Raw genomic sequence first — 57671 nt, 5'->3', positions numbered from 1 at the left:
CAATATCACCCCAGCCGATAAACACGACACCGCCAATTGCAATGCCAAGCCCTAGAATAGCAGACAGAGCTGTCTTTTCCTTATACAAAAAATAAACACCCAGCATAATAAATACAGGCTCCAGCGCCATGATCATTGTTGAACTAGCTACCGAAGTATACTTTAATGATCCCATCCATAGCAAAAAATGCAGCGCAAGCATTGCGCCTGAAAGGATGAGCATTAGCCAGTCTTTTTTACTTAGAGCAAAAGCAGCTCCACTATAGGGTCTTGCAAAAGGCAGCATCAGCAGTGAGGTAAATAATAATCTGTACATGCCTTGTATAGATGCAGGTGCATCAGACCATTTAATAAAAATGGCGGAAAAAGAGATGGCCACAATCCCTATCAACATTAATAGTGGAATCGGAAGTGGCGGTTTTTTAAGTTTCACATGTTACGCGTCCTTTCAATATCTTAAGTCACTTATGTTAATTTAACGCAGACCGTGAAAAAATGCATCTTTTTTCATAAGATTTCACTAAAAAAAGCACAAGCAATGTCATTTCTGACGAAAGCTCATGCTTCTTAAAAGGCTAGGGCTTCAGAACAACCTTGATGCAATCTTCTTTTTTCTCACTAAAAACGTCATAGCCATGCTCCGCTTTACTAATTGGCAGGCGATGCGTAATGATATCTGTAGGATCAAATTTATTTTCTTTAATCATCTTATACAGCAACGGCATATAGTGAATCACCGGCGCTTGTCCCATCTTTAATGTGATGTTTCGTTCAAATAGCTGACCCAGCGGGAACATATTGTAATTAAGTCCATAGACCCCTACAAGCTGGATGGTTCCGAATTTACGTACGATATCCGCGGCCATTCTGAATGCACTGAGCGAGCCCCCTTGCAGCTTCAGAACCGTTTCCACTTTCTCCAAGGCAGATATTTTGGCATCTAGACCCACACAGTCAATAACCACATCTGCGCCCCCATGAGTGATCTCCTTCAAATGAGCCCCAATGTCCTTGATCTCTTCGAAGTTATAAACTTCAACATTATTGGTCAGCTTCGCATGTTGCAATCGGTAGCCGATATGGTCAACAGCAATGACTCTAGAGGCTCCTTTGATCCAGGCAAACTTTTGAGTTAGCAGTCCCACGGGCCCGCAGCCGAGAACAATGACCGTATCTCCCGGCTTCACTCCCCCGCTTTCTATTCCCCACCAAGCAGTAGGCACAATATCAGATAAGAAAAGAATTTTCTCATCTTCCATTTCTGCATCCTCCGGAACTACAAAAGGCCCAAAATTACCATAAGGTACCCGCAGCAATTCAGCTTGTCCGCCAGCAAAACCGCCATAAGTATCGGAATAACCAAGATAACCGCCTGTGTCCTTGGCGTCATTAGCATTGTCGCATTGGCTCTCCATCTCATGCTGGCAGAAAAAACACTGCCCACAGGCGACATTAAAGGGGATGATGACTCGGTCACCTTTTTTGACTCTAGTTACGTCAGGTCCCACTTCCTCAACAATCCCCATCGGCTCATGACCAATAACATAATCATCATGCATACCTGGAATTTCTCCGTTATAAATGTGCAGATCCGAGCCACAAATCGCCGTAGTGGTAATCCGAACAAGAATGTCATCTTTTTTCTCAAGCTTCGGATCAGCTACTTCTTTAACTTTCACTTTTTTCTTCCCTTGGTAGGTTAGTGCTTTCATGCTGTTAATCCGCTCCTTTGGAGATGGTCTAGAGATATAACGTTCATACCTTTCTATGTTATATCCCTAAGCCCTAACCTCTTATCCATGAAGAAGCGGAGAATACATCATCAGTGCGTAATTATCAGTTACAGCTTCATCTCCAATTAGATCTCCAGATCGGGTATATACTTTTCGACTGATCTTATTACTGCGTATATATCCGCCCCAAGGCTCTAGACTAATCCTATGATCACTTTCGTATACTTCATAATCATAAAGCGCCTGCTCATTGCATCTCCATTCCCCGTGTAAATGGCTATCGTCCAGCCAGAGCTTTAGTTGATACGTTTGAGCGGTGTTATTTTTCAATTGAAGATCCAAATAGTTATAAGAACAGGTCGCCCCGCTTCCAAAAGGTTGTGTACGTTGTTCATCTGGAAATACATCATAGCTGTGACGATGCCGTTCAATAACGGTAAGTGGTGTGTGCAGTGCCATCCAATAGATCAGATTAGACAACTGGCATAAGCCTCCTCCAACCCCGGAATGAAAACCACCATAATGAAGCACCATACCCTCCAGATACCCTTTTCGTTTAGTGGGCTTACCAATACTTCTCCAGTAGGAAAAAGTCTCCCCCGGCTGCACAACAAGTCCATCCAGCTTCGCAATTGCCAGCCGTAAGTTAGTAATTTTATTGTATTGAAGCAGCATATCTACATTCCGAAGACTTCTTAATAACGGGGTAGCATGAGTCATAGCTGCATAAGATAATGTTTCATCCGTACGCTGCTTCGCTATTTTGCTTCGTCCAGTGTACCATTTCAAATATCTTTTCCAAATAAAATATCGTTTGCCAGCAAACAATCTAAGGCGAGAACGCTGAATAGGCTTCATGGCAGCCTGGGGTGTATTCATCTAGAACTGAACCTCGCTTTCAGCTCGTAACTGGGCGAATCTACCTCCAATTATCGCATTATGATGCTTAACGATCTCCCTACTACTCAGAACCCCATTATCAAAGGTGCTATGAGCATCTGAAACCAGTACACTTTTATATCCCATGCTGTATGCGCGTCTTATTGTCGTATCCAGACAGAATTCACTTTGCATCCCACAGATCACCAGATTCGTGATCCCGAGCTTTTGGAGTTCATCTTGCAATTCCGTTCGGTGAAAAGCATCCCAAGTAGGCTTCTCAACGATAACTTCGCCTTCCTGCGGTGTGATGCGGTGACTGATCTGCCAAGTGGGTGTACCTTTTGTGTACTCCTCATCTTCGGTATGTTGAATATACACAATAGGAGTACCTGCTAATCGAGCTTTTTGCTGAAGGGAGACAATCCTGTCCATCACACCCTCTTCATCGTACAGCTTTAGTTCATAGGAGAACATGGCTTCTTGAACATCGATAATTAATAATGCTGTTGATTGTTCCAAATGAATAACCTCCAAGAGCTTTTTTCAAAATCATACCAGAAACTGGGACAGACTATCTACCTACTAGAAGTTACAAATGTTAAAAATAAAAACCGAGCATCTGTAAGCAGATACCCGGACGATTTCATCAATCTTTTATTTGCCACGCTTATTATGCCAGATCAATGCATGCAGCTGTGGAAGTACACGAACCTTGTTCATATCCGAATCCACGATTACTTTATTAAACAACCACTCCAGCCTTCCCAGAAGTCGAGCAGAAATGTTGCCCTCTTCCGTGACATCATCATTACCAGGCTGCAGAAAGAGCTGCACATTCGGATATCGCTGGTGAACGTTTTTCGCATAATCAAAATCATTATCATCAAACACTACGACCTTCAAGCTATGCGTAGAACGACCCAGTTTCTCCATCTTACTCATGATGTTATCTAACATTTCCCAATTCGTTGTCATTCCTGAGCTTGGGGGTTTAGGGCTGATTGTCAGCACATCCACGTCATTGAACCAATCCTGCCATTTACTCCCCTGAGTTTCTATCGCTGCTTTTATTCCACGCTCATGAAGCAGACTGATGAAGGTACCCATTCCTTCACCAATCAAGGCAGGATTACCGCCTGAAATCGTAACACAGTCGAAATTATCGCCAGCTAACGCCAATAATTCATTTATGATTTCTTCTGCTTCCATCATGCGAACCTTATTCTTAGCCGTACCATCCCAAGTAAAAGCGGAGTCACACCAGCCGCAGCGATAATCGCAGCCATAGGTGCGGACAAACATCGTCTTCACTCCAATTACCGCACCTTCGCCTTGAATAGTTGGACCGAACATTTCAATTACAGGAATCTTACTCACAGTCACAGCCTCCATACAAACGGTAGGATGGCCCTTCATCCGGAACGTCTTCAGCCAGCACCTCTGCCCAAGAGGTTGGAGTCTCCCATAGCTTTACCGAGTATAAAGGCAACCCTGCTTGCTTAAGCTTGTAGGCAATATATGAAGACATATTCTCCACTGTGGTGCGGAAAGACAATAAGGCTACTTTGGAGCCCGTATTCGTTAACGTCTCTAACACAGGTTCATTTCCCATAGCAAGAAAAGCGTGATCTAAACGATCTACAAGGCTTTGTTGTACTGTCATTTTGATATCGCTAAAATCAATGACGAAGCCTTCATCCGAGTGGCCTTCCGCGGCCATAGGTTTGCCCTTAAGCACTACTTCGAGCTTATAAGTATGTCCGTGCAGATTGCTGCATTTCCCTTTGTGTCCCACTAACTGGTGTGCCGCATCGAACGTAAATATTTTGCAGACTGAAACCTCGTTAAGCATTAAGAACCGGCCTCCATTCTCTCCGCCTCATATTGCTCAAGACCACGCTGACGCAATAGACAGGCTGGACAAGTACCGCAGCCACTGCCAATAATACCGTTGTAACAGGTCAGTGTGTGTTCGCGAACATAATCAAAATACCCCAGTTGATCGGCCATTTTCCACGTTTCTTTTTTATCCAGCCACATTAGGGGAGTGTGGATCGCAAACTCATAGTCCATAGATAAGTTCAGCGTAACATTCAATGATTTCACAAAAACATCACGGCAGTCCGGATAACCGCTAAAGTCCGTTTGGCAAACCCCAGTGACGATATGGGAGTACCCCAGTTGTTTAGCTAATATAGCGGCAAAAGATAAAAACAACAAATTCCGTCCATCGACGAAAGTACTTGGAAGCTCATCCCCTTCCCCAGCCACGATATCTATATCCTGACGGGTAAGTGCATTGGGTGCCAGCTGATTAAGCAGCCCCAGATCAAGAATATGCTGTTTTACATTAAACTTAGCTGCTATCTCTGTTGCAACTTCGATTTCAGCCGCATGACGTTGATTATAGTTGAAGGTAACTACCTGCACTTCCTCATACTGCTGCAATGCCCAAACCAGGCAAGTGGTGCTATCTTGTCCGCCGCTGAATACGACGAGTGCTTTTTTGTTCATATGAATCTCTCCTTATCACAAGTTGGAATTTAGCGGTTGTCCACTTTTTCTGGATAGAGGTCGTGATTGATTAAGCGGTGTTCCGCCATCGCCTCATACTTCGTACCCGGTCTTCCATAGTTGCAATAAGGATCAATTGAAATGCCTCCGCGCGGAGTGAACTTGCCCCATACCTCAATGTAACGCGGATCCATCAGTGAGATCAGTTCATTCATAATAATGTTGACACAGTCCTCATGAAAGTCACCATGGTTGCGGAAGCTAAACAGATACAGCTTTAATGATTTGGATTCCACCATTTTTTGTTCAGGAATATACGAAATATACAGCGTGGCAAAATCCGGCTGACCCGTTACAGGACACAAGCTAGTGAACTCAGGGCAGTTGAATTTAACAAAATAATCACGTCCGGGATGTTTGTTATCAAACACCTCCAGAATGTCTGGATCATAACCAAACTTGTACTGTGTTCCCTGATTACCAAGCAAAGTAACTTCTTGCATTTCCTCTTTCAATCTTCCTTCTGACACGACAAAAAACCCCTCTCTTTTCCTTCGGCCTTGGCCGGTAATGGAAAGAAGAACGAGATTTCGAAAACTTGGCTCCACTAAGAAGAAACGGAAGCAACGTCCGGATAAAGGACAGCAACCGCTTGTACTGTTTAATATATTCTTAGTTTTTTATAGAGGGAGTTCGCGAACCTCTCCTGCACAACTTTAGTGCAGACTTCTTCTTAAAGCATAAAGCATATTGCGTCTTGAACTATACCATGGGTAGCCCGCTCCTGACAAGTTCTACTCTTTACTGTTACCTTATACAGATCAGCAAATCACTCCAGATTAACGTGGATAGACCTGCGTATGTAGAGATTAGGAAGCTCAAAACCAATGCCAATTTGATTGTGGATTTCTTTTTAATGACATGAATTATTCATATGGTTAATTAAGATGCGGCAAAAAAAAGGATTCAAATCCTAAGAAAAGGGTAACTTATTCATAATAATCTTCGAGCTAAGGGTGGGAGCATTTTATGGAACAAAGTATACAGCAGCTTATGGATTGGCTTAACAATCATTTGAATGAAACAATCGCTATTGAAAAGAAAGAACTTCGTGATTTGGATAAAGTTCATTTCAATTTAGAGTCCGTAGATTTCCGGAGTGCAGACGATGTTATTGATGAATATCTTGGAAGTGCACTGATATTAAGAGGTTTCGGCAGCACACTTAACGCCGATGGTGAACTGGTATCCCTGCCACAATCCACTTATGATTTAGCTGTTGAAGGTCTTCAAATCGTAGACTTAGCCGACCGCAAGGCAGAAATAACTACGGACAGAGCTAATTACACCCTTTCAGTAGATTAAACGAACATGATTATGATAAGCAAAAAGAGCCCACAGCGATTGCGGGCTCTTTTTGCTTATCATTTATTCTTCTCCAATGATCTCCACTTCAGTTTCCAGCTCTACACCGAATTTATCCTTCACAGTCGCTCTTACATGGTGGATTAGCCCGATGTAATCACTGGCTGTTGCATTATCTGCATTCACAATAAATCCCGCATGCTTCTTGGATACCTCAGCACCGCCGATTCTTGTACCCTGTAAGCCGCTCTCTTGAATTAACTGACCTGCAAAACGGCCTGGAGGCCGCTTAAATACACTCCCACAGGATGGATACTCAAGCGGTTGCTTCGATTCACGTAAATAAGTTAGTTCATCCATTTTTGCCTTGATCGTTAAAACATCACCGGAAGTCATAGCAAATTTGGCCTCAAGTACAATGTACTCACCGCTTGCGAACACGCTTTTTCTGTAACCCCATTGCAGCTCATCACCTTGCAGAGTTACCAATTGCCCGTTCTTATTTATAGCTAGTGCACTATGCAGGACATCTTTGATCTCACCGCCATAAGCACCTGCGTTCATATAGAGCGCTCCACCAACTGTTCCTGGAATGCCACAGGCGAACTCAAGACCCGTAAGCTCCTTATCAAGTGCATATCTGGAAACATCAATTATTTTGGCACCACATTGCGCATATAAGAGATTGTCGCGAATTCCCATTTCGGTCAGTCCTGCCGTTTGCAGAACGATCCCACGTACACCTCCATCACGGATAATCACATTGGAGCCATTCCCAAGTACCGTAAGGGTTATCCCATTTTGTTCTGCATATGTAACGATCTTTTGAATTTCATCATAAGTAGCTGGTGCAGCCAAAATATCAGCTTTGCCGCCCATTTTAGTGTACACGTGATCTTTTAAATTCTCATGACTTTTCACTATTCCTGCAGTCATTAACTGCTCTAGGTCATCTTGAATTTTGTCAATATTCATGTTTTTATGCTCCTTTAACCATGTATAAATGATGGTCCTTGATCTATTTTAAAGAGTTATTATGAAATTGTAGGCAACCACAACTGTAACAACGAACAGGCTCCCTTGTCAATGACGGGAGCCTGTTCGTTGTATGATTTTAGATGATAAAATTACACAGCTTTATAGGCAGCAAGCTCGTAAGGAAGACACAGTGGCACACCCGTACGTGGATCCGGAACGATATCCGCTTCAATTCCAAACACTTCCCGCAATACATCTGGTGTCATAACCTCAGTAGGTGAGCCTTCGCTAACCACAGTACCGGACTTAATCGCTACCATATGCTGCGCATAACGAGTAGCATGATTCAAATCATGCACGACCATGATGATGGTACGGCCTTCTTCCTCATTCAGCTTTTGCAATAGCTGGAGAACTTCGAGCTGATGCGCCATATCTAGGAAGGTTGTAGGCTCGTCAAGGAATAAAATATCTGTTTCTTGAGCTAACGCCATAGCGATCCATGCGCGTTGACGTTGTCCACCTGAGAGACGGTCAATAGGGCGATCATGAAAAGATTCCATGCCCGTAACAGAGATGGCGTTGGAGATGATGTTGCGATCCTCAGCGGTCATCGTGCCAAATCCCTTTTGATGAGGGAAACGACCGTAGCTGACCAGCTCAGATACCGTCAGACCGTCAGGAGCCGTTGGGTTCTGCGGTAGAATCGCTAGCTGCCTAGCAACCTCTTTAGTTGAAAAGTTATGGATCGATTTGCCGTCCAGCATTACGGTGCCACTCTTCGGCTTCATAATCCGGGCCATCGTTTTGAGGATTGTAGATTTACCGGAGCCGTTAGCACCTACTAGTGCAGTGATTTTTCCCGTAGGGATAGACAAGTTCAATCCTTTAACTATAGTAGCCTCTGCATACCCAATACTTAATTCTTCTGTATTCAAACGTTCTGACATGATCTACAACTCCCTTAAAAGTTTTATGGAGCTATGCTCCTAAGTATGAACTAATTTACGCTTTAGACTTGGCGAGTAAATATAAAAAGTAAGGTGCGCCAATAATCGCAACCACAATGCCAGTCGGAACTTCCGCAGGTTGCAACACCCATCTGCCGATGGTATCAGCGGTAATCATAAGAAGCGCCCCTGTCAAAGCACTAGCAGGTAATAACACCTGATGACGGGGTCCCACGAGCCTGCGAGCCAGGTGTGGTGCTATCAGGCCGACGAAGCCAATACCTCCGCTTACTGCGACGCAGGAGCCGGCAAGCGCTACGGCTGTTACCAGAAGGAGAATACGTTCCTTCTCCACACGCATTCCTAGACCTAATGAAGTATGGTCCCCTAGATTCAATACATTTAGAACCCGGGCTTTATAGAAGGCGAACGGTAACAGAATCACGATCCAAGGCAGCAAAGCAAGGACGAATCTCCAATCCCCACCCCATATTTTCCCGGCGATCCAAGTAGCTACAAATTGATAATTATTAGGATCAAGCCTAAGTGCCAATACAAGCTGGCAAGCATTGATTCCTGCAGCGACCGCAATCCCGATAAGGATCAGCCTTGTAGGAGACAGACCATCTGCCTTCCGGTAGGCAAGAATATAGATTAAAGCTGCGGTCAGGCCAGCCCCACCAAGCGCTAGGAGAGGCAAGACAAATACCGGAGCTGCGGTTGTAGCCGGAAAGAACGAGATGAAAATGATTACAGCAAAACCTGCACCAGCACTTATGCCCAGCGTAGCCGGTTCAGCGAGTGCATTACGTGCGAGACTTTGTAGAATACAGCCTGACACTGCAAAGCCCGCTCCAACTAACAATGAAATTACGATGCGGGGTAATCTGAAATCAAATAAAATAAGCTTTTGCTGATGTGTTCCATCACCCAGCAGTGTATGTAATACCTCCAGTGGGGATAGACGCATAAACCCTGTATTCATACTGACTATAAACACCACGACGATCAGTATAGCAAGGAGCGATAACACCGTTATGGTGCGTGTGCGGCGTTCTTTTTCATCTGGAGTAAGGGTTATTTTGGGCATTACAGCTCCCCCTTCCGCTTACTCGCTAAATAAATAAAGAAAGGTACGCCGATGATGGCAATTAAGGCTCCTAGCGGTGTCTCATACGGTGCATTTATCATTCTTGCGGCAATATCTGCAAAGATAATCAATAAGCTCCCCAGAACAGCCGAGCAAGGTATAATCCAGCGGTAGTCCACTCCAACGAAATAACGTGTAACATGTGGAATAATTAGTCCTATAAAAGCAATCGGGCCAACCGTTGAAACCGCACTTCCAGCTAAGATAACCACAACAATCATACATGCCAACTGAACTAACCTTGTCCGCTGCCCCAGACCAACCGCAACTTCTCTTCCTAAGCTGAGCAATGTAACGGATCGTGATAACATCATCGCTGCAATTAAGGCCACGGCCACCCAAGGGAATATAATCTTGATCTGAGTCCAGCTAGCTCCCCCCATCCCACCGGCTAACCAGAAGGCTATATCCTGAGATAAGTTGAAAAGAACAGCTACTCCCTGACTAATAGCAACCAATAAAGCACTAACTGCCGAACCTGCTAGTGTCAATCGCAAGGGGGTCAGGCCATTAAAAGAAAGCGAACCGATTCCGAATACGATAAAAGAGGCCACAGCGGCACCGATAAAGCAATACAACATTAGTGAAGTGAATGAGAGTGAGGGTGCAAAAGCAAATACTATTGCCAGCGCTACTCCTGCTCCTGCATTCAAGCCTAACAGCCCTGAATCCGCAAGCGGGTTTCTTGTCATCCCCTGCATGATAGCCCCTGCTACTGCGAAGCAAGCACCGACTAAGGCGCCAGCAATAGCACGTGGAAATCGCAGTTCTCTAATCACCTGATGTTTTTGTAAATCTGGATTGAAATGAAATATAGCTTCCCATACTGTAGCTAACTTGATATCTGCCGCACCCACTGAGACCGAAAGTGCCAATCCGAAGGCAATGGCAGCAAGTCCAAAAATAAGAATACCAATGGCAGCTGCCGGTCGGGTATGTAGAGCTTTTTTGGGTTCATTGTTAATACGATTTGCGAAATCTGAGGGTGAAACCATGGGTTGTCTCCTTATTCAATAGTTACAATGGTTTATATGATAACAACAATCATTCTCATTATCGCAAAAAAAATTATGTTGTACAATTGCAGGAACGATTTTTCCGTACTATGGGATTGGTTTATAAAAAAATGGTGCAGATCTTTGTATCCCGAGATACTTGATCTGCACGCCCTTCCCCACCGAAATGATCAGTCTCATTCATGGTGAATTACGACTTTTATTTCACAAGACTTTTTAGCACATCGTCAATGATTTTGCTGCCAGCGTTCGCACCACTGTAAAGCCAGCTGCTTGTTGAGCTCATTTCATGCACATTTCCAGCTTTTACAGCTGGGATGCCCTTCCAAATTGCACTATCTAAGATCTCCGAACCCTCAGTCTTATCACTATTTACAAGGAAAATATGATCTGCAGTCAGCTCAGAAAGCTTCTCTAGCGAGATCGGATTCCAAGTTGCTCTTGTTCCTACTGGGATCTCTGTTACTAAGTTAGGAAGCTTTACGCCAAGGTCTGTATATAATACAGCACCACTGCTGCGGGTTTCGTCTACAATATAGAAGTTTTTTTGCACCAACCATAGAATAGCCGCGGACTCTTGTCCAATAGCTCCTGCAAGCTGTTCTTTCGCAGCCGCTGCTTTAACATCATAATCTTTAATGGCTTTTTCTGCTTCAGGGGTTTTGTTCAAAATCTCACCAATCTTGAGCAAAGATTTGCGCCAATCTTGATTTAGTTCATCCCCAATTACATAAGTGGGTGCAATCTTATTCAACTGATCGTAAATCCCGTTCTGAACAGAAGACTCCGATGGGATGATAATAAGATCCGGAGCAAAGCTGGTTACAGCCTCTAACGGAAGATCGTAACTAATTGTAGGAACATCCTTCAATTCAGTGGCCAGATAATCCTGAACGCCATTTGTAACTGACCATTGAGCTACTGGAGTCACACCCAGAGTTACCAATGAGTCTTCCAAATATGAACCCAGGACGCGCTGTGGATTAGCCGGAATCGTTACTTCATGGCCCATTGCATCTGTTAATGTCTTAGGAGCAGCAGGTGCCTCTGTAGATTCTGCTGTAGGAGCTGTTGTAGGCGCTGTTCCTGCATTTGATGAACTTTCAGCATTATTATTTCCACAAGCGGAAAGTATTAGCGTCATCACTATTAGTCCGCTCATTGTCACTTTCATGCTTCCTGATCTTTTTCTGTTAAGCCAAAACATTAAAAACCCTCCTATATGTAACTGCTTTGATATTCAAAGGTGACCTTTACCTCTGCTTCACTTTTAAATGATATTGATTCTCATTCTCTGTGTCAACATATAAATTTCAAATTCTGTGGATTTGCAACAATTTCCTTCATATAAAATACAAAAGAGGTTATATTCCGAACGTTCCGGATATAACCTCATCTTTAATCTTCTACTTATTTATTTAAATGATAAGGGACAGTCGCTACTACAACGTCCTTTTGATTCATTAGATACGAGCGGATTAAAAAGCTGGTCTGATTATGAAGCACGGCTTGCCACCAATGTTTGGTAATAAACTGTGGAATCAGAATCGTGATGTGATCCGTCGCAGCGGTCTTCCACTCAACCGTATCGATAAACTTCACTAACGGACGAATGATACTACGATATCTGGAGCGAAGTACAATCAGGCGTACGCCTGGATTCCATTCCTCCCACCGTTGCTCCATCTTATGAATGTCTTCTTCATCAAAGCCTACATACACAGCAACAACATTATCTGTTAGAGACTTCGCATAGCTGATGGAATGTAATACAGCACGTGTAACCCCTGCAACAGGAACAACTACAGTACTTCCTTTAATTATAGGTTTATCAGTAGCCGGACATATACGCAGTTGATCCGCAGTGTTCAAATAGTGCTTATGAATACGGTGGAACACGAACATTACAGCAGGTAAGAAAATGAATGCCATCCATACGCTCGAGAATTTAGTAATGATAAATATAAGCGTAATCGTCAATGTAGTCAGCATACCGATGGTATTTACAACAAATCTTTTCACCCATCCAGCAGGTCTTGTTTTGATCCAATGCACCATCATCCCCAGTTGGGATAAGGTAAAAGGAATGAACACGCCTACCGCATAAAGTGGAATCAAACCTTCCGTATTCCCATGGAATACAGCCACAAGTATGATAGACATAACTCCTAGAAAAATAATGCCATTTGAGAAGCCCAGGCGGTCACCACGGACCATAAATGCATGTGGCAGATATTTATCTTTTGCAAACATAAAGGCAAGCAGCGGAAACGCTGAATATGCTGTATTAGCTGCCAAGAACAAAATCACTGCTGTAATCCCTTGAATGAAAAAGTACAATCCGCCACGGCCAAAGGTCGATTCAGCGATCTGAGAGACAACCGTAGCCTTTTCATCTGGCACAATACCATACCAATACGCCAGCACAGTGATTCCGGTAAACATAAAGCCAAGGATAAGTCCCATGATCATTAGCGTCTTGGCTGCATTTTTCTCAGCCGGTGCTTTAAAGTTTGGGATCGCATTAGATACGGCCTCAACCCCCGTTAGGGCTGAACAACCAGAGCTAAACGCTTTTAATAGTAGAAACAAACTTACATTAGATACGGCGCTGCCTATTTCAGGAACATTCGCATGCGCGCCACCCATTGCATATTTAACGATACCGGAGATAATCAGAACAACAATCGAAACCACAAACAAATACACTGGAATTGCGATGAACGAAGCCGATTCAGTCACTCCGCGAAGATTAATGATAGTTAATAGAACGATAACAGATACAGCGATGAGAACAGTATGATTATGAAGACTTGGAAAAGCCGATGTGATCGCATCCGTCCCTGCCGAGGCACTAACCGCTACGGTAAGAATGTAATCCACCAATAATGAACCCCCAGCGAGCAGCCCTGTCGGAATACCAAGATTACTCTTGGCTACGATATAAGCTCCGCCTCCTTGCGGATAAGCAAATATCGTCTGCCGATAGGATAAAATCAGGATGGCCAGCAGGCCCAATACGGCTAATGCAATTGGCAGGGAATACCAGATGGCAGTAAACCCGGCAGCCACCAGTACAATCAGAATTTGTTCCGTTCCGTAGGCTACAGACGAGAGCGCATCAGAAGACAGGACAGCCAGTGCTTTAACCTTGGATAACTTTTCATGATCGAGTTCATTCGACTTCATCGGACGTCCGATCAATAGTCGTTTTACCTTGCTTACCATGGTGGATACAGTTCCTTTCTTTGGGAGCTGAAACGGAATTTCCGTGCGCTGTTTTCATCGGTGGATTTCATAAATGCAGACACAAAAATAAGCATACGGAAATGATCCGCATGCTTATGCATGGTCATTTTCCCACCTTGCTTACGAGGTTAGCTGGCGGATTCGGGCTGTGGTTATAGCCCTACGGTACAGGTCTGTTCGACCCGGTTCCGATTCACCCCATTGGCATGAATGCCAAGTTTGGTTCCCCCGTTTTTCCTAAGAAAATTCAGCGCATATTCAACTTCTCACAAGGTCTAATATTAGTCTACAAAGTGCATACAGTAAAGCGTTGAAAAAAATGAAAAAAGAATGAAAAAACATCCAATAAGCTCAAATATAGCGTCTTATTGGATGCTCTCTTTCATTATCTTCAATTATCCCTCTAGCCCGTGATTTTAATACCTTTTCAGCTTTTTTGTAACTTCCAAAGCGAAAACTAAAATCCTAAGCTCTCCTCTGCATCTACTTCAATCATTTCTTCTTCCTTACGTCCATACCAAAGAAGGAGACTAATTAGAGCAAAAGCGATTAAAGCTAACAAAGGAATCGTAATAAATCCGAAGTAGTTCAAGTAATCTTTATTACAAGGAACACCAATTGTACAAGGTAGAACTTTACTTAACGCTGGAATCTTCTGTTCCGCATAATGATAGATTGAGATACTGCCACCAATCAAACTTAATGGAAGCACATAAGGAATGATGCGCTTATCTCCACGGAAAGTAGCAATTCCCAACAAAAATAACTGCGGATACATAAAAATCCGCTGAAACCAGCAAAGCTTACAAGGTTCATATTTCAAGACTTCACTTAAATACAAGCTACCAGCTACAGCAACCAAAGAGACAAACCAGGCCAGATAGAGGCAGTTACGCTTGCAAAAAGATAGGAATTTTGTCACTTTGCCTCCACTGCTTTTGCGGCGGTGTTAATTTCAGATGTAATCGCTTCAATATCGAAAGGTTCAGCCGTTTTCACTCCATTAATGTAGAGCGAAGGCGTAGTTGTCACGCCTGCGTCAGTTGCCAACTGAATGTCTTTCTTCAGCTCATCTGCATAAGTTTTCTCTTGGATGTCTTTACGCAAAAGATCGTAATCGATCGCTAATTTCTCTTTTTCAGCAAGGCTTATCAAGAAATCCTCAGTGGCCCATTCGTCGCTCTCATCCCCTTGCTGCGCATATACAGCATCATAGAACTTCCAGAATTCATCCTTATTCTGATGGTATACAGACAATGCAGCTAGTGAAGCTGTCTCAGAGTCAGGACCAACGAAAGCCATATTTACAAAGTAAAGAGCTGCTTTTCCCTCGTTGACAAAATCTTGAACAATTTTCGGTTTCATGGAGCCAGCAAACTGGGAACAAGCTGGACATTTGAAATCGCCAAATTCAACAAGCTTAACAGGTGCATCCTCATTACCAATCCTAGGTAGCTCACTGTAATTGAATTCTACCGGTTCTCCTGTAGAGACATTCTTTGCTGCATCTTTCGAAGCTAACATAAACAATCCAACAAAAATGATAACTACTACAGCTATTGAACTAATAACTAAAATTCTCGTTTTCTGCTTCTGTTGCTCCTGTTCTACCCGTCGTTTCTCTTGTTTGCTCAACTGGGGAACATTTGGACTTTTTTTAGGTTTACTCAAGGAGAATTCCTTTCTGTCCTCTAGGGACTAATGTAGTTTTTATCATATACATTTAAAATTATATAATTATTAATCTCTTTTTGGCAAACAGTATAGTCAAAAAAAACAGCGTGACTCCAAAAGGAGAAACGCTGCTCTTATTTTAAAAATATATAATTCCATCAAGCTCCAGCTTCTTCATTCAATAACTGTAACCGCAATAGCTTAATTCGAGAAATTCGCTTATTCTCAGTCTCTTCTACAATAAATAGATGATCATCAAATTCTACGGATTGCCCTTTTTGAGGTGGATTAACCTCCAATTTAGAATACAGCCAGCCGCCTATCGTATCGTAATCCTCAGTCTCCATATGAAGACCCAAAAGATCATTAATCTCTTCAATAAGCATCAAACCGTCAATGGAGTGTTCATCCTCGCCAAGCTTCTCAACACCGGGACGTTCCTCATCAAATTCATCCTGAATTTCTCCAACAATTTCCTCCATGATATCTTCCAATGTCACCATTCCTGAAGTTCCACCATATTCATCGATCAATATGGCGATTTGTGTCTTCGCACGCTGCATAACTTTCAGCAAAGCGCTAATCTGAATGGATTCCGGCACGGTTAATATTGGACGAATTAATTTCTGATAACTTTGCGGGCGATCCTTAATTAAGTCCTTTATATGGATGAAGCCTAAAATATGATCCTTATCACCATCACAGACGGGATAACGTGTCCTCATGCCATCATAGGCAATCTCAAGGTTCTCCTCAGCAGAAACATGATTATTCAGACAGATCATCTCTGTCCGCGGAATCATGATCTCCCGAGCCATGGTATCCACAAATTCAAAAATATTGTCAACCAAAGCCATTTCAGTATTATCGATAAAGCCGCTTTTGTTACTTTCCTGCATGATAATACGAATTTCTTCTTCCGTATGCGCCGTTCCCAGCTCTGAAGCCGGGGCTAATCGGAAAATTTGCAGTAAACCACGCGCCAGCCCATTAACGATCCATATCACTGGATACATGATTTTGTAAAATACATTCATCGGTCCTGCTGTTAGTAAAAGGACAGATTCAGCCTTGTTAACAGCAATGGTCTTAGGTGCAAGCTCACCTAATACGATATGCAAGATAGTAATGAACATAAGAGCAATAACCAAAGATACAACATTAACAGCAGTTTCTCCTAAACCTATGCTTCCTAATAAAGGCCCTATAAGATTAGCTATAGCTGGTTGACCCAGCCACCCTAATGCAAGAGAAGCCAATGTAATGCCGAGCTGACAGGCTGAGAGATAGCCATCCAGGTTGCTGACAATGCTTTTTGCATTAAAAGCTTTTTTACTACCTTCTTCAATCAGGGTATCAATTCTACCACTTCGCACTTTCACCATTGCATATTCGACTGAAACAAAAAATCCATTTAACAATACCAACAAAATAATAAGACCAACATGTAATATACCGGGTAAAGGGTCGCTCAATTTATACTCCTATCCACCATTTTCCGTACATGGATGGATAGGCCCACCTCCTTCGTTTTTTCAGAGTATTGGCAAAATGCTCGCCGTTTGTTCCTTTCAGTATCAATTTCCCAATGGTTTCATCTCCAGTCTAGAATCACGTTTTTGAATATATACTTTATTATATTAATATATTGGGGCAAACCGCAAGCATGCGTGTCCTTTCGAAATAAAATGGGCAGTGATTATCAAGATTATTCCATAAATTAATCACAAATAAAAAGAACTCCTAACCGTTTGGCGTTGGAGTTCTTCTCATCGAAGATGGATTACATTTAGCGACAATTTCTCATCGTTGGAGGATTGCCAATTACACCTGGGTATTGATAAGTAAGGGGCTCATCGAAGGTAGCATAATCAAAATAAATCATAAGTAAGACGGTGCGTTGGCCAGTCGCAGGGTCACTGATAATAATGTGGTCACGGCCTGCCGCTTCCAGCACACCCTTGTAAACTTTCGCATTCCAGTCTTTGTTGTTCTCATAAGTAAAATAAAACGTACCTACTTTTCCTAAATTCAGGCGGAAAATATTCTCGATGTAGGATTGTTCGAACGTTTGTGGTGGATTCTGAACTACTACTCCCCCTGGCGTCATTGGACTACCACTGCTTACTTGAGGTGGCATGCTGCCCATGCCTTGCATTCCTGATGACATCGGCATTCCGGAAGACATTGGCATACCTGAAGAAGAGACACTACCGATGGTATAAGTTACGGGGCGGTAAGGTTGAACGATCATTTAATGAAACCTCCTAAATGTTTATCGGAGCATAAACTCCTTTGGACACAAATGAAACTCACACTAACTTTCTGTGAGAATTACTCATTTTATTGAGTAATTCTCTTTGCACAGTTACTAAGCTAATTGCCGATAAATACAGTCGGGCAATCTTCTCCGGTCGGAGTAAAGAAGCAATGGGCTTTGAAGCGGCCAGTGTTTTGTTGGTTATACCAGGTTGCAGGACAATCACCTGCGGGTCTGAAGAACCACAAAGCATTGGTAGCTGGCCAGGTTCTTTCACCAGCAATTACACGTTTGGCTAGACGGATATCTGCTTCTCTGGCTCGCTGATAGAAGTATCCCTTCTGCGGCGCTTCGAAACCTCCTGGACTTTGATAGACCATGTCATTCACATTCCGAATGTTATTAAAGTCCAAGCAATTGCCAAGAATCCGGTTGACGCCAACATTGCCGACCATGAGCATACCGAGTTCTCCATCTTCCTCAGCTTCCGCTCTCATCAACCGCGCCAGCACCTTCACATCTTCCGAGTTCGTTTTGATGACGGCCACGCTGTCTCCTCCTTGGGGTCACTTCTTGTAGCAACCTCGTTCTTAACTGCATGCTGTATAGTATGTGCATTCGCCTAAGAGGTGACAGTTCCCGCCTATTTTTTAGAGTAGGGATTTTTCCTTTTAACCACTCAGCAAATCCCCTTTATCTATACTCTAAGCTGCGTTTGCCCAATTACATTCGCGTTACAGCGTAAGAGTCGGGGGCAGCTGCGGTGTTAGCGACAATGTCAGCGTCAGCATCGATGTCCTCGTTAACGACAGCGTTAGCGTCTGAGTCGGGGGGCGGTGTCGGTGTTAGCCACAATGTACACGTCAGCGTCGATGTCCTTGTTAACGACAGCGTTAGCGTCTGAGTCGATGTTGGTGGCAGCATCAGGGTCGGCGTCGGTGTTAGCGCGTCAGTACAGCATCAGAGTCGGCGTCGGTTTTAGCGTCGAATCGGTGCTGGAATCGTTGTCGGTGTTAGCCACAATGTCCACGTCAGCGTCGATGTCCTTGTTAGCAACAGCAATAGCTTCAACGTCAGCAACAGCATCCACGTCAACGTCCGCTCAGAAGGCGCTATCGGACACAGCTGACCTTATTCGCGATATTAATCCACTTTTGGGATTCTATCGGACCCCAAAGCCCCTATTGGCCCGCAAAGCACCGATTATAAGCATCTTTCTAATGAATAGCTGCATTGGAGTCCGAAACTAGGCTCAAAAGGCTGTGAAATTACAAATAACGTCATCTGGGTCCGTAAGGTAAGAGGGTAATGAATATCTGACACTTAATAGATGATCGCACCTACAGTGAGCTTTGAGAGCTATAGTATCAGTGAGCTTTGAGCGCTACGGGATCAGTGGGCTTTGAGAGCTACAGGATCAGTGGGCTTGAATGGTACATAACCAAAACGCAAAGCAGCGCTCCTCCATTAGCATGGGGATCGCTGCTTTGATTTTATATAACAAATGACTACTCCGCAGTTGAGTATTGTGGCTGTCGTTGGAATCCATGATATCTAGTTCCTTGATAAGTAAGCATTCCTCTATCGCCTTCTGCGCTCAAGCCATATTCATGGCCATCTACTTTAAATTCCATGCGACTGCCGCCTTCCAGCTCGTACGTTAAATAGTAAGTTGTACTCGTACGAGTTGAGCCATTCTCTTCCTGAAGCTGCTGCTGACGTACTTCAGTCCGTTTGCTAACGATATGTGCAGGGATTGTTAGTATGGGTGAGCCATTGTTCCTGCCCCATTGAAGCAAGCCCCTGCCTGCTGATATAGCAAGAATACCAATCATAACAACGATAAAGATCGGCATCACCGTTCCGGCAAAATCAAACATCCACGAAAGATCCGGGCCCATTCCCATGACAGTTTCCCCCTTCTTCCCCTTGTAATTCAGCCTAATTGCTGCGTTCTGGGTACTTCTGTACATGTATATGCCTCATCTAGTCCAGAAAGCATTAAATAAGTGAGACTAGATGCAAAAAGACCACTTCGTTTTCTTAAAAATCAAGAATTCGAGTGGTCTCTATACAGAGTTTTCAGTAATTAAATTAAGCATGAACTAGGTCTAGCAATTTCTTAGTTTCGTCTGTCTGATCATCTAACATTCCATTTTCAGCCCAGCAAGCTCTGCATTGTTCTTCAGTTTCACAAAGATGAGCGTCATCACAGTTGTAGCAAAGTTGCAAAAGGTTTCTTGTCATATAATCTGTTTCGAATGTTTTCATTGTAATCTCTCCTATTCGATGTCTGAGTTTGTGAAAATTTGAACTTGTTTTCTATGTGTTAAATATATCACAGGATTCTTTAAATGTCATGTGATTTTTTTCACATTTATAAAGAAAATTTTAAATAAGTTTTTTCCTTATATTCAATCATTCACAAACAACAATAAACCCCCACTCTGCTAACAACAAAAGAACCTACCAACAGGCAGGTTCTTTTTCCTTATTACATTACGCGCCAGCTGATACCACCATTCGTAGTCTGTAACAGTATCGAGCGCTTGTCCTCTTTTTTCTCAATCAAAAGCCACCCCACCTCAGTGGAAAAAAACTGCAGCTTTACAATCTCCGGATATTCCAGAAGTTTAGATCGCAGTACACTGCTCTCTTTAAGGGGCAACCACGTAGCTCCTTGATCCACCGTATGGTAAAGGGTGTCGCCAAGTATGGTCCAACCGATCTGTGAGTTCAAAAACGTCGGAGCAATTTGACGATTGACACCAGCTTGTGCGTTCAATCCAAAGGATGCAAATTTCCAGTTTGCTCCACCGTTAGCCGTAAAATATCCATGGTAGGCGATTGTTTTTTCTTTATCCTTTTGGCAGCCAACAGACATCCAACCAGTAGACTTACTGGTATCGAAGAACTCCGGTTTGCCCGTAATTACTCGGTCACAATCCTCTAAACGTTCGTTAACCAGAAAAGCTGGCCCGAGGCTCCAACTCTTACCGCCATCTTTTGTCATAAAGATTTTGGGAAGAGCACCTGTCTGCATTGTCACAAATCCATGTGTACTATTGCGAAAAATCATTCCAGTGGTGACGCCGGCAAACGGTATCGAATCATTAGGGAAATTCGGATTGTATTGCTCATTCTGCATCACTTCTTCCCAAGTGGCCCCACCGTCTGTCGTTGAAAAAAGTGCCTTGTTCTCTTTATTGGAAGAAGCGTTCCATGAGGTCATCAGCCAACCCCGTTTGGGTGAGTTGAAATATACAGAGGATACTGTATTCACATCTCCTAAAGATGAGATTTTCCAGCTTTGGCCACCATCTGTGGTTCGCAGCACAATCGTTTCTGTCGCTCCAAAAGCACTTCTTATAATCCAACCATGAGATGGATCCGTGAAGAAAATCCCCTTCCCATACACAGGGTTGGAGAGGAACTGCACATTTGGTGCTGGTGAAATATTAGCCCAAGTTGCTCCGTTATCCCGGGTTAAGTACAACCGGAGTTCGTTTTTGGTAACCCCCCAGGCCAGACCTTCACTTTCACTAAGCAGCTGAAAATCTGTAAGACGAGTCTGAATTTGATATTTCGGAGCACTATCATTGTCAACATGATTCGCGTCTGGAGTAATCAGGGTTATCGTCTGTCCTTCTTCAGGTGCCTCTGTCGGCTGGGGCTGCTGAGTAGGTTCCGGGGGAGGAGATGAACAAGCCGTGACCACCCACGCTAACAAAATCAACATCAATATTAATCTTATTCCCTTCAATCCAGCAATCTTAGATGCCAATAACCTCTCTCCTCTCGGATGGATTGAATCTTATTTATGATTCAAATTACTATTACGATAGCCGTATAGTGCATAGATTAGAAGTCCAACAACTGTCCAAATTAGAAAACCAATCCATGTCTCACTTCCTAGATTATACATCAAAATACCACAAGTTGCCGCACTTAACAGCGGAATGAAAGGTACCCATGGAACTCTGAACCCTCTTTTTAAATCCGGATGAATATATCTAAGCGCGATTACCCCTAAAGACACTACAAAAAAGGCAAACAATGTTCCTATGCTTGTCAGATTTGCCAACCGGTCCAGTGGGATGAAACCCGTTAACACGGCTATTAAGATGCCTACCATCCATGTGCTTCGTACAGGTACCTGTGTTTTAGCATTAATCTTAGATAAACTTATTGGCAGTAGGCCATCACGTGAGATGGCAAATAACAGCCGGGTTTGACCGAATAACATCACGAGGAGTACTGTAGTCATTCCCGCGATGGCTCCAACAGAGATCAGACCGGCAATCATATCCTGATTTACAAAGCGAAGCGCATAAGATACAGGATCACTAACATTGAGATCAGTATATGGAACAATACCTGTTAATACGAGTGAGACAAGAACGTACAAGACAGTGCAGATAGCAAGGGATGAAATAATTCCAATCGGCAAATCGCGTTGGGGTCTTTTCACCTCTTCTGCAGCGGTTGCTAGCGCATCAAAACCTATGTAGGCAAAAAACACTGTGGCCGCGCCATTGATCACGCCATGGTACCCAAAGGGGAGAAATGGAGTCCAATTCTCTGGCTTCACATAGAAAAATCCAGTTACGATAAATAGAAGCACCACTGCTATTTTGATAAAGACCATGATGGCGTTAAAACGTGCCGTTTCTTTCGTTCCCCGAGTCAGTAAATAGGAAATTAACAAAATGATGATTACTGCAGGCAGATTTATTATTGTACCCGCTTCCGGATTATAAGCCCCCGATAGTGCGGTTGGGAGATGTATCCCAAAGCCCTCTAATAACCCCTGAAAATACCCTGACCAGCCACTGCTTACAGCCGCTGCGGCAACTCCGTATTCCAAGACGAGATCCCAGCCTAAGATCCAAGCTAATAGTTCTCCAAAGGCTACATAACTATAAGCATAAGCACTCCCGGAAACAGGAATGGTCGAAGCAAATTCCGAATAACATAATGCCGAGAGCACACAGGCAAACGCCGCCAGTAAAAAAGAAATTATAAGACCAGGACCTGCATGTTCTGCTGCGGCAACTCCTGTCATTACAAAAATACCTGTGCCGATAATGGCTCCTACCCCAAGCATTGTTAGATCCAGGGCACCCAACGTCTTGTTTAACTGCGTCCCCTCAGAACTTGTGGGTATGTTTAGAGCCTTTTTACGAAATAAATCCATCCTTACATTCTCTCCTGTCTAGTCTTGCTAAGATAATGAAATAAAAATCACATTTTAGTATGGCCTTAATTAGGGTAATGCATTAAATAAGATCAGCTTGAAAACACTACCGTTAACGATTATGATGGACAAGATTGAAACCAAAAATTTGAAATATTAAGGAGATGGAGACATGGCCCCCCCAAAACCCAATCGGGTCGTAGTTATCGGTACTGGAGCAGTTGGTACAACTACAGCCTATACATTATTGTTACGTAGACGTATGCCCGAACTCGTACTTATTGACGTTAATCATCAGAAAGCACTTGGCGAAGCACTGGATATGAATCACGGCATGCCTTTTGTCGGTGGTGTGAAGTTATGGGCTGGTACTTATGAAGACTGCCGTGAAGCAGATATCATTATAGTAACTGCCGGTGCATCACAAAAACCGGGAGAAACCCGGATAGATCTGCTTCGTAAAAATATTTCAATTTTTAAAGATATCATTGAAAAAATTACAAAGTATAACCAACATGCCATTCTACTTATTGCGACTAACCCTGTAGATATTCTGTCTTACGCGACTTTGAAAATAAGCGGGTTTGACCGCAGACGTGTAATTGGTTCTGGTACGGTACTTGATAGTGCTCGTTTTCGCTATTTGATCGGTCTTCACAAAGAAATCGATCCTCGCAGTATTCACGGACAGATCATCGGTGAACATGGAGATTCAGAGCTTCCGGTTTGGAGTCTTGCGAATGTAGCTGGGATTGATCTTGGTTTTGACGAAGCAGAACGCGAAGAAATCTTCCAAGATACCAAGAATGCAGCCTATGAAATAATTGATGCCAAAGGCTCAACCTCTTATGCAATAGCGCTTGCACTGGACCGAATTGTAGTCTCCATTCTTCATAATGAAGGCGCCGTGTTGAATGTTTCTACTTTATTAAATAACTATAACGGGGTTTCGGATGTCTATCTCGGTGCACCTTGCGTAGTAGATCGCTCGGGTGTTCGACAGGTACTGGACCTCCCACTCAATGAAACCGAACAGGCTTTATTCCAGAAATCCGCTGAGAAGCTAAAAGCAGAAATAGCTAAGCTAGAATTGTAAGCGAATCTGGCTGGAAACAGCCCTTTTTGACTACAAAAGACACAAGAAACCGTCCTTTTTATATGTGGAGCGTTGCCTCCACTATGAAAAGGACGGTTTTTAATATAACACGAATTAACTTAGCCTGCCAATGACAAAAAGATCCTTTAGCAGGCCAGGCTCACCTGAAATTCCGGATCTTTTTTATCAATTTATTTAGTGATAGTTTGCTTATAGTATTCTTTGAGAACTTGTTCGGCTTTTTTGCCATAAATATCAAAACCACGGTCAATGGAAGCCTCTTCTAAGTCATACAATTTCGTGCTCCAATCCCACCAGAAGTAACCGGCAAACCAAGGTTCATTCCAGAATGCTTCCAGCGCTGAGCGATAGAAGTTGGCCTGTTCATCTTCTGAATATGGTAAGTCTGTGTATGTAAAGTCCCATGGCATGGTGGCACACCCATGAGCACTTCGGCAGCCAATCTCGATGAATACGAGAGGCTTGCCAAATCGCTCAGAGAGTGACTTAAGCCGCGGTTTCTGCCGCTCCCAACCAGCCAGCATATTCTCATAAGAATCTCCCGGCACTGAAGCTACCGGATAATAAGCGCTGGTTCCGATAAAATCCACCTCATCCAGCCACTCGATTCCTTCTTCTTTGCCATGATTGGCATTATAAATGATCGGCCCTGTATAAAGATTGGTGACCTCTTGAATCAATTGTCTCCATTCCGCAGTTCTAGACTCTGTGCCGACCATTTCGCAGCCGATACAGAACATCTCACATTCAAGTTCTTCCGCCAACTCTGCGTAGTGTTTAATGAAATTAGTATAAGAACGGAACCATGCTGCCCAATAAACATCTCCCTCTTCCGGAAATCCAATCCTAGCTCTCCAAATGCCATCCCTCGAATTCACTACAGGTTTAAGACAAACTTTAAGACCAAGCTGTTTTGCCAGTTGTACCGCATGTGTGAGATCACGATCAGTCACCGTGTAACCGTAATCATAATGAATTTCTGTTGAATGCACAGTGTCTTGCCATGTCCAAAAAGATAAGGCAATCCATTCACTACCTGTCTCTGCCAGCTTTCTCATCGAATCTTCTGCATATTCTGTACGGTATTCACCTCGTTTTGATCCCCAGCCATAAGTCATCCCTTTTAGAAAAACATTCTTCACGATTAGGACCTCCTATAAAACTCTTAATAACTGTTAGAATAAATCAATACCGTTATAATAACAAGTTATTTTTTGTTATCGATTTTCTAAGGAGGTTGCTTTCTTTTCAATCACAGCTGGATTTGTAATTTAGACATGGCCTCTTCCTTCTCACGACTCGTGATATGTGTGTATACGGTTGTAGTCTGGATCGAGGAGTGACCTAGCAGTTCCTGTACGGTACGCAGATCTGCCCCTTTTCTCAGCAGCATGGTTGCAAAAGAATGTCGGAGCTTATGGCTTGAATACGGGCGTCGCTGTGCTGCTGGCACATCCCTTTGGAAACGATCGAAGGTATCTGCTGCGATTTGCTGAATGCCTCGGATAGACAACCTGCGTCCTTTTTGTGAAATGAACATCGCTTCCTCTTTACTGCGCCAAGGGTCTAACCTTTCTGCTAACGCGGAGTCGAGAAAAGGCACTACATCCTCGGGAACCGGCACATTACGCCATTTACGCCCCTTCCCAAACACACGGAGGGAATGTCTTTCTACATTATAATCACTCAAATTCAGCGTGTGGACTTCCCCCACCCGAAGCCCCATATAGGACATCAACAAAAAAACTGCTAAATTACGCTTTTTGTATTTACCATCTATAGAAGATAAAAACCGCCCCAGATCACTTTCATCTAAGTAAACCGGCTCACGATTGATCTCCGTTTTGGATTTCTTAATTCCGGCTGCCGGGTTGTTCTGTAGTAGTTCCAGCTCGATCAATGACTTGAAAAAACAGTTAATCGCAGCATGCTTCCGGTTACGAGTGGCATCACTCACTCCACGTTCGCGGACAGAGGTCAAAAAGGAAATGACATGCAGCTTCTTCACTGTCTCAAGCTTTTTACCATTCAGACTGTCTAAAAACTGTTTCACATCTACTAAATAGGATTTTTGCGTATAGGGAGTGTACCCGGCATCCTTCATCCAGATGAGAAAGGCCTCCAGCCCTTCTTCGTAGTCTTCACACCACTCATTCATGCCTTAGAGCCTCCTTGTTAATGTTGATCTATATTAGACTTCTCCATTGCTCAGCATGTTTTTTTATTGCAAGTAAGAACTCCGTAAGCACGGGCGATTTCCATTTTTTATGATGATAGGCGATCTGCGTCGCCACACGCTGTGAATCATCATTCCAATTTAATCTGGCAAGTTTGCCTTCAGCCAGTTCATTTTTTACAGTAATTAATGGAAGAAAGGCAATGCCAAGATCAGCCATTACACATTGCTTTATCGCCTCGATACTCCAAAACTCTAACGTGGGGTCAGGAAATACACCGTAACTGTTCAAATGCCGTTCAAATAAAGTCCGGTAGGAACAGCCAGTTTCGGTATGAAGTATGGTCACTCCTTTTAAATGAAGGGGTTCTACCTCAGCAAGGTTTAATAAGGGATGATCTGGCGCTGCGATCAGCGTCATCGGCTCATGTACTAATGTTTCTATATTTAAATCTTTATCTTCCGTCTCAGGTTGCAATAAGAACGCTAAATCCAGTTCACCCGAACGGACAAAATCTGATAGTTCCCAGCAAGCTCCAGGCTTCAGAATAATTTGCACCTGCGGATATTTAGCACGAAACTCCTTAATAATGCCTGGTAAGCGAAAAGCAGCCAGAGATTCAGGAGCCCCAATCCGCAAAGAACCCGTTAGTTCACTATCCGAGCGTAACGCGTCCTGTGCTAAATTGTGCATTCTGGATATTTCCTGTGCGAACGGAAGCAAACGACGGCCTGCGTCGGTTAGAATAATCTTTTTACTGATCCGATCAAATAATGGCTGGCCAATTTCAGACTCTAATGCTTGGATTTGTGCAGTAATACTGGACTGTGCATAATCGAGCTTCTGTGCTGCTCTAGTAAAACTGCCCGTCTCCACTACCACTAAGAAGGTAAAAAGATGACGTGACTCCATGAATTTCCCCCTAAATGAAAATGAACCATCGGAATATCGAATGGATACTATTCAAAAATTCTGTTTTTCCAATGGATCTATTATCTGCTACTCTAGAAAAAAAGACAAGGAAAGCAGGATAAAAAAACATGAAGGAATCCGCTTCATTACTGGCGTGGGGATTTATGTCGTTGCTGATTTTGCCGATGGCCTTATCAATGGGTCTGCTCTCTGCTAAATTCCCTAACGCTGGAGGCGTGTCCCATTTTGTAACGCTTGCTTTTGGTCCAAAAGCTGGCTCACTGGTGGGATGGTTTTTTCTGATGTCCGTTCCGATTGGTGCACCTGTTGCTGCACTGACTGGAGCGGGTTATATGACAGCCGCTATGGGCTGGGACGAATCTGCGAGAATTACTATCGCCGCTATTATGCTGGTCATTGGTCTGATTACGAACTGGATTGGCATGCAGGTCGCTGGAAAGGTACAGATAGCGGTAGTAATAGCGATTGTTGCTGTGCTGGTCTTCTCCTTTGCTACTGCACTGCCCCGCATGGAAGTCGAACACTTCACTCCCTTTGTTCCACATGGATGGATGAGCATTGGCCAGGCTGCAGCAATCTTATTCTGGTGTTTTATTGGCTGGGAAGCTGTCTCACACCTATCTGAGGAGTTCAAGGACCCACAGCGTGCCGCCGTTAAAGGGGTCACCATCGCCGCTATTATAGTAGGGATTCTATATTTTCTCTCCGCACTAGCAACTGTTGGTACACAAAGCTACCTCAAAGGTGGAGCAAGCACATCACTCGTCTGGATTATTAGTCAGCCTCTTGGGCGCTGGGGAGGATTTATCGCCGGACTTACCGGTCTGTTCATCTGTACAGCCACAATTATTGCCTATGCAGGAGCTGCCTCACGTGTGGCTTATGCTTTATCGCGCCAAGGCTCCGCACCGAAATGGATGGGTAAAATATCCAAACTATACCATACCCCTATCGGTGGCATAGCTTTTCTTCTGCTCTGTTTTGTAACAGTGATGACACTGTATGGCAGCGGGTCCATCTCCATCACCACTCTGATCCAGTTTCCGAACGCTACTTTTATCCTAACCTATATCGGAGGTTGTGCCGCAGGGATACGCCTGCTCAAAGGAAGTCGCTTAGGTGTGACGATAAGCTGGATTTCTTTTTTAGCAACAGCTGCTGTGTTTCCTTTTACGGGTTGGGCGATAGGCTATCCGCTGCTCATCACTTTGGTGTTCGTTTGGATTATCCGTAATAAAAGTAAACAGAGGATAAGTGTCACTGAGGAAATTAGTCGTGGAATGCATGAGAAACAACAAAAGGTGTTGTAAGGCTCTAACTGCGTTTGAACCTCTCCCAAAGGAATAGTTACACTGGTGTCCGAAACCGTGCTCAATAGGCGATAAATGTGCAAATAGTGTCAAATCTCTAACTAGTCGTAAACTGGCATTCGTTTCAGCAGCTGCTTAGATGGTTATGGAATGAAGAGGGTATACTAGACTATGACCAGTCAAAGGAGACGATAAATCATGCCAAACAAAACTAAGATCATTCTTGAGCCAGCAGCTCAAAAATTTGCCGATGATAATGCGAAACCTCCCTTTCTACCTGACCTTGGGCCAGAAAAAGGTCGTGAAACGGTAGATAGCGTACAATCCAGTGATATATATAAACCGGAAGTTGATATTGAAGATCTAATGGTGCCAGGTGGACCTAACGGTGATGTTTCCATACGAATCGTTCGTCCCCCAAGCTCCTCATCAGCATCGTTGCCTGTTATCCTGTACATTCATGGCGCAGGCTGGGTGTTTGGGAATGCCCATACCCATGATCGCTTGATCCGTGAACTAGCTGTCGGAGCGGAGGCCGCTATTGTTTTCCCAAATTACAGCCTCTCCCCAGAAGCTAAATATCCTACAGCTATTGAAGAAATCTACGCTGTACTCCAGTGGACAGCTGAAAAAGGAAGCGAGCACGGATTAGATACTAGCAAGCTTTCTATAGCCGGAGACAGCGTCGGTGGGAATATGGCAGCTGCTATTACTCTCATGGCGAAAGAACGGAGTGGACCGAAGATAGCGAAACAACTACTATTCTATCCGGTAACGGATGCCTCGTTTGATACTGAATCCTATCATGAGTTCGCCGAAGGTTATTTCTTGCAGCGGGACGGCATGAAATGGTTCTGGGATCAGTATACCACTGACCCTGAGGAACGAAATCAAATCACTGCCTCTCCTCTTCGGGCTAACCTAGAGCAGCTACGGGATTTACCAGATGCACTGGTTATTACTGGTGAAGCAGATGTGCTACGGGATGAAGGTGAAGCTTATGCCGCCAAATTGCGGGAAGCTGGCGTGAATGTTACGGCTGTCCGCTTCCAAGGCATCATTCATGATTTTGTCATGCTGAATCCTTTAGCCGAGACTCATGCTAAAAAAGGAGCTATCAAGTTAGCGACTACATGGCTTCGTGAAGGTTTCTAAACAAATCAACTGTTGACATATTCTTTTACTAGGCGAATTGGTTCTCACAAGAATTGTGTGCGAAACTGATTCGTCTTTTCTTGTTAACATAATATTTATTATGTTAACAAGTGTATTTTTACAATTGAGAAACAAATATCCATTCCCTGCGTCAATATATTATAAATGATCTATAAGGAGCTAAAATCGTGAAATATGTACCGTTTATCCTAAAGACCGTTATATCTTCCTCCTTGCTCGTATCTGGTGTATATTTGCCTGGTGCTCAAGCAGCAGTAACAACCCCTGCCTCCTCTTCAACAACCGTCGACTCTATCACCACAATTAAACCCTTATGGCACGACAAGGCAGATGGTCAAGGGATTTATAGCCAACAGGCCCCTACTGCAAATGGATTATTCTATTATTCATCAGGCGGGACACTAAAGGCCGCCGATCTCAGTACAGGCAAAGTTAAATGGTCCTACAAAAACGGAACAAATCCTGAGATTATAACGAATAACTCGGTTTTCTTTATCACTTATGAGGGTTATCTTGTAAAAGTTAATGCCCAAACGGGGAAATTGCTTTGGAAGGTTAAGGCTGCCAAAGATCCGATTGAAATCGGTGCTTTCGCGGAGTTAGTTAACGGAGTGTTGTACTTCCGGAACGAGCATGGTGGAATTGCAGCTTATCACCCGGTTACTGGTAAAAAAATCTGGGAGAATAAAGACATCCCTATGTATGTAGGAAGTATCGACGGCCTATATAACGGGGTATTGGTAGTATCCAGTACTGTTGATAATAGGCGTACACAGTTTTTCGGGCTCGATCCGGCTACAGGCAAGAGGTTATGGAGAATTCAGGGATTTTATAGCTTTGTTGCTTACCGGGATGGTGAATTATTACTCCGCGAACAAGCAAATGCTGCAAATAATGCCTCTAACGAGCCTCTTAAAGGCTATCAGTTGACCTTGGTACATGTTGATGTTAAAACTGGAAAAGCGAAGACCAAAAAGAACTATAAACCGCTCGAAGATGTCAGTAGACTCGGTAATTATTTTACATCACTTCAAGGCTCGTATCTATATACAGTCGATGGAGGTTTAGACCAATGGGGGGGGCATCCACTATACCGCTTTACCTTAGGTCAAGAAACAGCGAGTGAACCCAAAAGTTATGAGGAGTACGGAAATTGGGTGGCTGGTCCAGTAAATAACATGGCTTTTTTCCAAAAGGATGCACAGATCACTGCCGTTCAAATGAACGATAATCGCATTATTAACTTCAACGGGCCGGACAGTCCTGCGTTAAGCGTTCAATCTATGGGTAAGGGGCTATACGCCGGCTATGAGAACGGATATTTCTTTATCATAAATGCAGAAACAGGAAAAGCGCTTGGCAAAGTAAAAACTGGAGCACAACAATACGGCAAACTATTCAGTGCGAATGGTATTCTCTACATCCAGACGGAGCACAATATATTCGCAATTTCTCTGCCAAAAGAATTAAAATAGTTGTTGTTACTCCTTATCTTTTGCAGCCACTTCTCGTTTAAACTCAATGGTTCGACTCTCCAGATGAACTGACCCGCTGTTTCCAATCTGGAAGGTCGTGCCAGACCCAATCGATAGAATTTTGATATATTGTATATTAATTGTTGATTCCGCGGAATCCTTTAATATCACAAATTCATCCACTTCATTCCCTTGGTTTGTCCATACAGGGATAGGAATGTCTATAAGTGTAGTATCTTTCGTGCGATTATTAATCTCCTTTATGTTAAAAAGGTAATTCTCCTTGCTTCCCAGGAATTTAGATTGAACCCGGCCTACAGATCCACATATAAAAATAGAACTGTCAGACAGATTGTTGATATAGACATCTTGTATGCGTGAGGTGTGCATAGGTTAACTGCCTTTTTTGACTTGATCTGGAGCGCTGTGAGTATATTCTATTACGCTGTCAAACGCCGAGGAGCAATGAATGGATTGAGTATCCCCTACTAAAAATACTGATGAACCCGAGATCGAAACGACTTTCACTGTATTGACACTAATATCTCTATTGATCACCGTTATCTTCATTCGTCTCCCGCCTTCCGGTTATATTTATTTCCAAATGCCGCTCTACTGCCATAACGATATCTCGTTTGATTTGCTCTACAATAGAAGCGCATTCCTCATCAGTGTATCCACGCCCTTCTTCTGTGGCTGGGAGTTGGCTTACATACTCGTTAATCCGTCCATCCATCTGATTCAGCAGATCCTGAGTCACCATTTGGATATATTGCTCATCAATGCTTAAATTCTTCTCTTTTTCTAAACGTGAAAATTGCGAGGGAACCTCTTCTTGCACATACTTCAGAATCTGTGGGCGAATCTGATCCGATAAGGCAGTTGTACCTACCTCCTGCTCTCCAATAGGTTTACCGTTGATCATCGCTTCATCCAGATTGTTCCCCTCATTCGGTGTAATGCCTATATTTAAAGTGCCTTCCAGCTTTTCGATTTTTAATTGTTCAAAATGATAATTAATAGGACCTATACTTGCAGATTTATTGTTCTTTATGCTATCTACATCGCCTTGCAAATCTCGAAGTTGCTTCTCTAGCTGTTGGATCTTCTCCGCTTGCAATCTTAGTGTATTAAAAACCTGCTGAGCATAATACGGATGCATACAACCCCCTCCTATGGTTTATTGTATGCGGGGACAAAGAGCCTAATTCAGTTGTGTATATAGTTCTGCCGCTGGCGGCAAGGACACAAGGGGTGAATCCATTTTTTCCGCTAGAGGTGTTGAAGGCGATGATGGTGCTCCAGAGGTCTCATAATTATGAGACAAAGAATTGATACGTCCCGATGTACCAATCTGAAGTACCGAGGAATTAGAGATAGTGCCGATTTTTAGATTATAGATCGATATGCATTGATATACCGTAATGTTCATTTAAACCCCACCCTTAAGGAGGTGATACTTGATCCACCACATCTGAATCCATCGTATTTGTACTGCTGGCCGCATTATTCGTTATATTCGTACCTATGGAGTCACCTATGGAGAAGGAGTTGGCACCGGCATAAATTTTAGAGTTGCTGCTCAGGATAACGGATGCCGTATTTCCTACTAAGACTGTGGAGCTGGGGCCTACGCTATTGATTTTAATATTGCCGATGATTGAAACCACCAAACCACTCCTCCTTTCGGAATGATAAGCTATTCTATGTAGATATTCGCCCAGATGTCACTGAATAAGTCAAACGCCCATACAATGGATAAAAACCGTAGGAGGCGCAGAGCTATGAGTCCCAATAAGACGAACCCTTTAGATTGGATGAATGAAGATCCTTTTTTTAAGAAAAAGTTATCCTTGAAAGCTCTTGAAGAGCAGTGGAAGTTGGATCCTAACCAAATTGACGGGTATGTCGAAAAAGTCATCCGAGAAGCAACTGCAGCGACCTCCTCTTCATTTATGAACGAAACCTCAAGTTTAAGCTTTGAGCATATCGACACTCATAATCACCTGATTACCAAAATTCGTATTCCGAGCGGAATCCACCCCGAAAGTATATGGGCACAAATCAATCGCACACAAATTAAATTAACAGGTTTAGGAAAAGATCATAGCGAGATTATTCAGCTGCCAGTTCCCGTCATTCCAGATCAAAGCAGAGGCACTTATAAGCAAGGTTCTCTGCAATTCAGAATGCCTAAAATGTCATCGGGAAGATTCAAAGATATCGACATCCGTTATTTATAAAATATCCCTTTAAAATCCACCTGTTTTACTCGTCCAAGTGCCCCATTCCCCCTAAAAAAACGCCTTAAAATCAAAACAGCGTATAATTTAAGTTATACGCTGTTTTTTGAGAGTGTTTTTCAGCCCTTTTTCTTCTGATTTTCTATTCTTTTCACTCTTCGAACTTTAAGTTCCTCTTGGTCATAAGATGGAGTATTAAGAGTAAAGGTGGGGTCAAATCATGTCTAAAAACAAACGCGGCAAAGCACTTTGGCGCATTCCCTCCCGTGCCAGAGGAACATGTCCGATCTGTGGCAGCACACGTATTAAGCTGTTGTACTTCGGGAAAGGCATTTCAGGTGAAAAACTTAACGTATGTAAGAAATGTGATGGAAAGCAAAAGGCATGAAAGCATTTAGCAGATGATTCACAGAGCGGATTACCAAATAAAGTGCGACCTTAACTTCGAACCTAGGCTCGATAAAAAAGCTATCGCACTTGCTTGGTAATCCTTCACTCCAATAACTTTTATAGCTCAATCCGATATCGTCTTTCCTCATTTGTTAGAATAAATCCCACTGATTCATATAGCCGTAATGCTGAATCATTTTCCGTAAGCACCATCAGGCATGCCTCTTCCAGTCCGTGGGTTCTAAAATAGTTCAATGCTTGAAAAAGCATGTACTTAGCAATTCCGGATCTTCTCCATGGTTCAAGTACAAATACATTTTCGATATAGCCGCCCTTCTCTTCCTGCCAGACCATTAAGCTACCCGCAACCTTCTCCCCTTCTCGAACAACAAGTGATGTCCAGAGCGGATTTTGTTTGAATTCAGCTAACCGTTCTTTCCCTAGCGGAGTTTCCGGCCAAATCTCAGCTTCTAATTCCAAATAATGCTCGTCTTCTTCAGGCGTCTCCATATTCCAGGTTGCGAATTCAAGTTCCTTAGCCAGAGTGGGTTCGGACAAACCATCACTTAGATTGTGTTTCATCTTAAATAAGCTATTATAATGAGAGAAGCCCTTCACTTTTTCGAAAAATTGAGTATTCAAGACCTCTGCCGAATCGTTCCCTATACAAAGAGTGGTTTTGTAATCCTTTGATAAAGTTTCTTTTAATTCAAGGGCTCTTAATAAGAGTGACTGATACACTTTTTCTAATAAATCAAAATCACTTTCACGTTCTGGTATTGTTTTTAAGTTCAGGTAGATCGAATGTCTGCTATCCTTGGAACGGTCGGGCGGCACAATATTGATGATGCTCACTTGGCCTTTGGCCACCATTTTACCGTCCTCGAAAGCGCAATATACATTTTCCCAATTTTCCTCATTACCAACCCACCAAAAAACAACATTCCCCTTTGTAGATACCGAGTTATAAAGTTCCCCAAGTAATGGCATGTCACCTTGTTCAAAATGACGAATAGTAGTCAATGCAAAACCCCTTTTCAAATCATTAATATGGAATATATTTATAATAACATGCATGTCCACGCTACATTTGGTAATTAATTGTTATAAATAACTTCTCCTTGATGTAACATTTTTTAAGTAAACCCTGTCTTACTTATATAGGGGGACAAAAGATGAGAAAACGATTTTTTATAGGGATTACGATATTTCTGATTGCTTGTGGAGTTGTTCTTGGCGTAGGGACGATATCAAATCTTCTGAGTCCGTTTAAAAGCTTCTCAGTCATCGTAGATAATCAATCTGATGTTGATATTAGCTCTATCGAAGTAGGATTAATTCGTTCGGATTCAAAGAAATCGTATACAAGTCCAATAAAAGCAGGACAAAAGAAAAAATTCAAACCAAAATTGAGTCTAAATGGTGAAGGTGCTATATATCTTCGATACACCAAATCTAACGGACAGTCTAAAGAACAAACCGTGTGCGGTTATACCGAATATTTATCAGGTCATTCCAAAGTCACGATTACTAATGAAAGCACAACCGTTGTTCAGCAATGTAATTAAGTCCAATCTTCCAAAAAGAGGACGTAAACCCTTTCAGGTTCACTTCCTCTTTTCAGTTATGTACTTTTAGATTCGACTCCTAACCGGAAACCCTCGAGATCATATAATAGTCGTTGAATGACACCAGCGTATCGCCCTCAATTTTTGCATAACCACTATTTAATAGTGCTATAACTCTTTTCTCAGCGCTAGGAATCGCCTTCGTAATCATCGCATCAACCCCAAAACAATCATAGAACTCCCTCTCAATCAAAGAGAGGATCTCATTAAGGTTACCTTCATTCTCCAGCCTTGAGATCAGATCGATTCTTAGGACACCAACTACTCCTACCCCTTCAACGCCCTCATTTCTCGCAAAAAATTCAATAGTGCCAACAGCCTTACCACTATTCTTCTCTACGATACTAAAGCGAATGTAACCATGTCCTTCATATTCATCCAGCCAAAATCGAATACACCGATTCATCTCTTCTATCGTTTGAAAGTTAAAATCGTTATTACAGTTATCGCTATTGAACAACGGAATGGAATCAGCATCTGAATAGCATTCTAATAAATCAGCAGCATCTAATTCTTGAACCAGTCTATATACGAACCTTTCACTTTCAAACACTGGACATACTTGATATGGATTAAAGGACACCCTACATTCCTCCTTTACTCTAATGGGAGACAAGTATTCGAAAATAGATAACAAGCCGCCATTAAAGCGACTTGCTAATCAAATAAGATTTAGTTTTTAAGTTGCCGCAGCAGTTATATAGGGATGGTTGTCCCTCAATTGAAAGAGAAGATTATAAATGAGCTGAAGGTTCACTTATCTAGCGCTTTAGGAGATCTCTACCCAGATAACGTGAAAAGCTTTTATGTACCGATCATCGCACAAATGATCCATGAGGGTGTCTATCAATGGGTAACAGGAAATAATACTATAAATCAACAAGAAGTCGCCGAGAGAATTTCAACATTAGTCATAAGCGGGCTTCAATCGTGAGTTAAAATCAGAAGAGTCCTCAGACCTTTCCGCTGCCTGACACTAAGGGGCCGAGTTCGTCATTTATAGTCGACCTCGGCCCCTTGTGATACAGCGTATTATCTGTCTGTGCAACACATCAATCGTTTACACATTCCCCAGAAGATTTAATTGCCAAGACACGCCAAATTGATCCGCCACCCAGCCAAATTTCGAACTGAATGGATATTCACCTAGTGGCATGAGCACCTGTCCACCCTGGGATAATGCTTCATAAACGCGGTCAATTTCAGCTTCACTTTCACAATTCACATATAAGGATACCGCTGGAGTAAAGGTGAATCCATGCTTCACGTAGCTATCTATACACATAAAAACTTGTCCATGTAATGAAAAAGTAGCCTGCATGACACTCCCTTCAGGGCCTGCTTCATTTGCTCCATAACGTTTAATACTGATGATTTCGGAGTGATCAAATAAAGAAGTATAGAAATTCATAGCTTCTTCAGCCTTCCCTTCGAACATTAGAAAAGTCATTATCTTTTGATTCAGTTCCTTCATAATCGTCCAGCTCCTTACAGTCATTTTATAGAGATCATCTCATATCATTAACGCTTTCGTAAACTTTCAAACGGGCATATGCGGTTTCGAGAATGGGATACGCAACTTGACCAGGTACAGCCATCGCCAAAAGTGCACCATGCAGATGCTCAGCTTCCACTGGCAGATGTTTAAGCATATCCCTATGCATAGAGGAGGTGAATTCGGGCAGGACCGAATCCATCTTTTGCATCGTGACCGACACCATATCTGGTCCAACAGGCATACCTGCACTTTGCGCTATCCTCACGATCTCATTCAGAAGCTGCTCATAAATAGCACGAGCTGTAGGTGAGGCTAAAATAGGTCCAACCGAGCTATCCATTAAAGTTGTAATCCCGCTTAAACTAGCTACGAATATATATTTCTGCCACACTTCGCGTTGAATATCAGAACTTAATATCACAGTGAATCCTGCTTTATCCAAATGGCTGAGAAGTTTCTGCATCCGTTCTGACTCCCCACCCGCCCATTCACCAAACACAATACTATGGAAAGAACTACTTTGTATGATAGCTCCATTCGAATCTAACGTTGTTTCGATATAACAAAGACCACCCAATACCTTTTCTGCTCCAAAATGCTGCTGCAAAATACCAAAATGTTTATACCCATTAAGGAGCGGGAGAATCATAGTATGTTCACCGACGAAAGGGGTTAGATCCATCATCACCTGAGGCAAATGATAGGCCTTCACTGCAATAATAATACAGTCAAAAGGCTCTGCCTTCTCCCCGTATGTAATCGTACGAACGGGAGTCTGAAAGTCACCATGCACACTTTTTATTGCCAGACCCTCATCTTCTAACTGCTTTTGTTTAGTAGAACGGACTAGAAAAGTTACATCTTCCCCTTTTTGAACTAGACGCCCTCCAAAATAACCACCAATAGCTCCTGCACCCACGAATAGAAAACGCATGTAAGTCTCCCCTTTTTTCACCTTATTTTAAACAAATAAAAAGACCGCTTAGCTTATCCGCTAAACAGGTCCGAATGGCAAAAAAAGAGTCAAGTATCGACCGTTCTTTTGTCTCGGTCCATACGGATCTGAGCAAAATCCAACGAGTTCACCTCCATGGCTACAATTAAATTACTATTCATAAATCTGATCCAACTAGAGCACCATTCGATTCTATCGATACAGCCTCCCTGGAAAGTATAACAAAAGAAAACCTTAAAGCCTATTTTTAATCCATAACTTGGAGATGTCCAAAAACCCGAAGGAACCGGTGTGCAGACCAAACAAGCTTTGATTTAGCTGAGCTTTTTTATTCATATGACAGCCATGCAGCACCCAATAATTGTCTCGTAAAATTCCCTCCGTTTGATTCAGCAGCTTCACCCGTTCATCCTTTGGAGATTCTGTGAAAGGACCTAACACCTTTGAAAACAATGAAATCTGGTCCTCTCTAAGCAAAGAAAATAAATAATTAGATTTATTATTAAAGTAGTTAATCATTCCCCATTGCCAATCGTCTTCTAAAACCTCTTCAGCAAGCTGGATCTCGGCTGTTGTCTGTATATGATCTGCTTTAAACTCATTGAAAAAGTATAATTTAATTTGCAAACCAACGGAGGCAGCGCGTGTTTGGAGCCATAACGCTTCTTCTCGTTCTTCTTTTTTATCCTTAGTTGCTAAAGTAATGACTTCTCCCTGATACCCATTTTCCGCTAAAAGCGCTCGGGCATGTTCCAAAGTTGGATCTACAAGCTCTCTCTTACTGCTCTCCCATGGCAAAAAGCTATCTGCTGGAGTGATACGATTGCCACCCAACTCTTTTATTAAAGCCGTTCGACTGTAAAGGATACGGATCACTTGACGAAACCATAGCTGCTGATGAATTCCCTCTCTATGAAAATTAAACAGAATATATCTACAGCCTAAGGCCGGGTAATCTATACTGTGATTGCTGATGATATCAGGTAAAAGTTCTCCATGTTCAGGATCTGGCAGCTGGTATTGGCGTTCATTAGAAGCCTCTTTTGGCAAATACCAAATCTCAACACGATCCAGGAGCGGCCGAATTCCGAAATAAAAATCAAAAGCTGCGAGCACCAATACATCCTCATTCAGATCCATTAAACGGTAAGGACCTGTACCGATCACTTCACTAGTGATGTCTATATCGTATGGGAGTATGGACATGTGAATGCAACTAAACAGATGCAGAAAAAAGAGATTTGGACGAGACAGATCAAACCGGATTCGATGATCTCCTTCAACCTCTACTCGTTCGATATCCTTATAAAGGTTCACCGCAGGGCTATTCAAGTCAATAAGCCGTTGTAGCGTCTCTTTTACATCTCTCGAGGTCATAATTCTTCCGTGATGAAAGCGTACCCCCTTGCGGAGGTAGAAAATATAACTTGTATGCTCCTCATTAGCTTCCCACATATGGGCCAAACCAGGAAGAAAGGCATCGGTCGTTGCTTCATAAGTAACTAGTGTGCTATAGATCTGACCCAGCAAATAGGATTCAAAAGCGGTGTATACATAAGCAGGGTCCAGTACTTCCTTATGCCGGTTACGGGTAATCCGCAGGACGTCCAGCCCTGAGGTTGACTCTGCTTCACTACGAAAACCCATCTGTTTATTTAACATCGTTAACAATCGTTCCTTTAAGGGTCCGGTCACCTGATCGCTGCTCATCAATTCGATAGCTTCTTTTATCTTGCCTTTACTGACTAACTCCTGAAAGCTATCCTCGAACACCTCATCAATACTTTTTAAAAAAGTAAGTTGAGAGATATGCCCCCTGCCTCTGCCCGGCTGCCATAGAATATATTCCTGCTCTTCCAGTTTCCGCAGAACGAATTTAACATTGCGTGGAGTGCAAATTAGGATCGAAGCCAATAAATCTATCGTCACAGGAACAGGTTCATTCACTTTGAACGAACTAGTAACGCCTGCTGCTAAACATAAAAAATGATTACTTATCTGGTCCAAATGGTTCACTCCTTTAAAGGTGAAACGGTCAATGTATTTCTTACACTTTTCCTTCCCCCTTTTATCATTATAATTATACATAAATCAACAAGGAATATGCAGTAACAATATTAGAGCAATAAGACTAGGAGATCGTAATCATTATGAAACAGCATCTAAGGCACATTCACCCTCTAGCCTGGACAATTATCATCGGCACCATGTTCGGACGTCTGGTGACCTCGATGAGCATCCCATTCTTATCCATCTATCTGACCCAAGTTCTCGGAGCTTCCCCGACACAAACAGGGATTACGGTCGCGGTTAGCTCGCTGGCAGGCGTATTGGCTAGTTTCTATGGCGGTTATATTTCTGATATTGTTGGCCGCAAAATCGTGATGTTAATCTCGGTATTTGGCTGGGCAGCCGTCTTCTTCGGATTCTCAGTGGCTCAGCATCTATGGGTATTTTTCTTGGTAAACACCCTAAATGGCTTATGTCGATCAGTATTCGAGCCTACTTCACGGGCACTTTTGTCCGATATTACACCACCCGAGAGCAAGCTGCTTGTCTTTAATCTTAGATATGCAGCAATTAATCTTGGTGTAGTATTTGGTCCGATCATTGGGCTACAGCTCGGCTCTGCGGAATCAACTTTTCCTTTTCTAATCGCCGGAATCGTATATGTTGCATACGGAATTGTATTATTCATGCAATTTAAGGCACATCGTTCAAGCATGCCCGCCCGTACACAAGCTCAAGCACCACGTTTACTCGAAGCTTTGACAATCACAGGAAAAGACCGTGTGTTCCTGCCAGTATTGCTGGGTACAATCTTTTGTGTGTTAGGATACGGTCACTTCGGCTCAACAATGGCTCAATATTTAGCGATGAACACGCATTTCACCAATGGGGGGCAATTGTTCTCCTATATGCTTTCACTGAATGCTATAACCGTGTTAGTAGTGCAGTATCCCATTGTACGTACGGCAAGTAAATTTCCACCGATTGTCCCTTTAATACTTGGGAATATCTGCGTTGCACTTAGTCTTCTCTTAGTGGGGCTTGCTGGTGGTGTGGCTCTACTAATGATCAGTGTAGTTCTGTTCACTATAGGGGAAGTCTTACTCTTTACGATGATGGATATGTTAATCGATCGGATTGCCAAACCTGAAATGAAAGGGACGTACTTTGGTACGATTGGCTTTAATAATTTAGGGAGTGTTATGGCACCTATCTTCGGTGGGGTGTTGTTAGACCATTATGGCGCTCAGAATGGCCTTGCGATCTTTGTGCCGTTGGCTTTAACAACAGCTTTTGGTCTTCCTTTTCTTCTCGTAGCGCACAAAAGACTTGTTGCCAGAGAGAAATTAACACTTGGTATTAAAAATAGAGCAATAAAAGGATGATTTTCCAATTCAATACGTTGTTTATTGGATCATCCTCATCTCGGTTAACATAATCATTATTATGTAAACAAATTATATGAATTAATTCTTTTATCAGAAAAGAGGGACCGTATCTTTGCAGAATATGCAATAGCTACGGTCTCTTTTACATAGAAAAAACGGTTAATCATATATTCCCTGAAGAAAACTCAGCTGGCCTTTTACATATTGCCTTAGCTCTAAGGGCTCCATGATTTCGGAATGACCTATTATGCACCAGACATTAGCACATGCACTTTCATAACCAAACATATTCACCTTTAAAATGAATGCATCCCCTTCTTCTCTCATTTCCATGATCTCTAGCTGAGATAAAGAAGACATTGTTCTCTTATCAGCTCTGATCACAACAGGATAGACCTCTTCTTCTTTACACGCTTGCTTAAAAACCAGTCCCTGCTGCTTCCAGTGTTCTTCTAATGAAAAATCCATAGGTATAGAGTACTCTTCTTCCACAAGCTGCGTAGAGACAATTCGCTCACATTTAAACGTTCGGATTTGATTAGCTTCTTCACAGTAGGCTATAAGATACCATTCCTCTTTTTTCACCACAAGACCATAGGGCTGTAATTTCCTGCACGATACTTCTCCGTTAACCTTTTGGTACTTAACCTGTAGTTTCTGAGATCGCCAAACGGCTGTCCGGATAGATTCCAGACAGGGGATTTCTATTCGTTCTGTCCACCATGGTGTGTCATCGAAATAAAAGCGCTTTTGCGCTTTCTGAATGTCAGGTTGATAGGATGCGGGCAATGTTTTTTCTAATTTCAACAGCGTCGTCTTCAGCTTAAGACCAGATTCAGAATGTCCCCCAGAATAGATGCCCATACCTGTTAAATATAGATTGATTACATCTTCACCATGTAACTGCTTCAGGTTAACTGTATATCCCTCCATTAAAGAGATACCACCATTCGGCCCCGACATAGACAACAAAGGAATTCCAGCTTCAGCTAGTACATCAATATCTCTATAGATTGAACGTACAGAAGTCTCCAAGGCTTGAGCTAGTTCATTGGCCTTCATTTTCCCTCTCGACTCCACTAATAATAAAATAGCAATCAAACGATGCAAGCGCATGGGAACCTCCGAGCTTTTCTTTTTTATCAAGTATACTTCAAAATTCTTGCCATGATGTTGTCAACAATAAGAGGTTATGATTAGTTCATTACATAAAGGGAGCTGAAACATATGAAAATTGCCGTTTTAGGAACAGGGTTCGGAGCTTATCATGCAGAATTATTGACGAAAAATGAGCGTGTAGACAAAGTTATTGTTTATGGTAGAAATGAAGCTAAGCTGCAAAATTTAAAACAAGCGTTAGGCGTTGAGATTACCACAAATATAGAGGATATCATGCTTGAACCCACAATTGATGTGATCGATATCTGTCTGCCCGTAACTTTACATAGACAGTTTGCCGTTGAGGCGCTTAAGCATGGGAAACATGTATTCTGTGAAACACCTGTATGCTTTAACAATGAAGATGCCCTTGCGATGAAGGAAGCAGAACAACAGTATGGCAGACGAATCCTCGTGAACCAATTTATTAAATTTGATCCTGCGTACAAATATTTATACGAAACCACTCATCAAGAGAAATATGGAAAGCTCTTAGCCTTCACCTTAAAAAGAGAAACGGCACCTCTGTGGGGTGATCTCGGACTTCATTCTATCTCCACAAATCTGATGATTCACGAACTTGATTTTGTAACCTGGCTTCTTGGATCGTTAGAAGAATACTCAGTGTGGGGAACCGATGGTGGACGAAGTGAACAAGCTTTAGTACGTACTCATTTTCAGAAAACGAATGTCTCCGCAGAGATCGTTGTATCCTCACAAATGCCAGCTGGTTATCCTTTTTCGGTGGGGTATGAGGCTTATTTTGAACAAGGAAAGCTTGTCTATCAAGAAAGTGACGACATGAACGGCACGGTTGAAGGATCATTAATTGAATATACCTCTGCAGGTAAACAGCAACTATTGATAGAACAAGCTAATCCTTTTGAAAAGAGTATTACGCATGCTCTCCAATGCTTAGAGGAGGGTACTTCATCCATAATCGAGTTAGACCATGCCCTACAAGCTATGGAACTAGCAATAAAAATAGAAAAAAAGCTTGTGTAAACATAGAGGTTGGTGTTGGGTATCCTTTTTCATGGGTTTTGTTTGTGGGGGCGTAGAACTTATTGAATTAGTGAATTGTAGCTAGGGAGAGGAATAGGTTTTGATTTTTCTATTGTGAATTTTTCATATGTTGAAATTATAGAACAAAGTAGTAATTTTAGTCCTTTTTGGTAAGCTGTCCTTAGTTCTAGTTTATAAAATGCTGTTATTTCACAGCATTTTGCAGGGATTTCATCCTGGGATTAAGATAGTTCAATTAGAGGTTAAACTAGTCATACGATGGAAATTCTCAAAGATCGTGGTCCCTGCTGATATTGTGGAGGTAATGTCCGAGGAAAATAGGGTTTTTAGAATGGCGCCTTATAAAACCAGCGGCAGTCTTGGACTGGAAAATAAAGTCCTATCTTTAATCCACCTCTATTACTCTTCTCATTTAAAGTACACACCTACATCACGTTATTCTGCCCGTTAGCTGAACAGGCTGCCTATGATCTCGGCAGCCTGTTGTCATTGTGCTATCGTGCCCCATTAGCGTAAATAGCGAGATTTATTAAATCTAACGATTAGTTTCAGAAAACTGAATCGATTGGATTGTATCAGTTGATGGGTCAAATTGGATTGATACAAAAACCCCAAACTCGTTACCTGCTTTGCTTCTAATCCATAGTTTGAATTTCTCTTCAGACTTTTTAGGTGTTAGTTCAGTACGACCAATGTGCTTATAATCAATTATGACTGCATTGTATCGTTTTTGTGTTTCCTCTACTGCAATTTTGCCCCATTTTGCGTATTCAGGCGCAGCCTCTACTGTAACAGTGGAAAAAATAAGTATCACCAAAAATGATATCAGTATTTTTTTCATAATAACCGCCCATCTGGAGAAGTTTTCAGTAATATCTCCCACTTTATCCAAATGTATTCTTAAACAACTTAATGCCAGCGTGCAGTCTACAACTTTATTTTTTCAATTAATCAAGATCTAGATTTAGGAAAGTCAGATATAATAAAGGGTTCCACATATTATACATGACTAATATGTGGAACCCTTTATGCTTAACTATCGTACTCCATTAGGATTCCTATGGAAGGAATATTTTAAGTCGCATTGTTACTCATGTGGCATCTTGTCCATATCCATATATACAACACACTTTCACTTTTCCTTAAATGCTGATACCTTCATTGTATTGAATTCATCAACTCATAGTAATATTTAGAATCATTAGTCTTATTAAGGCTATACCAGGCGTCTAATGTTTTTGGAGAAAACACATCCAAAGCTTTCAAGATGTGTGCAGAAAATTCCAACGGAGCTATTCCAGATGCTGTGATCAGTTTTCCATCCGTTACAGCAGACTCCATTTTGTAATACTTTTCTCCTGTATAAGTGGGACAGATCATTTTAAGGTATTCCAGATCATTGCTTGTATGCCCACGTGAATTCAGCAATCCTGTCTGGGCAAGTCCCATTGTAGCACCACAAATCGCTGCAACCCATATACCTTCCCTTAAACACCTTTCAGCGATTTTTAAGAGGGGGTGGTGAATGGTTTCTGTCCATGTATCTCCACCGGGTAAAATCAATAGATCTGATCTTTCAATGCTGCACTCATCCAATTTGATGTCAGGCAGTATTTTCAATCCGCCCATTGTAGTTACTGGAGTCTTATCAATTCCCACGGTAACTATTTTTGACGGGACCAGCCCCTTTTTATAATATCTTCCCGATTTCAGTTCGGCAGTTACGTAGCCTATTTCCCAGTCTGCCATTGTGTCAAACACATAAAGATATACCGTATTATTCATTTGCAAGTTCTCCTTATTTTACAATTCATCTAGTGATACCAACCATCGGTAATCAATGATTATCGTCATTATAAAATGACTTCACTGACATCCGCTGTCAGTGAAGTTATTAAAGTTGATAATATTCCATTAACTCCGACACAACACCAACAAGTTTTTCCTTCAAACTCTGTGGTTCGATTACTTGAATGGATTTCCCGTAGGATAAGAGAAAATTAGGAACATAGGTATGAATTGATTTTTCCTCAAGTAAAAAGATTGCTTGATTTGATGTACGCTCTTTCAGATGATGCCCCAAAAACCAATGCAGGCATAAGTCATCCAACGCCTCTGATCTACCTTCGATAATTAAAGCAATCAACCCGTCCTTGCCGACTAAATCAGGTAATAGATTTCGCAAAAAAAATTCCCGAGCCAAAAAAGCTTCGGAACGTTTAAATATGTTTTGAGTACGCTTGATTTGTAAAATCCGTTCTACCCGAAAGCTGCGGATCTCATTTCTCAGATGGCAAAATGCAACAATATACCATTTATTGTTCCAGTAAACCATTCCATAGGGATCTATCACCCTAGTCTTGGGTTGATCATCACGGCGTGTGTGATAATCAATTTCTACAGAGAATTCGTTTGCTACAGCTTGCTCCAATTCCGCTAATACTGGCTGAATAGAAGGGTCTCCCCTACGGTTTATAACTTCAAATCCGGCTAAATGACGGCTGAGAACACTTTCCTGTTCCTGATTCGAATACATTTTCAATTTGGATGTCGCATTACCTAATGCCTCACTCAAAGGGTATCCGGCTTCTTTTGCAAAAACAGCAGCATGAAGAAGTGCTTTTTTTTCTTCAATATCAAATAGCAGAGGTGCTCTGATAAAATTATTCAGTAAGCTATACCCGCCATTATGACCAGTGTCGGATATTATAGGCACTCCACTGGCACTTAGCGCATCAATATACCGATAGACTGTCCTTATATTTATTTCTAACTTTTCGGATATTTGTTTTGCGGTCATTTTAACACCCGAATTCAGCATCCATAGGATTGCCAGCATATTATCGTTTTTTGGCATCACATATACCTCATCTTTTATTAGGATCGCTCAAAATTATTAGCTTTGCGAATCGCCTGCATCCCTTTATTCATCGATCTTCCAGCCTTTCAATCCTCACTTAGCAATCTATAAACAACAATCTGCAATTTTTAACATTGCTGCTCTTAGCTCAACCCAACAATCTACTTTACCACAACTTGTGATACAGTTCACCGCGCTGTTTGTAACGGTAAGTTTTTGGGTCATCCTTTGCAGGATGCTCTTTCTTTGATCCGCTAGGTTCCAATTGACCTAACCGCCGTTCAGGGGACTAAAGAATATACTCAGCATATACATCACCTGGAAGAATGGATATTTCCAGTTCAATAAACTTGAGTGATGCGTATAGACTTTACCAAGTAGACAGTTAATAACGCCTTTACACAAAAACAAACTTACCATGCGTCTGCTCATGAGCAGTAACGCACGGTAAGTTCCATCAATAATAACTCTTTATTGGGTAATATGTTGTATTTTTACGAAAATATCTTCCTTCTTCATTTATTTATGCCGTCATCAGTATTTAAGCTCAATATTCTTCCACATGGTATTCCCATCCTTGTCGAAGCCTGTCATCTCGGTAGCGCTCATCAATTCGCCTGTTTTGACATCAAAGAAAGCGCTCATTCTCAAACTGTCATTCTCACGATTAGGAGAATTTGGCGAGATACCCATAACTCTTAGCAGCAGACGTGTTTTGGAGGAGTTAGGATCAGTATTATACCTGCTGATAGTAAAATGATACCCCTTGATCCAGTCATCTGCTATAGCAGGATTTCCTGGTTTCATCCCCAGTCTCTCAACAGCTTGTTTAACTGCATCGGAAGAATCGATTTGAATATCAGATATCGCATACTGTCCTTTTACAAGTAAATTCTTATCGTGCTTTTTCACATCAGTCTTAATGGCCATTCCATTATCGATCTTGATATAAATAAAAACATTCCCTTTCTTGCTGCCAAATTCGAGATTCCAAGCATCTCTTGTTCCATCCGAACCATCGGTTCGTTCCTGGGAAACAGAAGTGTCATCCGTGCTTGTTATGTTAATAAGTAATGGCTCTTCTTCCGTAAGCTTATTCGCCTCTGAGTACCCAAGGCGCAGTGCCTCCATCGCGGTTACGCTCTTCTTTTCATTGGTTCCCTTATTCGTTATTGTGGCAGCTGGTTTCTCTGTCTCGTTAATCATCTCACTGGTTGTTGTGACGGCCTGTTCCTCTGATTTGTTAGAAGAGCCGTCGAAAAGAACATTTTTCATACTGAAGAATAGAACGACCATAATCACAATCAATGTAATTGAGGCTATGCTAACATATTTCTTCTTACGCAAGGCTGCTTCTCCTTAGTTAATAAGTATAAGAAACTTTGGTTACGCCATAATTAACTGCTGAAGTAGTATCCGTACTGTCCACACAATGACGATTAAATTTTCCAATTTTTAACACACCAAATCATACAATAATATTTCTTCAAATGCAATTTTTGTCGCATATTTAAAAATAATGGCTATTATTCACATTAACTCGAAACGAAATTGATCCTAGCTCACTGGTTTCAAGGGTTAAACTTGCCCCTATTTATGATACAGTTCACCGAGTATGATCTTAAACTAAGCTGCCCGTAAGCTAAATAAGCTAACAGTCATTCCCTCAAATCCTTTGATAGACCTCCGCATAGGAAAACTTAAGTTGTTCTCGCAACTTTTTATTTTCTTCTTCGAGTTCTTCATCTTTCGTTTTAACAACGCAATGATGGCGTCCTTGTTGTTTTCATCCATCTCCCGCTTAATTTGTTTCGGTGTCGGCACTTGAACTTGCTGCTGACGAAGCGATTCAACGCGAACACGTATCTCAGGATTGTCTACCCGGTAAGCACTTTATTATTCAGTCTAATACTTGTTTTCATCGAACGCCAACAGATAATTGCATTTCTCCCCCTCATGCGTTACACTCTTTATATTGACAAATTTGCAGGTCTATATTAAAAAAGGAGGTTAACGCGCCCATGTGCCCCCGTACCAAAGAACAAAATGAGCTCATACGCATGCAGCGCAGAGAACAGATCCTGGACTTCGCCGCGCATACCTACTTCCGTACGGGCGGAAGCTTTGATATTCGCGACGTCGCCCGCGAGGCTGGTCTCGGTTATGGCACGGTATACCATTATTACCCCAACCGGCATTTACTAATAGAAGATGTGCTGAGCAGCGGCTTCGAGCGATGTGAGCAAACCCTGACTCAATGGGCGAACATCAGCCGGGACAACCCTGACGACAGGCAGTTGTTAACGTATTGCAAGACGCTACTCCAGTTGTGGCAGTCAGATGCCCGCGCATATCTCGTCTACAAAATGGCAGCGGAACATTTTACAGGCTTGCCAGAGAAAGATCGGTACCCTGCCAAGAGACGATTCATGGAAAGGCTGTATGTTCCACTCCAATCGACTATGCAGCGTGAAGACGACAGCATCAACCTTATGCTTGCCGTGTTGGTCGGCTGCTGCGGGCTGCACTACTATGCGAGCAATTCCGAGCTGGACATCGATCGAATCGCCCAGCTCGCGATACAAGCCATTACAAAGGAGTCCTGAAACAAACATGGTCATCTTAAAAAGCAAGTATGAAATCGAAGCCATCCGCAAGGCATGCCAGGTTGTGGCCGAATGCCATCGCACAATTGCCCCGCTCATCAAACCGGGCATCACAACGAACGAGATTGAGCGCATATTCGAGGATATTATTTTGAAGCACGGCGCCAAACCATATACGAAGGGCTACAATGGTTATCAATATGCGACCTGTGCCTCCGTCAATGACGTAATTGCACATGGCTTCCCTACAAATAAGCCACTTGAGGAAGGCGATATCGTGACGATCGACACGGTAGCGGAGCTCGACGGCTGGCTCGGCGATTCAGCCTGGAGCTATGCGGTCGGGAAGATCTCACCGGCGGCTGAGAAGCTGATGCGCGTCACGAAGGAGTGCCTTGACCTCGGCATCGCGCAGGCACAGCCCGGCAATCGGCTAGGAGACGTGACGAGCGCAATCCAGCAGCATGCCGAATCGAACAACTTTGGCGTCGTGCGCGACCTTCTCGCTCATGGCATCGGTCGTGACCTGCATGAGGAGCCTACCTATATGCATGTCGGCAAGCCCGGCAAAGGCCCCCGCATCAAGGAAGGCATGGTATTCACGATCGAGCCCATGATCACTGAAGGCACCTACAACATGACAATTGATCAGGACGGCTGGACCGCCCGGACACTGGACCGCAAGCTCGCCGCCCAATACGAGCATACGATCGCCATCACCGCTGAAGGTCCACAAATCCTGACCGCGCAATAGAACAATTAGAAGCCGACCAACGAGAGGGTCGACTTCTTTTTTATTTATTGAGCAGAACTTCTTTCTTCATCCGATACATGTGTGATCTTCTCACATAGGTGGAGAAAAAGAATGTCCCGCGGACCGATTGAATTCTTAATGCGAAAAGTATGCTAAACTTAGGAACAACAAAATCCCCCTCAATCTGAGGGGGGGTTCTATTGCAATGCATTACGTTTCTCCTAACATTTCCTACAAACGCTAATGATAGATGAAGATGACTGAGAAAACGGCGTTTTATTCCAGTCAGCATATTGATGTTCGACGCGAAAGCCGTGACGGGTTAATAAAGAATGAAGCGTATTCGGATCCGTGAACCGACAAGCAATCCGGGAAGTCGTTCGCTTATACCCCCAATCACGCATCGTGACCCAATGCATGATATGCTGGCCAGCATCGTAACATTGTGTGCCTGATACCTTGACGTTATTTCCATCCTTATCAATAAATGATCCCCATTCTGTCTCCTCTTGATCGGATAAATCCGTTCCCTCCGGATTACGGGTCTCAAATGCAAAGATTCCATGAGGTTGTAAATGTTTGTGAACGGTCGTGAGCAAATCGCTTTGATCTTGATCACTTAAAAATGCCTGAAATGCATTACCAGTCAAATAAATCATCGAAAATCGCTTATCCGATTCGAAGGTACGGGCATCACCTTCCATAAAAGTAACAGTCAGCCCTTTCGCCTTCAACCGCGCATATGCAATCATTGCTGAAGAGATATCTACACCGGTCATTGTTATACCGGCTTTCGAGAGGGGGATCGTTGTTAAGCCTGTACCACAAGCAAGTTCTAACACTTCCCCAGGACTCGATCTAGCAAGCTCAAGATAGAACTGATATTTGTCCATTTCACCGTCAAATTCAAGATCGTAATTTACCGGATCTTGAAATTCTTCAAGATTGCTATGTTCAATCAACACCATTCCCCCTTTCATTCCTTGTTATAATATAATCGAAATAAATGCTCATCGACAGCCATCGCGCTTAACAGTATTATTTTACTATTTTTTTGATAACACGTTTGGTGATAAACGGATATAATCAATTTTTATCAAACCTACCACTCCTCGTTAGTTCAACCATGAACATTCCATTTCATATTTTATAAAATATACTTTCACCATTGAGGAAGGGGCGACAATACTCAGCGCATAATTTGGGCATTCTTTCACGCATCCAGGCATGAACATGTACATTCTCCATCTGGAAGACGTAATATCCAATAATAGCGACCAACATTAAACCTTCCAACTGAAGTAGATCATTCGCTGTATTTTCGTACTCTCTGTAGTAACCCTTTAGGAAAGTATCTCTTCGATCGGATGGCAGCATCATAGCTCCCATGGCTACATCAAGTAAGGCATAACCGTTACCGAAAAAGCCAAAATCGATGAAGCGCACCTCTCCTTCGGTTGTGATGATGATATTACCCATACACAAATCCCCATGAATAAGGTCAGGGCCAGCCTCCCCGCCACGGTCATCTAACCGGGAGTTGATCAATTGCAGCGTTTGTTCAATGACATTAGCATCAGAAGGCGTAAATAAATTCTTTTTCACACCCGAATGAATCACACGGATCATCCGTTCATTATAAGCTTTACCTTGACTCGGTCGAATCTCCATACCTGTATGTTCGTACTGCCGAAAAAAAGTATGCAGTTCTGCTATTTGCGATCCCAGTTCTTTTACCAGTTCAAGATTGTTAACATCATTCATATTCATGTCTCTTCCATCCAGCCAGGTGAGGACGGAGCAGTTTAGCAGTTCACCTTCGTATTCAATGATCGTAATAAGTTCACCCTCATTGTTTCTTACGGGAGTCTGTATTTCGTTGCTGCTCCAGCTTCCCAGCTTCTCAAGCATTTGCAATTCTCCAAGAATGCCGCCGTATGTATGTTGCAGACCTTTCATGTCATCTATAAAAGGGTCATGAATGCGGAGTAAATATGATTTTCCCGTTCTGTCATTAACACGATAGGTTCTGTTCTCGTTATGCCTTAAGAAAATAATCTCAGGCTGTTGGATATCGTAACTGCCTAGTAAGTCCAAAAGCTTCTCGTTCGTCATAAGTACTCCTTTAAAATAGAAGGATTCATTGATTCAATCTTCGTCTGAATCATAAAAATTGAAATCTACTACATTCCAAAAATCATTCGACTCACCAATTGTACTTCTACAACATTTTCGAAATATCCTGCCTATAGCTTGACGAAGCTGCCGGAATGTTTTTCGCGGCAGCTTCGTAGTGAAAGGATATTCAGCTCTCAGTCTCATTAATCCAACCAATCTCTTTTATTTCTTAGTGATAGGCACCCATATTTCGCTTTTAAAATTTGGCGATGTGATATCTTTGTGCTCATTCCAAAGAATTTCAGGCCCTTTAATTAGCTCATATCCCGATGACGGAGCCCATTCCGAATATATTCGCCCCCAGATCTCTTGTAGCGCACTCGGAAAAGAGCCGACGACTGTGAATACAGCCCACATGGAGGCCGCCACTTCCAGCTGATCCAAGCCATTCCATGCGTCTTTCGTAGTGGCAACGCCAATATAATGATCGAACTCTCCTTTTTCCTCCATACGCCCCTCAGAGAAATTTGTAGAGGCGCTTATAAACCCTGAGGGCTCAACATCGGAAAATCTCTTCATCTCATCAATCATTTCCGGCGTCAACCCTTCATACATCGACGCAATCTCCGGATTGACCCCTTGGAAAATGATTGGTACCCGTTTTTTTATGCCCACGATGTGAAAAGATTCTTTGTTTTCAATACGGTAATTCATTTCATTTCCTCCTTTGATAGTCAGCTGAAACGACATCCGAGGGAACGCCTTAAGGGATTGTCCATGGACCCGAGCTTCCGAAGGATTTACCCCATGCATGCTATGGAAAGCCCTAGAAAAGGAATCAGGCGAATTATAACCATATTTCAGAGCGGCATCGATAATTTTGATATTACTTTGTGAAAGCTCGAGTGCTGCCAAGGTTAGACGTCGACGCCGGATGTATTCCGACAGAGTAATGCCTGCTAGGAATGAGAACATGCGAGTAAAATGATATTCCGAACAGCAGGCTATTTTCACAACCTCCTGATAATCAATTTGATTTGTTAGGTTCTCCTCAATATAGTTTATTGCTTTGTTCAGTTGTACCAGCGTATCCATGACGTTGCCTCCCCTCGTTAATTATAGGTTATCAGAGAAGGTTTTTACCTTCCCGACTTTTTCTGCACGATTCTGTAGGGTTTTCATGTTTCGATGAACAGAGACTCGATATGAGGAAGTAAAATTCTTCTCACAAGAAGGACTACTTTTTTTGAATGTCAAGATTATAGTTAACATAATCATAATTATGTTAACTATTACCTGAAGTACGTTCAGCAGTTCGTTTGTCCACTCACTTTCACTGCCTTTTCATAGCAAGCGCAAAACGCTCTATCGTCTCTTTTGACAACCCATTTACGTTCTTATTTTTTCCTTTTACCATCCGCAATACAAACCGATCTAGCAAAGTTAGCTTCTCTTCATAGATCTCATCTCCAAAAACTTCTTTCGTCACCGATTGGTTATATAACACTTCTGGAAACGCAGATTTCAATTCTTGTGAGGCCTCCTCACCTTTTGCTCCTGCACAAATAAACAATCCTACTCGTTTTTTCCCTAGTTCATGTTGATATTTTGCTGTAAAATCAGTCATTTGTTTTTGGATTTTCCCATAATAAATAGAACCTCCCAAGATGACCGTATCATATCGTTCCAGTGTCGGCTCTTTAGCATGCATCAAATTAACTACTTCGGTTTCTTCGCCCAGTTGAGATTTTAATAAATAAGCCGCTTTCTCTGCACACCCATATTTCGAGGTAAACATAATTATTGTCTTCATTCTAATCGCTCCCTTCCGCTCGCTGGTCACTTATTATCTTAAGGGTTCACGTACATGCTTTAACAAAATAACCATACAAGCAGCAATAGCTAAAGCCATCGTCGGAAAAATTACACACTCGGCTATAGACACAGCCACACCGCTATAGATCATTGCCGCCAGCATTGCCGTAATTGCTAGCAGTAATGTAACTCCTTTGAAAACAACGACAGTTGCCAGTAGGTACCCAAAAGGTTGTCTACGAATGACCATAATCCCCGTTACAATTGCTAATGGGACCAAGATCGCAAGATCCAAAACTTGAATTACCAACGTACTATAGTGCTCTAGCCCTTGTGGCGGTATTCCCCCCAGTAGTGAATTCAGTATTTTCCCTAGCCAGAGAAATAAAATCATAAAAGCAATAACCATTAGTGAAAAGCCGATTCCTTTAGAAGGTAAACTGTTTTTAAAGTAAGTATGTATGGATTCTTTATCGAAAGAAAATAAGGCTAGGATGAATGCGAAAAAACTTAAAGAAAACAACAGCACATAAACTAAAAACAATGAATTGTACATCGTCAGAAAGCTGTAGGATGCGTAAGTATATAAAAAGTACCCCAGAGTGCCCGTAAGGAGCATCCTCCCCTTTATCGAGCCTTTAATTGTCATGATGAGCGAACTGAGCAGTAAAGGTATGGCAAGAAATAATGTAACTCCATCCTGTGCTTTAGCTTGTGCCGCCGCAGAGACAGAATCATGGCTGTACACTCCTGACCCCTGAAGCTTTACATCCTCGCCCCATATTGACGTAAAAGTATATTTTGTTCCATCACTTATCCCATCTGAAAACAACCCAACCGCTGTTGCAAACACTGCAATAACCGAAATCAACACCGACAGCACTACGACTTTCCTTATATGTTTTATAACAACCTCCCCCTCCCTTCATGAAAATATTTAGATTTTACCTGGAGGCAATAGCAACCATTGAATCCAAATGACATGAAATCAGAGCTTCGACCTGATCATCAGGCAGATCTTTTTCGACAAGCAAACGCATAATTAAACCGAACGCTGCACTCCATATCACCTGAGCAGTGAGTTCTACGAAAGCTTCCTCACGGTTTTTCTGTGCTTCAAATCTGAACAGGCCCTGGCAGAGCATCCCAATCGCTTTACGCTCCTGTGCTGCTCCTCTAAATAGAACAGCTGTGTAACTAAGAACAGCCGGCGTATCGTTTAGCATGACATTCCGGTATTCTACACCCGTGGAAAGAGACATCCTGATGAACTTCTCCAATGATCGTTTTAAAAGTGTATCTGGAGGTAATTCCTGCTGTACCTCTTGTTGCACAGACTGAAGCTCAGTAAGCATATCCGTATATTTTTGTTGCAAATAGTTCTCGATAATCTCTTCTTTGCCTTTAAAATAATGATAAATAATTCCCGGTGAATATTCGATTTTCTCAGCGATTTTTCGGATAGAGAGCTTCTCTATTCCCTCTTCAGCAATCAATAAAGCTGCATTTTGCAGGATTAGATTCCTCATTTCTTCACGCTCACGTACTTTTCGTTGTTCTTTAGTCATAAATTTGTCTCCTCATGTGTTGAACACTGTTTAATCTTTGAACACTGTTTAATATATGTTTTGGATTAGTATTATGTCAATATCCTTAGTCACATGTATTCCCCTCCTCCAATCTACATATCTGGACATAAAAAATCCGCCAGTCATTTAGACTGACGGAACCTTTAATTTGTGAAGTTAAAGGATTACAGACAGAGGGTTTTAGTAATGATAACCAACAGGATAAACAGAACCAGAATAGCTCCTGTGGAAGTGAAACCACCGTATCCTCCTGCAAATTCGCCCATTGTTGACTCCTCCTTTGTAATTGAGTACATCATAAGATATGCAATATTGCCCTCACTGACTGGGTATTTTGAACACAAAAAATAAACCAACGACCCTTTTTATGGTGAATGGTTTAATTGGTTAACATAAATAATGTTATGTTAACTATAGTAGAGAGCATTAGATGCTCATTACTTTACAATTCGTATATGTTCTTAATAGCTAGCCAGTTATATAAAAAAATACAGTTTCCTGGCCGTCCGTCTTGACGCTCTCTTGGTCATCCTCCACTGTCTAGCTCTCACTCGCTTAGCACCACTTTTCCATTCCATTTGCTGTTAATGGTAAACTCCTTCTTTAAGAAAAACCCGAAAACACACGGATTTTCATTTCTTAATTCGATTAATAGTTAATGTGTTGAAGTATTGGCTGGGATTGCCTTGTTGTGGATTAAAGCGCTCTTGAAACTCTCCATGGGTATAGTCCCCGATCACTTTATGCCAGAAATCACGAGCGGGCGTATTCGCACGGACTTGTGAAACCTTCCATTCACCAGGGTACATATCAAAAAGCTTATGCGCAGCCCATGTTCCTACACCACTTCGGCGGTATTTTTGCATCACAAAAAACTCAGTCATATAAAACTGGCCTTCAGGATTACGCAATAACCTGTCCACCAAAGCAAAACCAGCAATATGCCCGTCCACCTTAAACAAATACGCTGATTTATTATTTCCGCTACTCCAATAAGCTTCTAGACCCGGATAGGCTGGAAATACCCCGTCTTGATTGACATCAAATTCTAAATAACGGGTGAAATCATATAGGTAGAACTGCATTAATCTGCTTATAGTATGCTTACGTTCTTTGGGAACCAGCTCAATTTCAAGTTTCATTATGTGCACCTCTGACATTTATGTTTACTTCACATCATAAAGCTTAGCGGCATCAGGAGCAAGGCTCGGCCCTAGTTTTCCCTTCATTCGAAGTCCAATCTGGGACAAAACATGTTAAGATAGAAGGAAGAGATTTTATGCAATCTATGGAAAAAGGTGAATCACATGAGCGTTCAAAAGAACGATGACCGTAAAAAACTTGATCAAAAGCTCCCCCTCATGCCCTGGTTCGTTCAGCAGTTTATTGACTATAAACGACCTGATCTCTCCCCCTCCACACTGCTGGAGTATATCCGGGATTATGAATCTTTTTTCGGCTGGTTGCGGGCAGAGGGCTTATCCCAAGCCGGCTCAAATACCGAGATCACGCTTCTAGAATTGGAAACCCTACTTATGGACAGTATTGTCGGATATCGGTTGCATCTAACTACCCGAGCCGAAGGTACGAACACTCGTGTTACTGTATCCCGTAAACTATCTGCATTACGCTCCTTATTTCATTATTTAAGTCAAATCGCTGAGGACGAGAACTTTTATCCATTGCTTAAGCGAAACATTATGGCTAAGGTTGAGGTCAAACGAACACATAAGCCAAAAGACACTGCCGCTAAATTAAAGGGTAAGATTTTGGAAGATGAGGAATTACTGGAGTTTGTGGGGTACATTTATGAAGGGTATGGACGGGATGTGGAAGGCAACAAACAGGCTTATTATTCGTTTCAATTGAATCACGAGCGTGATGCCTGTATTGCCAGCTTGATTCTGAACTCTGGCCTGCGTGTATCTGAGGTAGTCAATCTAAACGTAGACGATTTGGATATTAACAACAAGCTGCTCTATGTCACCCGCAAAGGGAATAATGACGAAACGTTTAAGACACCCGTCTATTTTAGAGAGCAAGCTAAAGATGATCTAGCTCTTTATCTTAGTCTGCGCCAATCTCGCTACAAAACACCCAAGAGAGAAAAGGCCTTATTTATCTCTCTCCCTAACGGGCGTCAAGAAGGCAAACGTATGACCAAACGTGCGATTCAAGAAATGATTATTAAGTACGCTAAACGCTTTGGTAAACCGTATCTTACGGTTCATAAGCTGCGTCATTCTTTTGCAACAGATTATTATCTGCAAAATGATATTTATAAAACGAAGGAACAGCTCGGGCACGCATCCACCGAGACAACTGAGATCTACGCTCATCTAACGGATAAAACGATGTCTGAGGCGATCGAGCGGCGTGTCGATAATTAATCATCACAAAGGGAGCTCATACTTCGGATGAGTAGCCGCTCTTCGCTAGTGCAGAGTTGTTATCGGACTCAGCTGACCTTAAACGCA

63 protein-coding genes, 1 pseudogene and 2 riboswitches (1 of these 66 cut by a window edge) are annotated in these 57671 nt (G+C 42.5%); of the genes and pseudogenes, 14 read left to right on the top strand and 50 right to left on the bottom strand.

Annotation, left to right across the window (positions count from 1 at the left end; genetic code table 11):
- From MHH49_RS24720 to queF, 8 genes are all read right to left on the bottom strand, one after another.
- Positions 1-433: the start of a DMT family transporter gene (locus tag MHH49_RS24720; protein WP_176462518.1), read on the bottom strand. It extends 482 nt beyond the left edge of the window; 433 of the gene's 915 nt are visible here — the first part of the coding sequence; it begins with the start codon at positions 431-433; the stop codon falls past the left edge of the window.
- A gap of 142 nt (positions 434-575) precedes the next feature.
- Positions 576-1712, bottom strand: a complete 1137-nt coding sequence (locus tag MHH49_RS24715) for a zinc-dependent alcohol dehydrogenase (protein WP_341138573.1) — start codon at positions 1710-1712, stop codon at positions 576-578.
- Positions 1713-1793: 81 nt separating this feature from the next.
- Complete coding sequence (locus tag MHH49_RS24710; RefSeq protein WP_038571429.1) at positions 1794-2612, bottom strand: VanW family protein; 819 nt, start codon at positions 2610-2612, stop codon at positions 1794-1796.
- Positions 2613-3134: a cysteine hydrolase family protein gene (locus tag MHH49_RS24705; protein ID WP_036687540.1), complete on the bottom strand. Its 522-nt coding sequence runs from the start codon at positions 3132-3134 to the stop codon at positions 2613-2615.
- 135 nt (positions 3135-3269) lie between these two features.
- On the bottom strand, positions 3270-3992 hold the full coding sequence (gene queE, locus MHH49_RS24700) for a 7-carboxy-7-deazaguanine synthase QueE (RefSeq protein WP_038571434.1): 723 nt from the start codon (positions 3990-3992) through the stop codon (positions 3270-3272).
- Positions 3985-4467 (bottom strand): 6-pyruvoyl trahydropterin synthase family protein, encoded by a 483-nt coding sequence (locus MHH49_RS24695; protein ID WP_036687544.1) that lies wholly within the window; start codon positions 4465-4467, stop codon positions 3985-3987. The genes queE and MHH49_RS24695 overlap by 8 nt, the downstream gene beginning before the upstream one ends.
- The gene (gene queC / locus MHH49_RS24690; RefSeq protein WP_036687545.1) at positions 4467-5129 is read right to left on the bottom strand and encodes a 7-cyano-7-deazaguanine synthase QueC; all 663 of its coding nucleotides are present in this window, start codon (positions 5127-5129) and stop codon (positions 4467-4469) included. Before queC ends, MHH49_RS24695 begins: the two co-directional genes overlap by 1 nt.
- A gap of 29 nt (positions 5130-5158) precedes the next feature.
- Complete coding sequence (gene queF / locus MHH49_RS24685; protein WP_038574518.1) at positions 5159-5632, bottom strand: preQ(1) synthase; 474 nt, start codon at positions 5630-5632, stop codon at positions 5159-5161.
- A 163-nt stretch (positions 5633-5795) separates the two neighbouring features.
- Positions 5796-5839, bottom strand: a riboswitch (PreQ1 riboswitch).
- A gap of 319 nt (positions 5840-6158) precedes the next feature.
- Here queF and MHH49_RS24680 point away from each other — a divergent pair.
- Positions 6159-6494, top strand: coding sequence for a hypothetical protein (locus tag MHH49_RS24680; RefSeq protein WP_036687547.1), 336 nt, complete (start codon positions 6159-6161; stop codon positions 6492-6494).
- Between the two features lie 63 nt (positions 6495-6557).
- Here the strand turns inward: MHH49_RS24680 and murB are convergent, their stop codons facing one another.
- From murB to MHH49_RS24625, 11 genes are all read right to left on the bottom strand, one after another.
- Positions 6558-7469, bottom strand: a complete 912-nt coding sequence (gene murB / locus MHH49_RS24675) for a UDP-N-acetylmuramate dehydrogenase (RefSeq protein ID WP_076106777.1) — start codon at positions 7467-7469, stop codon at positions 6558-6560.
- Positions 7470-7621: 152 nt separating this feature from the next.
- The gene (locus MHH49_RS24670) at positions 7622-8422 is read right to left on the bottom strand and encodes an ABC transporter ATP-binding protein (RefSeq protein WP_036687549.1); all 801 of its coding nucleotides are present in this window, start codon (positions 8420-8422) and stop codon (positions 7622-7624) included.
- 55 nt (positions 8423-8477) lie between these two features.
- Positions 8478-9512 carry a FecCD family ABC transporter permease gene (locus MHH49_RS24665; protein WP_076273257.1) on the bottom strand — a complete coding sequence of 345 codons (1035 nt, stop codon included), beginning with the start codon at positions 9510-9512 and terminating at the stop codon, positions 8478-8480.
- Positions 9512-10567, bottom strand: coding sequence for a FecCD family ABC transporter permease (locus MHH49_RS24660; RefSeq protein ID WP_341138572.1), 1056 nt, complete (start codon positions 10565-10567; stop codon positions 9512-9514). The genes MHH49_RS24665 and MHH49_RS24660 overlap by 1 nt, the downstream gene beginning before the upstream one ends.
- A gap of 220 nt (positions 10568-10787) precedes the next feature.
- The gene (locus MHH49_RS24655; protein ID WP_341138571.1) at positions 10788-11795 is read right to left on the bottom strand and encodes an iron-hydroxamate ABC transporter substrate-binding protein; all 1008 of its coding nucleotides are present in this window, start codon (positions 11793-11795) and stop codon (positions 10788-10790) included.
- A gap of 203 nt (positions 11796-11998) precedes the next feature.
- Positions 11999-13816 (bottom strand): APC family permease, encoded by a 1818-nt coding sequence (locus MHH49_RS24650; protein WP_341138570.1) that lies wholly within the window; start codon positions 13814-13816, stop codon positions 11999-12001.
- A gap of 124 nt (positions 13817-13940) precedes the next feature.
- Positions 13941-14100: riboswitch (cyclic di-AMP (ydaO/yuaA leader) on the bottom strand.
- A gap of 194 nt (positions 14101-14294) precedes the next feature.
- Positions 14295-14759 carry a disulfide oxidoreductase gene (locus tag MHH49_RS24645; protein ID WP_036687553.1) on the bottom strand — a complete coding sequence of 155 codons (465 nt, stop codon included), beginning with the start codon at positions 14757-14759 and terminating at the stop codon, positions 14295-14297.
- Positions 14756-15508: a DsbA family protein gene (locus tag MHH49_RS24640; RefSeq protein ID WP_036687554.1), complete on the bottom strand. Its 753-nt coding sequence runs from the start codon at positions 15506-15508 to the stop codon at positions 14756-14758. Before MHH49_RS24640 ends, MHH49_RS24645 begins: the two co-directional genes overlap by 4 nt.
- 161 nt (positions 15509-15669) lie before the next feature.
- Positions 15670-16986, bottom strand: a complete 1317-nt coding sequence (locus MHH49_RS24635) for a hemolysin family protein (RefSeq protein ID WP_036687555.1) — start codon at positions 16984-16986, stop codon at positions 15670-15672.
- Between the two features lie 314 nt (positions 16987-17300).
- On the bottom strand, positions 17301-17765 hold the full coding sequence (gene gerQ, locus MHH49_RS24630; protein WP_036687556.1) for a spore coat protein GerQ: 465 nt from the start codon (positions 17763-17765) through the stop codon (positions 17301-17303).
- A 122-nt stretch (positions 17766-17887) separates the two neighbouring features.
- On the bottom strand, positions 17888-18319 hold the full coding sequence (locus MHH49_RS24625; RefSeq protein ID WP_036687557.1) for a cell wall hydrolase: 432 nt from the start codon (positions 18317-18319) through the stop codon (positions 17888-17890).
- 294 nt (positions 18320-18613) lie between these two features.
- Between MHH49_RS24625 and MHH49_RS24620 the strand changes: the two genes are divergently transcribed.
- Complete coding sequence (locus MHH49_RS24620) at positions 18614-19021, top strand: hypothetical protein (RefSeq protein WP_341138569.1); 408 nt, start codon at positions 18614-18616, stop codon at positions 19019-19021.
- Between the two features lie 258 nt (positions 19022-19279).
- Here the strand turns inward: MHH49_RS24620 and MHH49_RS24615 are convergent, their stop codons facing one another.
- The 4 genes from MHH49_RS24615 to MHH49_RS24600 form a co-directional block, all read right to left on the bottom strand.
- The gene (locus MHH49_RS24615) at positions 19280-19672 is read right to left on the bottom strand and encodes a DUF2500 domain-containing protein (RefSeq protein ID WP_036687780.1); all 393 of its coding nucleotides are present in this window, start codon (positions 19670-19672) and stop codon (positions 19280-19282) included.
- Positions 19673-19865: 193 nt separating this feature from the next.
- Positions 19866-20042 (bottom strand): hypothetical protein, encoded by a 177-nt coding sequence (locus MHH49_RS24610; protein WP_169744776.1) that lies wholly within the window; start codon positions 20040-20042, stop codon positions 19866-19868.
- Positions 20043-20265: 223 nt separating this feature from the next.
- Positions 20266-21555: a VPS10 domain-containing protein gene (locus tag MHH49_RS24605; RefSeq protein ID WP_341138568.1), complete on the bottom strand. Its 1290-nt coding sequence runs from the start codon at positions 21553-21555 to the stop codon at positions 20266-20268.
- A gap of 30 nt (positions 21556-21585) precedes the next feature.
- Entirely contained in the window at positions 21586-22968 is a 1383-nt protein-coding gene (locus MHH49_RS24600) for an amino acid permease (RefSeq protein ID WP_036687561.1), read from the bottom strand.
- Positions 22969-23140: 172 nt separating this feature from the next.
- Between MHH49_RS24600 and MHH49_RS24595 the strand changes: the two genes are divergently transcribed.
- Positions 23141-24064, top strand: a complete 924-nt coding sequence (locus MHH49_RS24595) for an L-lactate dehydrogenase (protein ID WP_036687562.1) — start codon at positions 23141-23143, stop codon at positions 24062-24064.
- A gap of 191 nt (positions 24065-24255) precedes the next feature.
- Here the strand turns inward: MHH49_RS24595 and MHH49_RS24590 are convergent, their stop codons facing one another.
- From MHH49_RS24590 to MHH49_RS24580, 3 genes are all read right to left on the bottom strand, one after another.
- Complete coding sequence (locus MHH49_RS24590; RefSeq protein WP_249267770.1) at positions 24256-25227, bottom strand: glycoside hydrolase family 113; 972 nt, start codon at positions 25225-25227, stop codon at positions 24256-24258.
- Positions 25228-25337: 110 nt separating this feature from the next.
- Positions 25338-26243 carry a tyrosine-type recombinase/integrase gene (locus tag MHH49_RS24585; protein ID WP_038571448.1) on the bottom strand — a complete coding sequence of 302 codons (906 nt, stop codon included), beginning with the start codon at positions 26241-26243 and terminating at the stop codon, positions 25338-25340.
- 28 nt (positions 26244-26271) lie between these two features.
- Positions 26272-27174, bottom strand: a complete 903-nt coding sequence (locus MHH49_RS24580) for a LysR family transcriptional regulator (protein WP_341138567.1) — start codon at positions 27172-27174, stop codon at positions 26272-26274.
- Between the two features lie 128 nt (positions 27175-27302).
- On the opposite strand from MHH49_RS24580, the gene MHH49_RS24575 reads away from it, so the two are divergent.
- The 3 genes from MHH49_RS24575 (at position 27303) to MHH49_RS24565 (ending at position 31156) form a co-directional block, all read left to right on the top strand.
- Complete coding sequence (locus MHH49_RS24575; protein WP_341138566.1) at positions 27303-28505, top strand: APC family permease; 1203 nt, start codon at positions 27303-27305, stop codon at positions 28503-28505.
- A 198-nt stretch (positions 28506-28703) separates the two neighbouring features.
- Entirely contained in the window at positions 28704-29660 is a 957-nt protein-coding gene (locus tag MHH49_RS24570) for an alpha/beta hydrolase (protein ID WP_339825579.1), read from the top strand.
- A 188-nt stretch (positions 29661-29848) separates the two neighbouring features.
- Positions 29849-31156 carry an outer membrane protein assembly factor BamB family protein gene (locus tag MHH49_RS24565; protein WP_341138565.1) on the top strand — a complete coding sequence of 436 codons (1308 nt, stop codon included), beginning with the start codon at positions 29849-29851 and terminating at the stop codon, positions 31154-31156.
- 6 nt (positions 31157-31162) lie between these two features.
- Here the strand turns inward: MHH49_RS24565 and MHH49_RS24560 are convergent, their stop codons facing one another.
- From MHH49_RS24560 to MHH49_RS24540, 5 genes are read right to left on the bottom strand one after another with little or no spacing between them, the layout of a single operon-like run.
- On the bottom strand, positions 31163-31546 hold the full coding sequence (locus MHH49_RS24560) for a spore germination protein GerPE (protein WP_036687572.1): 384 nt from the start codon (positions 31544-31546) through the stop codon (positions 31163-31165).
- 3 nt (positions 31547-31549) lie between these two features.
- On the bottom strand, positions 31550-31726 hold the full coding sequence (locus tag MHH49_RS24555; RefSeq protein ID WP_341138564.1) for a spore gernimation protein GerPD: 177 nt from the start codon (positions 31724-31726) through the stop codon (positions 31550-31552).
- The gene (gerPC, locus tag MHH49_RS24550) at positions 31704-32318 is read right to left on the bottom strand and encodes a spore germination protein GerPC (protein ID WP_036687573.1); all 615 of its coding nucleotides are present in this window, start codon (positions 32316-32318) and stop codon (positions 31704-31706) included. The genes MHH49_RS24555 and gerPC overlap by 23 nt, the downstream gene beginning before the upstream one ends.
- Before the next feature lie 42 nt (positions 32319-32360).
- Complete coding sequence (locus MHH49_RS24545) at positions 32361-32588, bottom strand: spore germination protein GerPB (protein WP_341138563.1); 228 nt, start codon at positions 32586-32588, stop codon at positions 32361-32363.
- Between the two features lie 13 nt (positions 32589-32601).
- The gene (locus tag MHH49_RS24540) at positions 32602-32826 is read right to left on the bottom strand and encodes a spore germination protein (RefSeq protein ID WP_036687577.1); all 225 of its coding nucleotides are present in this window, start codon (positions 32824-32826) and stop codon (positions 32602-32604) included.
- Positions 32827-32940: 114 nt separating this feature from the next.
- Between MHH49_RS24540 and MHH49_RS24535 the strand changes: the two genes are divergently transcribed.
- The gene (locus MHH49_RS24535; protein ID WP_076099079.1) at positions 32941-33399 is read left to right on the top strand and encodes an Hsp20/alpha crystallin family protein; all 459 of its coding nucleotides are present in this window, start codon (positions 32941-32943) and stop codon (positions 33397-33399) included.
- 220 nt (positions 33400-33619) lie between these two features.
- Positions 33620-33787, top strand: a complete 168-nt coding sequence (locus MHH49_RS24530; protein WP_169744777.1) for a hypothetical protein — start codon at positions 33620-33622, stop codon at positions 33785-33787.
- Between the two features lie 119 nt (positions 33788-33906).
- Here MHH49_RS24530 and MHH49_RS24525 read toward each other — a convergent pair whose 3' ends face one another.
- Positions 33907-34812: a GNAT family N-acetyltransferase gene (locus MHH49_RS24525; protein WP_411830560.1), complete on the bottom strand. Its 906-nt coding sequence runs from the start codon at positions 34810-34812 to the stop codon at positions 33907-33909.
- 152 nt (positions 34813-34964) lie between these two features.
- On the opposite strand from MHH49_RS24525, the gene MHH49_RS24520 reads away from it, so the two are divergent.
- Positions 34965-35357, top strand: a complete 393-nt coding sequence (locus MHH49_RS24520) for a hypothetical protein (protein WP_076317304.1) — start codon at positions 34965-34967, stop codon at positions 35355-35357.
- A gap of 79 nt (positions 35358-35436) precedes the next feature.
- Here MHH49_RS24520 and MHH49_RS24515 read toward each other — a convergent pair whose 3' ends face one another.
- From MHH49_RS24515 to MHH49_RS24500, 4 genes are all read right to left on the bottom strand, one after another.
- Entirely contained in the window at positions 35437-36000 is a 564-nt protein-coding gene (locus tag MHH49_RS24515; protein WP_341138562.1) for a hypothetical protein, read from the bottom strand.
- Positions 36001-36477: 477 nt separating this feature from the next.
- Positions 36478-36891, bottom strand: a complete 414-nt coding sequence (locus tag MHH49_RS24510) for a VOC family protein (protein ID WP_038571468.1) — start codon at positions 36889-36891, stop codon at positions 36478-36480.
- A 34-nt stretch (positions 36892-36925) separates the two neighbouring features.
- Positions 36926-37849 (bottom strand): ketopantoate reductase family protein, encoded by a 924-nt coding sequence (locus tag MHH49_RS24505; RefSeq protein ID WP_076317301.1) that lies wholly within the window; start codon positions 37847-37849, stop codon positions 36926-36928.
- A 255-nt stretch (positions 37850-38104) separates the two neighbouring features.
- Complete coding sequence (locus MHH49_RS24500; protein WP_341138561.1) at positions 38105-39877, bottom strand: ABC transporter substrate-binding protein; 1773 nt, start codon at positions 39875-39877, stop codon at positions 38105-38107.
- A gap of 143 nt (positions 39878-40020) precedes the next feature.
- On the opposite strand from MHH49_RS24500, the gene MHH49_RS24495 reads away from it, so the two are divergent.
- Positions 40021-41265 (top strand): MDR family MFS transporter, encoded by a 1245-nt coding sequence (locus tag MHH49_RS24495; protein WP_036687590.1) that lies wholly within the window; start codon positions 40021-40023, stop codon positions 41263-41265.
- 162 nt (positions 41266-41427) lie between these two features.
- Here MHH49_RS24495 and MHH49_RS24490 read toward each other — a convergent pair whose 3' ends face one another.
- Complete coding sequence (locus MHH49_RS24490; RefSeq protein ID WP_341138560.1) at positions 41428-42384, bottom strand: helix-turn-helix transcriptional regulator; 957 nt, start codon at positions 42382-42384, stop codon at positions 41428-41430.
- A gap of 111 nt (positions 42385-42495) precedes the next feature.
- Between MHH49_RS24490 and MHH49_RS24485 the strand changes: the two genes are divergently transcribed.
- A complete protein-coding gene (locus MHH49_RS24485; protein ID WP_341138559.1) occupies positions 42496-43431 on the top strand; it encodes a Gfo/Idh/MocA family protein in 936 nt (311 codons plus the stop codon).
- Positions 43432-43987: 556 nt separating this feature from the next.
- Here the strand turns inward: MHH49_RS24485 and MHH49_RS24480 are convergent.
- The 5 genes and pseudogenes from MHH49_RS24480 to MHH49_RS24460 form a co-directional block, all read right to left on the bottom strand.
- Positions 43988-44293, bottom strand: coding sequence for a DUF3889 domain-containing protein (locus MHH49_RS24480; RefSeq protein WP_038571483.1), 306 nt, complete (start codon positions 44291-44293; stop codon positions 43988-43990).
- Positions 44294-44610: 317 nt separating this feature from the next.
- A complete protein-coding gene (locus tag MHH49_RS24475) occupies positions 44611-45237 on the bottom strand; it encodes a type 1 glutamine amidotransferase family protein (protein WP_076099070.1) in 627 nt (208 codons plus the stop codon).
- 109 nt (positions 45238-45346) lie between these two features.
- On the bottom strand, positions 45347-46309 hold the full coding sequence (locus MHH49_RS24470) for a helix-turn-helix transcriptional regulator (RefSeq protein ID WP_076316739.1): 963 nt from the start codon (positions 46307-46309) through the stop codon (positions 45347-45349).
- A 537-nt stretch (positions 46310-46846) separates the two neighbouring features.
- Positions 46847-47659, bottom strand: a complete 813-nt coding sequence (locus MHH49_RS24465) for a hypothetical protein (protein ID WP_036687600.1) — start codon at positions 47657-47659, stop codon at positions 46847-46849.
- A 319-nt stretch (positions 47660-47978) separates the two neighbouring features.
- Positions 47979-48181 (bottom strand): annotated as a pseudogene (locus MHH49_RS24460) (DUF6262 family protein); the annotation flags it as partial.
- Between the two features lie 191 nt (positions 48182-48372).
- Here MHH49_RS24460 and MHH49_RS24455 point away from each other — a divergent pair.
- Positions 48373-48918, top strand: coding sequence for a TetR/AcrR family transcriptional regulator (locus tag MHH49_RS24455; protein ID WP_341138558.1), 546 nt, complete (start codon positions 48373-48375; stop codon positions 48916-48918).
- 7 nt (positions 48919-48925) lie between these two features.
- Positions 48926-49672 carry a type I methionyl aminopeptidase gene (gene map, locus MHH49_RS24450; protein ID WP_036687603.1) on the top strand — a complete coding sequence of 249 codons (747 nt, stop codon included), beginning with the start codon at positions 48926-48928 and terminating at the stop codon, positions 49670-49672.
- Between the two features lie 221 nt (positions 49673-49893).
- Here the strand turns inward: map and MHH49_RS24445 are convergent, their stop codons facing one another.
- From MHH49_RS24445 to MHH49_RS24410, 8 genes are all read right to left on the bottom strand, one after another.
- Positions 49894-50640, bottom strand: a complete 747-nt coding sequence (locus MHH49_RS24445) for a class I SAM-dependent DNA methyltransferase (protein ID WP_076148463.1) — start codon at positions 50638-50640, stop codon at positions 49894-49896.
- A gap of 172 nt (positions 50641-50812) precedes the next feature.
- The gene (locus MHH49_RS24440; RefSeq protein WP_076099066.1) at positions 50813-51787 is read right to left on the bottom strand and encodes a phosphotransferase enzyme family protein; all 975 of its coding nucleotides are present in this window, start codon (positions 51785-51787) and stop codon (positions 50813-50815) included.
- 225 nt (positions 51788-52012) lie between these two features.
- Entirely contained in the window at positions 52013-52885 is an 873-nt protein-coding gene (locus MHH49_RS24435) for an AraC family transcriptional regulator (RefSeq protein WP_094900639.1), read from the bottom strand.
- A 238-nt stretch (positions 52886-53123) separates the two neighbouring features.
- Complete coding sequence (locus MHH49_RS24430; protein ID WP_038571502.1) at positions 53124-53603, bottom strand: flavodoxin domain-containing protein; 480 nt, start codon at positions 53601-53603, stop codon at positions 53124-53126.
- A 33-nt stretch (positions 53604-53636) separates the two neighbouring features.
- Positions 53637-54488, bottom strand: a complete 852-nt coding sequence (locus MHH49_RS24425) for a hypothetical protein (RefSeq protein ID WP_081382429.1) — start codon at positions 54486-54488, stop codon at positions 53637-53639.
- Positions 54489-54549: 61 nt separating this feature from the next.
- Positions 54550-55173: a TetR/AcrR family transcriptional regulator gene (locus MHH49_RS24420; protein ID WP_038571504.1), complete on the bottom strand. Its 624-nt coding sequence runs from the start codon at positions 55171-55173 to the stop codon at positions 54550-54552.
- 185 nt (positions 55174-55358) lie between these two features.
- Positions 55359-55460, bottom strand: a complete 102-nt coding sequence (locus MHH49_RS24415) for a sporulation protein YjcZ (protein ID WP_197069683.1) — start codon at positions 55458-55460, stop codon at positions 55359-55361.
- 366 nt (positions 55461-55826) lie between these two features.
- Positions 55827-56336 (bottom strand): GNAT family N-acetyltransferase, encoded by a 510-nt coding sequence (locus MHH49_RS24410; RefSeq protein WP_052097079.1) that lies wholly within the window; start codon positions 56334-56336, stop codon positions 55827-55829.
- Between the two features lie 165 nt (positions 56337-56501).
- On the opposite strand from MHH49_RS24410, the gene xerS reads away from it, so the two are divergent.
- Positions 56502-57584, top strand: coding sequence for a tyrosine recombinase XerS (xerS, locus tag MHH49_RS24405; RefSeq protein ID WP_076316734.1), 1083 nt, complete (start codon positions 56502-56504; stop codon positions 57582-57584).
- Positions 57585-57671: the final 87 nt, after the last annotated feature.

The organism is Paenibacillus sp. FSL F4-0122 (genome assembly GCF_038002845.1).
GTDB lineage: Bacteria > Bacillota > Bacilli > Paenibacillales > Paenibacillaceae > Paenibacillus_AQ > Paenibacillus_AQ odorifer.
The sequence above is the reverse complement of the archived record's forward strand: the minus strand, read 5'-3'. Positions and strand labels throughout refer to the sequence as shown.

What these genes read in the sequence shown, in the direction of transcription:
- MHH49_RS24715 (WP_341138573.1), bottom strand. Translation starts at nt 1,712, where the DNA reads ATGAAAGCACTAACCTACCAAGGGAAGAAAAAAGTGAAAGTTAAAGAA.
- MHH49_RS24710 (WP_038571429.1), bottom strand. Translation starts at nt 2,612, where the DNA reads ATGAATACACCCCAGGCTGCCATGAAGCCTATTCAGCGTTCTCGCCTT.
- MHH49_RS24695 (WP_036687544.1), bottom strand. Translation starts at nt 4,467, where the DNA reads ATGCTTAACGAGGTTTCAGTCTGCAAAATATTTACGTTCGATGCGGCA.
- queC (WP_036687545.1), bottom strand. Translation starts at nt 5,129, where the DNA reads ATGAACAAAAAAGCACTCGTCGTATTCAGCGGCGGACAAGATAGCACC.
- queF (WP_038574518.1), bottom strand. Translation starts at nt 5,632, where the DNA reads ATGCAAGAAGTTACTTTGCTTGGTAATCAGGGAACACAGTACAAGTTT.
- MHH49_RS24680 (WP_036687547.1), top strand. Translation starts at nt 6,159, where the DNA reads ATGGAACAAAGTATACAGCAGCTTATGGATTGGCTTAACAATCATTTG.
- murB (WP_076106777.1), bottom strand. Translation starts at nt 7,469, where the DNA reads ATGAATATTGACAAAATTCAAGATGACCTAGAGCAGTTAATGACTGCA.
- MHH49_RS24670 (WP_036687549.1), bottom strand. Translation starts at nt 8,422, where the DNA reads ATGTCAGAACGTTTGAATACAGAAGAATTAAGTATTGGGTATGCAGAG.
- MHH49_RS24665 (WP_076273257.1), bottom strand. Translation starts at nt 9,512, where the DNA reads ATGCCCAAAATAACCCTTACTCCAGATGAAAAAGAACGCCGCACACGC.
- MHH49_RS24660 (WP_341138572.1), bottom strand. Translation starts at nt 10,567, where the DNA reads ATGGTTTCACCCTCAGATTTCGCAAATCGTATTAACAATGAACCCAAA.
- MHH49_RS24655 (WP_341138571.1), bottom strand. Translation starts at nt 11,795, where the DNA reads ATGTTTTGGCTTAACAGAAAAAGATCAGGAAGCATGAAAGTGACAATG.
- MHH49_RS24650 (WP_341138570.1), bottom strand. Translation starts at nt 13,816, where the DNA reads ATGGTAAGCAAGGTAAAACGACTATTGATCGGACGTCCGATGAAGTCG.
- gerQ (WP_036687556.1), bottom strand. Translation starts at nt 17,765, where the DNA reads ATGATCGTTCAACCTTACCGCCCCGTAACTTATACCATCGGTAGTGTC.
- MHH49_RS24615 (WP_036687780.1), bottom strand. Translation starts at nt 19,672, where the DNA reads ATGGGCCCGGATCTTTCGTGGATGTTTGATTTTGCCGGAACGGTGATG.
- MHH49_RS24610 (WP_169744776.1), bottom strand. Translation starts at nt 20,042, where the DNA reads ATGAAAACATTCGAAACAGATTATATGACAAGAAACCTTTTGCAACTT.
- MHH49_RS24600 (WP_036687561.1), bottom strand. Translation starts at nt 22,968, where the DNA reads ATGGATTTATTTCGTAAAAAGGCTCTAAACATACCCACAAGTTCTGAG.
- MHH49_RS24595 (WP_036687562.1), top strand. Translation starts at nt 23,141, where the DNA reads ATGGCCCCCCCAAAACCCAATCGGGTCGTAGTTATCGGTACTGGAGCA.
- MHH49_RS24585 (WP_038571448.1), bottom strand. Translation starts at nt 26,243, where the DNA reads ATGAATGAGTGGTGTGAAGACTACGAAGAAGGGCTGGAGGCCTTTCTC.
- MHH49_RS24580 (WP_341138567.1), bottom strand. Translation starts at nt 27,174, where the DNA reads ATGGAGTCACGTCATCTTTTTACCTTCTTAGTGGTAGTGGAGACGGGC.
- MHH49_RS24575 (WP_341138566.1), top strand. Translation starts at nt 27,303, where the DNA reads ATGAAGGAATCCGCTTCATTACTGGCGTGGGGATTTATGTCGTTGCTG.
- MHH49_RS24570 (WP_339825579.1), top strand. Translation starts at nt 28,704, where the DNA reads ATGCCAAACAAAACTAAGATCATTCTTGAGCCAGCAGCTCAAAAATTT.
- MHH49_RS24560 (WP_036687572.1), bottom strand. Translation starts at nt 31,546, where the DNA reads ATGCACACCTCACGCATACAAGATGTCTATATCAACAATCTGTCTGAC.
- MHH49_RS24555 (WP_341138564.1), bottom strand. Translation starts at nt 31,726, where the DNA reads ATGAAGATAACGGTGATCAATAGAGATATTAGTGTCAATACAGTGAAA.
- gerPC (WP_036687573.1), bottom strand. Translation starts at nt 32,318, where the DNA reads ATGCATCCGTATTATGCTCAGCAGGTTTTTAATACACTAAGATTGCAA.
- MHH49_RS24545 (WP_341138563.1), bottom strand. Translation starts at nt 32,588, where the DNA reads ATGAACATTACGGTATATCAATGCATATCGATCTATAATCTAAAAATC.
- MHH49_RS24535 (WP_076099079.1), top strand. Translation starts at nt 32,941, where the DNA reads ATGAGTCCCAATAAGACGAACCCTTTAGATTGGATGAATGAAGATCCT.
- MHH49_RS24530 (WP_169744777.1), top strand. Translation starts at nt 33,620, where the DNA reads ATGTCTAAAAACAAACGCGGCAAAGCACTTTGGCGCATTCCCTCCCGT.
- MHH49_RS24520 (WP_076317304.1), top strand. Translation starts at nt 34,965, where the DNA reads ATGAGAAAACGATTTTTTATAGGGATTACGATATTTCTGATTGCTTGT.
- MHH49_RS24510 (WP_038571468.1), bottom strand. Translation starts at nt 36,891, where the DNA reads ATGAAGGAACTGAATCAAAAGATAATGACTTTTCTAATGTTCGAAGGG.
- MHH49_RS24505 (WP_076317301.1), bottom strand. Translation starts at nt 37,849, where the DNA reads ATGCGTTTTCTATTCGTGGGTGCAGGAGCTATTGGTGGTTATTTTGGA.
- MHH49_RS24495 (WP_036687590.1), top strand. Translation starts at nt 40,021, where the DNA reads ATGAAACAGCATCTAAGGCACATTCACCCTCTAGCCTGGACAATTATC.
- MHH49_RS24490 (WP_341138560.1), bottom strand. Translation starts at nt 42,384, where the DNA reads ATGCGCTTGCATCGTTTGATTGCTATTTTATTATTAGTGGAGTCGAGA.
- MHH49_RS24485 (WP_341138559.1), top strand. Translation starts at nt 42,496, where the DNA reads ATGAAAATTGCCGTTTTAGGAACAGGGTTCGGAGCTTATCATGCAGAA.
- MHH49_RS24480 (WP_038571483.1), bottom strand. Translation starts at nt 44,293, where the DNA reads ATGAAAAAAATACTGATATCATTTTTGGTGATACTTATTTTTTCCACT.
- MHH49_RS24475 (WP_076099070.1), bottom strand. Translation starts at nt 45,237, where the DNA reads ATGAATAATACGGTATATCTTTATGTGTTTGACACAATGGCAGACTGG.
- MHH49_RS24470 (WP_076316739.1), bottom strand. Translation starts at nt 46,309, where the DNA reads ATGCCAAAAAACGATAATATGCTGGCAATCCTATGGATGCTGAATTCG.
- MHH49_RS24455 (WP_341138558.1), top strand. Translation starts at nt 48,373, where the DNA reads ATGCAGCGCAGAGAACAGATCCTGGACTTCGCCGCGCATACCTACTTC.
- map (WP_036687603.1), top strand. Translation starts at nt 48,926, where the DNA reads ATGGTCATCTTAAAAAGCAAGTATGAAATCGAAGCCATCCGCAAGGCA.
- MHH49_RS24445 (WP_076148463.1), bottom strand. Translation starts at nt 50,640, where the DNA reads ATGGTGTTGATTGAACATAGCAATCTTGAAGAATTTCAAGATCCGGTA.
- MHH49_RS24440 (WP_076099066.1), bottom strand. Translation starts at nt 51,787, where the DNA reads ATGACGAACGAGAAGCTTTTGGACTTACTAGGCAGTTACGATATCCAA.
- MHH49_RS24435 (WP_094900639.1), bottom strand. Translation starts at nt 52,885, where the DNA reads ATGGATACGCTGGTACAACTGAACAAAGCAATAAACTATATTGAGGAG.
- MHH49_RS24430 (WP_038571502.1), bottom strand. Translation starts at nt 53,603, where the DNA reads ATGAAGACAATAATTATGTTTACCTCGAAATATGGGTGTGCAGAGAAA.
- MHH49_RS24420 (WP_038571504.1), bottom strand. Translation starts at nt 55,173, where the DNA reads ATGACTAAAGAACAACGAAAAGTACGTGAGCGTGAAGAAATGAGGAAT.
- MHH49_RS24415 (WP_197069683.1), bottom strand. Translation starts at nt 55,460, where the DNA reads ATGGGCGAATTTGCAGGAGGATACGGTGGTTTCACTTCCACAGGAGCT.
- MHH49_RS24410 (WP_052097079.1), bottom strand. Translation starts at nt 56,336, where the DNA reads ATGAAACTTGAAATTGAGCTGGTTCCCAAAGAACGTAAGCATACTATA.
- xerS (WP_076316734.1), top strand. Translation starts at nt 56,502, where the DNA reads ATGAGCGTTCAAAAGAACGATGACCGTAAAAAACTTGATCAAAAGCTC.